The sequence below is a fragment of the Limosilactobacillus fastidiosus genome (genome assembly GCF_014145505.1).
GTDB classification, from domain to species: Bacteria; Bacillota; Bacilli; order Lactobacillales; family Lactobacillaceae; genus Limosilactobacillus; species Limosilactobacillus fastidiosus.
Genome location: NZ_JACIUZ010000019.1, coordinates 173015 through 216430, shown reverse-complemented (window position 1 = coordinate 216430; position 43416 = coordinate 173015). Strand labels below are relative to the sequence as shown.

At 39.3% G+C, this 43416-nt stretch carries 40 protein-coding genes, 2 pseudogenes and 1 other annotated feature (1 of these 43 running past the window's edge); of the genes and pseudogenes, 18 read left to right on the top strand and 24 right to left on the bottom strand.

The features are described 5' to 3' along the window. Positions 1-142: 142 nt before the first annotated feature. From tnpA to H5R64_RS02065, 7 genes are all read right to left on the bottom strand, one after another. A complete protein-coding gene (tnpA, locus tag H5R64_RS02095; RefSeq protein ID WP_182580307.1) occupies positions 143-607 on the bottom strand; it encodes an IS200/IS605 family transposase in 465 nt (154 codons plus the stop codon). 224 nt (positions 608-831) lie between these two features. Beyond that, a complete protein-coding gene (locus tag H5R64_RS02090; RefSeq protein WP_182580312.1) occupies positions 832-1341 on the bottom strand; it encodes an O-acetyl-ADP-ribose deacetylase in 510 nt (169 codons plus the stop codon). 550 nt (positions 1342-1891) lie between these two features. Beyond that, positions 1892-3805, bottom strand: a complete 1914-nt coding sequence (locus H5R64_RS02085; protein ID WP_220476663.1) for a M13 family metallopeptidase — start codon at positions 3803-3805, stop codon at positions 1892-1894. Positions 3806-3850: 45 nt separating this feature from the next. Further along, positions 3851-4144, bottom strand: coding sequence for a hypothetical protein (locus H5R64_RS02080; protein WP_182580316.1), 294 nt, complete (start codon positions 4142-4144; stop codon positions 3851-3853). After that, positions 4141-5445, bottom strand: a complete 1305-nt coding sequence (locus H5R64_RS02075) for a vWA domain-containing protein (RefSeq protein ID WP_182580318.1) — start codon at positions 5443-5445, stop codon at positions 4141-4143. Before H5R64_RS02075 ends, H5R64_RS02080 begins: the two co-directional genes overlap by 4 nt. Beyond that, positions 5442-6617 carry an ATP-binding protein gene (locus H5R64_RS02070; protein ID WP_182580320.1) on the bottom strand — a complete coding sequence of 392 codons (1176 nt, stop codon included), beginning with the start codon at positions 6615-6617 and terminating at the stop codon, positions 5442-5444. Before H5R64_RS02070 ends, H5R64_RS02075 begins: the two co-directional genes overlap by 4 nt. 2 nt (positions 6618-6619) lie before the next feature. Further along, positions 6620-7255 carry a DNA-3-methyladenine glycosylase gene (locus H5R64_RS02065; protein ID WP_182582637.1) on the bottom strand — a complete coding sequence of 212 codons (636 nt, stop codon included), beginning with the start codon at positions 7253-7255 and terminating at the stop codon, positions 6620-6622. 64 nt (positions 7256-7319) lie between these two features. On the opposite strand from H5R64_RS02065, the gene H5R64_RS02060 reads away from it, so the two are divergent. The 4 genes from H5R64_RS02060 to H5R64_RS02045 all read left to right on the top strand — a co-directional run bounded on the left by H5R64_RS02060 (position 7320) and on the right by H5R64_RS02045 (position 10007). Continuing rightward, entirely contained in the window at positions 7320-7706 is a 387-nt protein-coding gene (locus H5R64_RS02060) for a DUF488 domain-containing protein (RefSeq protein ID WP_182580324.1), read from the top strand. A gap of 120 nt (positions 7707-7826) precedes the next feature. After that, complete coding sequence (locus H5R64_RS02055) at positions 7827-8543, top strand: aspartate/glutamate racemase family protein (protein ID WP_182580326.1); 717 nt, start codon at positions 7827-7829, stop codon at positions 8541-8543. Positions 8544-8732: 189 nt separating this feature from the next. Next, complete coding sequence (locus H5R64_RS02050; protein ID WP_182582635.1) at positions 8733-9434, top strand: B3/B4 domain-containing protein; 702 nt, start codon at positions 8733-8735, stop codon at positions 9432-9434. 45 nt (positions 9435-9479) lie between these two features. Then, the gene (locus H5R64_RS02045) at positions 9480-10007 is read left to right on the top strand and encodes a GNAT family N-acetyltransferase (protein ID WP_182580330.1); all 528 of its coding nucleotides are present in this window, start codon (positions 9480-9482) and stop codon (positions 10005-10007) included. Between the two features lie 422 nt (positions 10008-10429). On the opposite strand, the gene H5R64_RS08585 is transcribed toward H5R64_RS02045, so the two are convergent. Beyond that, positions 10430-10693, bottom strand: coding sequence for a helix-turn-helix domain-containing protein (locus H5R64_RS08585; protein ID WP_231797895.1), 264 nt, complete (start codon positions 10691-10693; stop codon positions 10430-10432). A 282-nt stretch (positions 10694-10975) separates the two neighbouring features. Then, positions 10976-11293: a DUF7671 family protein gene (locus H5R64_RS02035; protein WP_182580332.1), complete on the bottom strand. Its 318-nt coding sequence runs from the start codon at positions 11291-11293 to the stop codon at positions 10976-10978. Between the two features lie 139 nt (positions 11294-11432). On the opposite strand from H5R64_RS02035, the gene H5R64_RS02030 reads away from it, so the two are divergent. From H5R64_RS02030 to H5R64_RS02015, 4 genes are all read left to right on the top strand, one after another. Next, positions 11433-12074, top strand: a complete 642-nt coding sequence (locus tag H5R64_RS02030; RefSeq protein ID WP_182580334.1) for an NAD(P)H-hydrate epimerase — start codon at positions 11433-11435, stop codon at positions 12072-12074. 105 nt (positions 12075-12179) lie between these two features. Beyond that, a complete protein-coding gene (locus H5R64_RS02025) occupies positions 12180-12677 on the top strand; it encodes a helix-turn-helix domain-containing protein (RefSeq protein WP_182580336.1) in 498 nt (165 codons plus the stop codon). A gap of 115 nt (positions 12678-12792) precedes the next feature. Then, positions 12793-14124, top strand: a complete 1332-nt coding sequence (locus H5R64_RS02020) for a dihydrolipoyl dehydrogenase family protein (protein ID WP_182580338.1) — start codon at positions 12793-12795, stop codon at positions 14122-14124. Between the two features lie 175 nt (positions 14125-14299). Then, entirely contained in the window at positions 14300-15301 is a 1002-nt protein-coding gene (locus H5R64_RS02015) for a D-2-hydroxyacid dehydrogenase (protein WP_182582633.1), read from the top strand. A 58-nt stretch (positions 15302-15359) separates the two neighbouring features. On the opposite strand, the gene hisS is transcribed toward H5R64_RS02015, so the two are convergent. From hisS to H5R64_RS02000, 3 genes are all read right to left on the bottom strand, one after another. Beyond that, complete coding sequence (hisS, locus tag H5R64_RS02010; RefSeq protein ID WP_182580342.1) at positions 15360-16637, bottom strand: histidine--tRNA ligase; 1278 nt, start codon at positions 16635-16637, stop codon at positions 15360-15362. Positions 16638-16794: 157 nt separating this feature from the next. After that, positions 16795-17964: an MDR family MFS transporter gene (locus H5R64_RS02005; protein WP_182580343.1), complete on the bottom strand. Its 1170-nt coding sequence runs from the start codon at positions 17962-17964 to the stop codon at positions 16795-16797. 98 nt (positions 17965-18062) lie between these two features. Beyond that, positions 18063-18680 carry an LVIS_2131 family protein gene (locus H5R64_RS02000; protein ID WP_182582630.1) on the bottom strand — a complete coding sequence of 206 codons (618 nt, stop codon included), beginning with the start codon at positions 18678-18680 and terminating at the stop codon, positions 18063-18065. Between the two features lie 218 nt (positions 18681-18898). Here H5R64_RS02000 and H5R64_RS01995 point away from each other — a divergent pair, with 218 nt between their 5' ends. After that, positions 18899-19099 (top strand): LBP_cg2779 family protein, encoded by a 201-nt coding sequence (locus H5R64_RS01995; protein ID WP_182580347.1) that lies wholly within the window; start codon positions 18899-18901, stop codon positions 19097-19099. Positions 19100-19216: 117 nt separating this feature from the next. Here H5R64_RS01995 and H5R64_RS01990 read toward each other — a convergent pair whose 3' ends face one another. After that, entirely contained in the window at positions 19217-20152 is a 936-nt protein-coding gene (locus H5R64_RS01990; protein WP_182580349.1) for a LacI family DNA-binding transcriptional regulator, read from the bottom strand. Positions 20153-20491: 339 nt separating this feature from the next. On the opposite strand from H5R64_RS01990, the gene H5R64_RS01985 reads away from it, so the two are divergent. Both H5R64_RS01985 and H5R64_RS01980 read left to right on the top strand, forming a co-directional pair. Beyond that, complete coding sequence (locus H5R64_RS01985; protein WP_182582628.1) at positions 20492-22432, top strand: LysM peptidoglycan-binding domain-containing protein; 1941 nt, start codon at positions 20492-20494, stop codon at positions 22430-22432. A 132-nt stretch (positions 22433-22564) separates the two neighbouring features. After that, positions 22565-22876, top strand: a complete 312-nt coding sequence (locus tag H5R64_RS01980; protein ID WP_182580352.1) for an ArsR/SmtB family transcription factor — start codon at positions 22565-22567, stop codon at positions 22874-22876. A gap of 121 nt (positions 22877-22997) precedes the next feature. Here the strand turns inward: H5R64_RS01980 and H5R64_RS01975 are convergent, their stop codons facing one another. The 5 genes from H5R64_RS01975 to H5R64_RS01955 all read right to left on the bottom strand — a co-directional run bounded on the left by H5R64_RS01975 (position 22998) and on the right by H5R64_RS01955 (position 28516). After that, positions 22998-24977 carry an ABC transporter ATP-binding protein/permease gene (locus H5R64_RS01975; RefSeq protein WP_182580354.1) on the bottom strand — a complete coding sequence of 660 codons (1980 nt, stop codon included), beginning with the start codon at positions 24975-24977 and terminating at the stop codon, positions 22998-23000. Between the two features lie 119 nt (positions 24978-25096). Beyond that, positions 25097-25780 carry an ABC transporter ATP-binding protein gene (locus H5R64_RS01970; RefSeq protein ID WP_182580356.1) on the bottom strand — a complete coding sequence of 228 codons (684 nt, stop codon included), beginning with the start codon at positions 25778-25780 and terminating at the stop codon, positions 25097-25099. A 9-nt stretch (positions 25781-25789) separates the two neighbouring features. Continuing rightward, the gene (locus H5R64_RS01965; RefSeq protein ID WP_182580358.1) at positions 25790-26851 is read right to left on the bottom strand and encodes an ABC transporter permease; all 1062 of its coding nucleotides are present in this window, start codon (positions 26849-26851) and stop codon (positions 25790-25792) included. Then, complete coding sequence (locus H5R64_RS01960; RefSeq protein ID WP_182580360.1) at positions 26852-27370, bottom strand: TetR/AcrR family transcriptional regulator; 519 nt, start codon at positions 27368-27370, stop codon at positions 26852-26854. A 132-nt stretch (positions 27371-27502) separates the two neighbouring features. Further along, the gene (locus tag H5R64_RS01955; RefSeq protein WP_182580362.1) at positions 27503-28516 is read right to left on the bottom strand and encodes a zinc-dependent alcohol dehydrogenase family protein; all 1014 of its coding nucleotides are present in this window, start codon (positions 28514-28516) and stop codon (positions 27503-27505) included. A gap of 359 nt (positions 28517-28875) precedes the next feature. Here H5R64_RS01955 and H5R64_RS01950 point away from each other — a divergent pair, with 359 nt between their 5' ends. The 3 genes from H5R64_RS01950 to thrS all read left to right on the top strand — a co-directional run bounded on the left by H5R64_RS01950 (position 28876) and on the right by thrS (position 33484). Continuing rightward, entirely contained in the window at positions 28876-30495 is a 1620-nt protein-coding gene (locus tag H5R64_RS01950; RefSeq protein ID WP_182580364.1) for an Nramp family divalent metal transporter, read from the top strand. A 241-nt stretch (positions 30496-30736) separates the two neighbouring features. After that, the gene (locus tag H5R64_RS01945) at positions 30737-31339 is read left to right on the top strand and encodes a hypothetical protein (RefSeq protein ID WP_182580366.1); all 603 of its coding nucleotides are present in this window, start codon (positions 30737-30739) and stop codon (positions 31337-31339) included. Positions 31340-31678: 339 nt separating this feature from the next. Next, complete coding sequence (gene thrS, locus H5R64_RS01940) at positions 31679-33484, top strand: threonine--tRNA ligase (RefSeq protein ID WP_182580368.1); 1806 nt, start codon at positions 31679-31681, stop codon at positions 33482-33484. 139 nt (positions 33485-33623) lie between these two features. On the opposite strand, the gene H5R64_RS01935 is transcribed toward thrS, so the two are convergent. Next, positions 33624-34877 (bottom strand): MFS transporter, encoded by a 1254-nt coding sequence (locus H5R64_RS01935; RefSeq protein ID WP_182580369.1) that lies wholly within the window; start codon positions 34875-34877, stop codon positions 33624-33626. 4 nt (positions 34878-34881) lie between these two features. Beyond that, the gene (locus tag H5R64_RS01930; RefSeq protein ID WP_182580371.1) at positions 34882-36180 is read right to left on the bottom strand and encodes an alkaline phosphatase family protein; all 1299 of its coding nucleotides are present in this window, start codon (positions 36178-36180) and stop codon (positions 34882-34884) included. A 208-nt stretch (positions 36181-36388) separates the two neighbouring features. Here H5R64_RS01930 and H5R64_RS01925 point away from each other — a divergent pair, with 208 nt between their 5' ends. Beyond that, on the top strand, positions 36389-37750 hold the full coding sequence (locus tag H5R64_RS01925; protein ID WP_182580373.1) for an APC family permease: 1362 nt from the start codon (positions 36389-36391) through the stop codon (positions 37748-37750). Positions 37751-38484: 734 nt separating this feature from the next. On the opposite strand, the pseudogene H5R64_RS01920 reads toward H5R64_RS01925, so the two are convergent. Beyond that, positions 38485-39432 (bottom strand): annotated as a pseudogene (locus H5R64_RS01920) (ketopantoate reductase family protein). An 89-nt stretch (positions 39433-39521) separates the two neighbouring features. Continuing rightward, positions 39522-39760, bottom strand: a binding site (T-box leader). Positions 39761-40303: 543 nt separating this feature from the next. On the opposite strand from H5R64_RS01920, the gene H5R64_RS01915 reads away from it, so the two are divergent. After that, a complete protein-coding gene (locus tag H5R64_RS01915; RefSeq protein ID WP_182580376.1) occupies positions 40304-41440 on the top strand; it encodes a 5-methyltetrahydropteroyltriglutamate--homocysteine S-methyltransferase in 1137 nt (378 codons plus the stop codon). A gap of 67 nt (positions 41441-41507) precedes the next feature. Here H5R64_RS01915 and H5R64_RS01910 read toward each other — a convergent pair whose 3' ends face one another. After that, entirely contained in the window at positions 41508-41744 is a 237-nt protein-coding gene (locus H5R64_RS01910; protein ID WP_182580378.1) for a cytochrome b5 domain-containing protein, read from the bottom strand. Between the two features lie 158 nt (positions 41745-41902). Here H5R64_RS01910 and H5R64_RS01905 point away from each other — a divergent pair, with 158 nt between their 5' ends. After that, on the top strand, positions 41903-42418 hold the full coding sequence (locus tag H5R64_RS01905; protein ID WP_182580380.1) for a hypothetical protein: 516 nt from the start codon (positions 41903-41905) through the stop codon (positions 42416-42418). A gap of 65 nt (positions 42419-42483) precedes the next feature. On the opposite strand, the pseudogene H5R64_RS01900 reads toward H5R64_RS01905, so the two are convergent. Both H5R64_RS01900 and H5R64_RS01895 read right to left on the bottom strand, forming a co-directional pair. Beyond that, positions 42484-42765: pseudogene (locus tag H5R64_RS01900) on the bottom strand (NAD(P)H-binding protein); the annotation flags it as partial. Between the two features lie 173 nt (positions 42766-42938). After that, positions 42939-43244, bottom strand: coding sequence for a winged helix-turn-helix transcriptional regulator (locus H5R64_RS01895; protein ID WP_182580382.1), 306 nt, complete (start codon positions 43242-43244; stop codon positions 42939-42941). Positions 43245-43365: 121 nt separating this feature from the next. Between H5R64_RS01895 and H5R64_RS01890 the strand changes: the two genes are divergently transcribed. Further along, a protein-coding gene (locus H5R64_RS01890; protein WP_182580384.1) for a nitroreductase family protein crosses the window boundary here: on the top strand, positions 43366-43416 show its beginning. It continues 552 nt past the right edge of the window; only the first 51 of its 603 coding nucleotides appear in the window; its start codon is at positions 43366-43368; the stop codon falls past the right edge of the window.

The following is a 43416-nucleotide window of genomic DNA, read 5'->3' as shown; positions in this document are numbered from 1 at the left end:
AATCATAACCACCCGTGAAACGGGTGGTTTGTTCTTCGGCTAAAAGCCGATAAGAGAAGCCAGCGTCTCAAGGCGCTGGCTTTTCCTTCGTCCAAGCCAAAATGCTCTGACTACTTCGCTACTGCTTTAAGCAGTGTTAGTATTACTTCACCTTACCCTTAAAAGGGTCCGAGTATTCTATCGTTGTTAATTTATCGACTACCATATCATGTTTCTCTTGATCACGAATATATTTCTTGATGGTGGACTCATTTAATCCTACTGTGCTGACATAATAACCTTCTGCCCAAAAATGTCGATTGCCAAATTTATACTTTAAATTGGCATGATGATCAAACATCATCAATGCACTTTTTCCTTTCAAATATCCCATAAATTGCGAAACGCTTAACTTCGGTGGAATACTTACTAATAAGTGAACATGATCAGGCATCAAATGTCCTTCAATAATCTTTACTCCTTTATACTGACATAGTAATCTAATATAATCTCGTAAATCTTTCCGATATTGATTGTAAATTATTTTCCGTCTATACTTTGGAATGAATACGATGTGATACTTACATAACCACTTCGTATGGGCTAAACTATTTAGTTTATTAGCCATATTAATTAAACCTCTTTTCCCTTATTTGATTTTGGCTTGAACACCTACATCTTAAGGCAAAAGAGGTCTTTATTTATATAATCTTATCCCCCACCCGCAAAGCAGGTGGTTTTTTGTTTCGCATACTCACTCCGTTCGCATGCTCAACTAGGCCTAAAGGCATTAATAATAAGGTCCAAAGCTCAATCTTTGAACTTTGGACCTTTAATTTACTTATTATTTAACTAGAGCTTTTCAATTTCCCTTTGATAACTTGCAAGTGTCACCGGATCAAAGCATACTATTTTAACTTCATCAATAACTTGACTATCCCTCAAAAAATTATGGATTGTCGTAACCGCAATGTGCGCAGCTCGCTCCAATGGAAATGCGTATACTCCAGTACTAATTGAAGGAAAAGCGATGGTATGACAATTATTTTCTTCAGCTAATTTAAGGCTATTCCGGTAAGAATTAGCTAACAGCTCATCTTCACCATGATTGCCATCTCGCCAAATTGGCCCAGGAGTGTGAATAACGTACTCTGCAGGCAAGCGAAAGCCATGGGTAATTCGCGCTTCACCAGTTGGGCAACCATGAAATTTCAAACAAGCAGCGTACAATCCTGAGCCCGCTGCTCGATGGATTGCACCATCAACGCCGCCACCACCAAGTAACGTTGTGTTAGCAGCATTAACGATTGCATCAACGTGGACTTTAGTAATATCACCTTGAATTGCTTTAAGCCGGTTCATCTATTTCCCTCCTTATAATTACTATCTTTTGTAATTATAAGGCAAATTGAAAGTAAACGTCACTCTTCTAACTCCCGCAAAATAACCTCAGTGCTTATAAATAAATCCTAAAGCGTTAAAAATATTCCTTTTCTGCTCCTGAAATTATGAATAAAATGTAAACGAGCAAGTTAATGATAGTGAAAATGATCATTACACTAATTTTCCTCATTATTAGGGAATCAGGGATGGTTCTTGGCGGTAATTATCAATCATTTTGTTAAGTTCCGTTATTCCTTCACTAATATTAAATTAATTTCCCGGGAAATAATTCTTGATACTAAAATCTAGATACTCCCAGTAATTGTTACGCTAAGGGATCATTGCGATCAAAAACACCACTTATCTTAGATGATGAGACAAGCGGTGTTTGTGTCTGTTTTAAATTAGGTATGGGTAAGGCGACACAGTCAAAACGTGCTCGCCAAGGACTTGCTTGAGCTAGTGATTCCTAGACAACACAGTCGAAATCGTTAGCTCGAGGGAGTTTTTTTACGGCTTCGCACTCTCCTTACCATATATTCACCCTATCCTCAGGCTTCTTAAACATGGGATCACCGGATTGGATGTTAAAGGCGGTATAGAAATCATCAAGGTTTTCGGCTTGGATGTTGGCACGAAGCTTTTGTGGAGCGTGAACATCAATGGAAAGCAATAGTTGTTCATACTGCTTTGTAGCTTTCATCCGCCAAATAGTTGCCCAGTTGATAAAGAATTCCTTAGCATTAAAGTCATCTTCTTGCTTAGCGGCTTCAAGAGCACAACTCAGGCCACCAGCATCAGCAATATTTTCGGAAACAGTTAGCTTGCCGTTGACCTTTTGACCAGCGAACTCGATTCCGTCAAATTCTTTAATCATCTTTTGAGCCAATTGCTTGAAGTGAGCAGAATCTTCATCAGTCCACCAGTTATTTAAATTCCCCAGTTCATCGAACAAGGCACCGTTGTTATCAAAGGCATGAGAGATTTCGTGAGCAATTACGGCTCCAATCCCTCCATAGTTTTCACTACTACTTTGTTTCAATGAGTAAAATGGCGCCTGCAAAATTGCGGCTGGGAAAACGATAATATTCTTAAATGGATGGTAATAAGCATTCACGGTTGCCGCACTCATTTCCCAACGCATCCGGTCAACAGGCTTATTCCACCGGCCAAACATTTCACGATTAGCCACAATGTTAGCTTGATTCAAGTTAGCAATTAGTGATTCACCTTCATCAATCTTGATCTTATCGTAAAGTGCCGGAATCTTATCAGGATAACCAACTTGAATACCAAGCTTATCTAACTTTAGGATTGCCTTATCGCGGGTCGCTTTACTCAACCAGTCATTGTTAGCTAAACGGTCCTTGTAAACTTTAATCATCTGTTCAACCATGTGGTGAACATCATCCTTAGCTTGTGGGCCAAAGTACTTCTTTCCGTAGTAGTCACCCATTACTTGACTAAAGACGTCCCGGGCAAGGTAATAAGCAAACTTTCGTTGGTTAACCGGCTTCTTACTACCAGAAAGGGCACGACTGTAACGACCGTTAATTTCACGCATCTCATCATCAAGGTAGCTTGCATTAGCCCGAATAACATTAATTAGTGCCCAGCTCTTAAATAATTCAAAGTGATCTTTCAAAATCCCGTCTAAAGCCTTAAAATATTCCGGCTCAGTAACAATTACCTTTTCAGGGGTTGTTCCCACTAACCGCTTAATCACATCAGCCAAATCAAGTTGATCCGTTGAACTAGCTAGTTCATCCACAGTTTGTGGGTTGTACATTTTACTGTAGTCAGCTGCTTCTTCCGCACTTTTGACGTTCGGTGCAAGAAGGGCATCAAACTTTTTGGCGTTTTCAATATGCTTTGCGGCTTCATCTTTATCGTAGCCAAGCTTATCCATTAATGCAGCAACCATTGAGGACCACAATTCTAGAAGCTGATCGTGTTGTTCCTTCTTCTCTTCCTCATAGTAACTCTTATCTGGAAGAATTAGGGATGGTGCCGCAGCAAAGAGCGCATAAACAGTTGCATTCTTCATATCAGCATCAATGTCAAAAGCGACTGGCGATGGCATCCCCGCCATAATCCAGTTCCGCCATTGCCCCTGGTACTCATCGTATGACTTTAATTTTTCAACACCGGTCAGCAGCCGCTTTAGTGGTCGTGGGCCAACCTTTTTCCGGAAGTCAAACTTCTTCGCAATTCGGTACAACTTTACCATTTCATTGAACCGTGGATCGTCACTCTTCTCCTTGCCTTCCGCGTAAGCATCGAGATCATCCATCAGCTGCTTATCGATTTCATCTACCAAATCGTTAAAGCCACCAGTAGCCGGTTTATCATCAGGAATTTTAGCAGTCTTTAGCCATTCCCCATTAACCGCATCGTACAGGTCTTTTTTTATTTCTTGTTCGTTCACTGTCACGCTCTTCATCCTCCTTATTAATCATAATTTCATTATACTATTTTTAATTAGGTACTAACCATTAAACGGCTTCAAGAGTTCGTGTCGTGCAGCAGCACTGAACCATTGAGAATGCTGGCTCAGTAACTGTCCAACTGCCTGATAATCATCAAGATTAACATTGCCAACTATCAGGTGGTGTTGTTGTAGTTGACGAGCTAACGTTACATCTGCCCCAGTAACCCGGTCCCGAAAAAGCATCTGGTTACCTAAATTCCAATCAACATTGAGGAGTTTTAATGCACGTTGATACTCTTTTGAATGAGTTAAAATTTGTTTCATTACTGTTGGTTTTAATAATTCGGTCATTCTGTTCCCTTCTTTAAACTAAAAATACGACCGACTGGATGGTGAATAGATAAATCTGTTGTCGCTCCTGTTAACAGCCAATCAACATGTCGAAAATTATACGTATTAACACTCTCCTCACCCCAGCCATCAGTCATAATTAAAACTAATGAATTAGTAGGGTTTACATTTTGCGCGTGAAGAAAGTCAAAAATACACTGGAAACTTGTTCCGCCTCCGCCAATTCGTTGAAACTTAACCCGTCTTCCATTCGCAATTTTCTGTCGCTGTTCAGAATGAATTCGGGCATCAAACGGGTAAACTTCTAAGGGAAGGCGAGCATTACTTGCTAAATAGCTAACTTGGTTCAATGCCACGGTTAGTTCTTCATCGGTTATCGATCCCGAATTATCAATAAAGGCCAATATTCGCGGTACTAATCGGCTAACAGTCCCGGGAAGCTCCATTCGCCAAGGCTGGCGCCGATTGAAACGATATGCTGCCTCCTCTTTTCCCGCTGCCATTACTCCTAATTGTCTACTCACTAACCTTCGCCAGTTAAGGGCCGCTTGAGCCGAGTTGGTGGCGGTTAATCGGGCAATTAGATCACCAGGAAGTAAGCCCCGATCCTTCTTGGGAGTATTAAGCCAGGCTTGGTGCAGGATCTTCTTTAATTGAGCTATTCGAGTTTGCTGGCTACCTGCCATAATCTGATTGTTACTCAGTTGCCATCCCCGGTGCGTTTCTTGAACCAGTTTCGTTGGCTTACTTTTTTGTGTCTGTTGATTATCTCCCGCTCTCCTGCCTAATAATTTTCTCTTATCCTTTTCCGCTAGACTTCGTAAGAGTTGCAGATAAACGCTTGAGTCTTGGTACGGGGGAACTTGTTGCTGAAGGCAACGCTGCAGTTTACCCAAAGTCATTGTTTCCCGTGGAACTTCTGGCAAATACTGGTTAACTGCAATATCAGTCGCCAATCGAACCAATTCGGGTGTTGGTGAATCTGCATAACGCAACGGGTGCTCCCATAAGAGATGAAGTGCTTCGTGCTCCAGCAAGACGACTAACTCATCGCTCCTTAAACTAGCAATCTTCTCTGGAACAACCCTTAACTCAATTCGATCATTATGCCAAAACAAGCCAAGGATTGCGTCCTGATCCCGATACTGAACAATCTGCCGGGGAAGCTGAAGAAGCACTTCTCCTAAAATTCGCTGACTTTGTAAAACCTGGATGACTGCCTGGTTCAAAACACGCTGAGCTAGTTCGCTATCTTGCGGATTTTTCTCTAATTGTTCCAGCATTTTTACTAACTGGTTCATTCGTCCTTATCTCCATACGTTGCTATTTGGGCACTCGTTTCATATAGTTCAGCAACCGCTCCCGTAGGATTCTCTTTAGCAGCACTGTACATCTTATTCAGCAATTCATCATTCTCGCCAACTTGCCGTACAAGGGCATACTGGCCATCTGGACTAATATCCGCTAAGTAGGCGCTAAAATTCGTGGCTCCATCATTCTTGGCTAATGTCTCTGGATATTTTTCAAGCCATTCACGTAAAAGTGATAGTTTATCTGCTTCCTCAAGTTGTTGAAATTCCTCTTCCAGATCTATCCGTCCGATCATGTCATTTACTTGCAGACGAATCCCATGTGCCTGGACGAATTCAGCGAACGAAACGCCAATTTCCGTCCCTAAATCTCCACTAAATAGATCAGGAGCTAACTGTTCCTGGACCTCCCTAGGAAATTCCTGTAATTGGTCAAGGTCCTTTGAAACCCGTTCCCAAGCTCGCGGTGTTGGATTCAGATCAAGATTAAATTGGTGCGACTGAATTAACCGACTTGGGTAGCGGGTTAGGTAGTCAATTACTAATGGGTTAATGTTTGAGCGACCTCCCTGCCTTAGTGGCTTTTTGGCCCAGGCCAACCATTCACTAGTTGAACTAGTCATTACTAGCCGAACTGTCCGGTCCTTGATTGCAGCATCACCCGTTGAAACTGCGTATTCACTATTTTCGAAGCCCTCCATGGTATTGTCCGGATTTTCGGCAATCACGATCTTAACTGTCTCCGGAAGACGCAAACTGTTAATTTGCCGTTGGAGGACCAGGTTCATTAATTCGCTTTGAACGGCCTGGGGACCACGGTTAAACTCGTCAAGGAACCAAATGATTTTCTTTTGGGGATTCTCTTCAGAATAGCGAATGATTGAAATTAGTGTTTCAGAATACCCGAACTGAACATTTGCCAAGCGTCCATGATTTTTGGTTTCAACAAATGAATCGCTAGTTAATGGTGGAACTGGAATTGCAAGATCTCCCTTTTCACTTAGGCTCACCACCGTCGTAAACAACTTTGCATTCATTTTCTTCGCAACTTCTTCAACTAGGGCGGTCTTCCCTAATCCAGCTTCCCCAACAATGCTAGGAACATTGCCGGCACGCAAAACTAAAGGGACCGTAATCAGGAGCTGTTGATATGTCAGGGCCAAAGTTATCCCTCCCATCCATAGTCTTCTAGGTTCATTTCTCGTTTGCGTAGCCCGGAAACATAGGGGTTTCCTTTGACATAGAAGCGGTATGGTTTTCGTCCATCTTTACCCTTTAAGTTCACTCCAATCCGGCTTCCCGTAACGATTTCTCGCGGTTTCTTACCAGATGTAATATCAATTGTCAGTGGGCTTGTTTCTAGTGGCTTTCCGTCAAGTTCTCGAGAATGAATTCCTAATGCTTGAACTAGTTTAGCCGGACCATTGCTAACATTAAAACTATTCATTCCCCGGTTAGTTGCCATCTGTTCCTGGTTAACAGTTGGCTCCAATCCCCGAATAAGCACTCCCTGTGGCTCTTCCGCATCTTGGACAACCACATCAAAGCAATAGTGCCCACGGATTTGGTAAATATAAATATTTCCCGGGTTACCATATAGTGATTCGGAATAATTTGTCCGGCGTCCGTTAAATGCATGTGAAGCGGAATCATTTTCACCAAGATAGGCCTCGGTTTCAACAATCAGCCCACCAGTCTTCGTCCCGTCAGAATTGGTATAAACGATCTGCTTTCCTAGTAACGATTGGGCGATTTCCTCAGTTGGTCGACCAGTAAAAAACTGCTGATATTTTGTTAACATCCTTGATTCCTCCTCAACTTGTACTATTCTAAAAGTATCACTAATTTAAGGGGGATTCACTAAAATGGAACTAAAGTTAGAAAGAATTTATACAAAGCCTGCAGACCTAGATGGTTATCGAATTCTTATCGATCGGATCTGGCCCCGTGGAATTTCAAAAGAAAAGGCTCATCTGGACCGCTGGATGAAGGAAGTTGCCCCAAGCAACGATCTTCGAAAATGGTATGGTCACGATGTTGCTCGTTTCCCAGAATTTAAGGAACGCTATCTCAGTGAAATTGCGGCTACCCCTTCTTACTACAACACTCTCCGGGCAATTGTTCAGGAAGAGTTACAGTCACAAAACGTGATCCTCCTTTACGGGGCCAAAGACGAAGAACATAACCAAGCAGTAATCCTTGCAGATAAACTGGCTACTGACTTAGGCGTTAAGGTTCACGCAATTAAGTAACTTAAAAACTTCTTCAGTTTTGCTTCTATATTGACACCACGCCACTTGTCTAAGTAATATTTAAACTGTTCATAAAAACTTTTAATGTTAATTCAATTAATATAGAAAGGGTTATACCGTATGAAAAAGTTCTTTACAGTTCTTGGTGGAATGGGGACATTAGCCACCGAAAGTTATGTCCGAATTCTTAATCAACGAACACCAACACACCGCGATCAAGATTACTTAGACTATATCGTTGTCAATCATGCTACGATACCAGATCGAACAAGTCGAATTCTTGATCCCAATAAACCTAATCCAGCAACGGACTTAATTGAAGACGTCAAGCAACAAAGTCTTCTTAATCCCGAATTCTTTGTTTTAACTTGTAATGCAGCTCACTATTTTTATTCTGAAGTACAAGCAGCTACCAACATTCCAATTCTTAATATGCTTCAAGAAACGGTTAACGAAATCAAACGATTAACCCCTGATGCAAAGCGGGTCGGTATTTTAGGCTCAGATGGAACTATCAAGGCTGGGGTTTATGATTCCTACATTAAAGATGCTGGTTATGAAGAGATTAAACCTACCCCAGAAATTCAGGAACTAACTAGGGATCTAATCTATCATGATATCAAAGAGAGTGGCCATTCCAATGGAGAAAAGTTCCATGAGATCATAAGAAAAATGATTGAGGAAGAACACTGTGATATCGTTATTCTTGGTTGTACTGAGCTTTCATATGCTAATGAAATGGATCCAGAAACTAAATACCCAGTTGCAGATTCCCAATCAATTATTGTCGATCGAACTCTTGAACGTGCATTAAAATACCAGAAAGATAGAAAATAATTTTTTGCACTATCGATTCACTAATTGAATATATTAAAATCAGTATTGTATTAACTGTTTTCATATGATATTTTAAAAATACTTATTATGAATAATCGCTCAGTGGACAGCGAGCGACAAATAAAAGCTGGATTGAGACAATTTATTTTGTCTGATCCAGCTTTTTCTTTACTGAAAGGAAGGATACCAATGAAATTTGAAATTACCAGTGATATCTTTGAAAAACTCCCCAATATGTACATTGGCGTTGTGATTGCTGACAACATCGATAATCACCAAGAATACCCTGAAGTCGCGAAACTTTTGGACGAAAACATGACGCAAGCAAAGGCGCGGTTCCAAGACGTGAATGTAAAACAGGATCCCCAGATAATCCCTTACCGTGAAGCGTTTCGAAAGATCGGCATTAACCCCAACCGTTACCCATGTTCAGTTGAAGCGCTTTTCAAACGTCTTTCTAAAGGAAAGGATCTCCCACACATTAATCCTCTCGTCGATCTTAATAACGCCATTTCAATGAAATACACGGTTCCAATGGGGACCCATACCTTAGATGAAGCACAAGCCGATATTCAGATGCGCTTAGCTGAGCCTGGTGATTCCTTTGAAGCCCTGGGAAGCGACAAGATTGAAGCTCCTGAAGAGGGTGAAGTTGTCTATGCCGTTGGCCATGAAGTCCGAACTAGACGCTGGACCTGGCGGCAAAGTAAGTTTGGGATGATTACCCCAGATACAAAAACTGTTTTCTTCCCGATCGATGGTTTCAGTGACTTTAATCAGGAACAAGTCGATCAGGCAGCCCAAGAGCTTGAAGAAAAGCTGCAAAATATTTTCCATTGCCAAACAAAGCGTGGGACCGTTGATCAAGATCATCCTGTTTTTGAATGGTAAAAAGGATTAAAATGGTAAAAATGTTAATAGGGGGGGAAGTATGTAATGGCACAAATCTCAATTCGCCGTTCAGTAAATAGCGATCTAGACCGAATCATGGAAATCGTGGATAGCGCTAAAGAATTGTTAAAAAAAGATGGTAGTCCACAATGGCAAGACGGTCATCCTAATCGAGAAATGTTTGCAAACGATATTAAAAATCAGACTAATTGGGTATTAACCGTTGGAAATGAAATTGCTGGGACTGCCACCCTTCAATTCGCTCCAGAGCCAGCCTATTCTGAAATAACAGATGGAACCTGGAACGTAACTGACCAACCGTATGCGACAATTCACCGAGTAGCAATTTCTAATAATTTTCGTGGACAGCATTTAAGTAGGTATTTATTTTCTAACCTAATCTCAATGGGACAAATTCAGGGAATTAAGAACTTCCGGATTGATACCTATCCAAAAAATGTCCGGATGCAACGTCTTGCCGAAAGTTTCGGCTTCGCTAAACGCGGCCAAATTTTAGTTAACGATAAGATCGATCCACACCGAATTGCCTTCGAATTAAATATCAATAACTAGAAAAACAGGTTCTGATGATTATTTAACTAGAATTATCAGAACCCATTCTAGTTTAGAAATTATTAGTCGAAAACTTTGCCATAAAATTCCAAATAAATAACTCTATACTTGTTTCCACATATACTTTTGAAAAATATACATCAGCCCGGCAATCGTCAATCCCATCATCAATAAGTAATCGACAATACTCCTCATCACTACCATGAGAAACACAATAGCAAATAACAACACATTGCACGATTTACCAAGTAACGATCGTTCTTGTCTGACTTTCGACCGTTTTAGCCAATATATTTTCTGGTTTATTCCGAGGAAAAACGGTTTCGTGTATTCTCCATAAATAAAAGAAATTAAGAAGATAATAATAATTCCCCACAGACAAAATTGGGTTACTGAGGAATCATAGTTTAGTTCTCCTGTTATCAAGAAGAATAACCCATACAGTATGGTAAATAATCCTTCCCTTGCTCTAAATACCCTTTCAGTTGACCATCACTCTTTAGTAACGAATCAACCGAAATCTTATACTCATCACTAATCTTTACTAACATATTAAAGTCAGGGTAGATTTTACCCTGCTCCCAGTTCGAGATTGTCTGTCGTGTTACGAATAACCTATTAGCAATGTCAGTTTGGGTTAAGCCGAGTTTTTCTCGTCGTTCCCGTAACTGTGTACCAAAATTCATAATTCATTTTCTCCTTCTTCAAATAAGCTGAAGTAAGTATATTAGGCCAAGGTAATTACTGACAAGCAAAGATTGTTTGCATTAGCGTCATGACAACGATTTAACTCCTATAATGCAACTCATTAATAAATTTTAAACTAAAAAAGAGGTACCCCGACTAGGTTATAGGATGGGTACCTCTTTTGTGCCCAAATTAAGGACACCTACATGAATGAACTTATTATAGCATGTGATCTAATTAACTAGCAATAGTTTTTTAGATTTTTTACTACCTAATTTTTCTTATTTCATCAAAGCTAACCCTTGCTTCAAAACAGCATCATCCACAAAGGTTGTCAAAAAACGCTGGAGTGGCGTTTCACTGTGGCGATCCTTAAATGCCATTGGTTCAGCCGCAATGATAACCGCCATCAGGTTATTTTCCGTTAACATTAATTGACCTGGTCGTTGGTACTTCCCTTTAGTGTGTTTCCCGGTTCGCCAAATATGAATCTTTGCGTTACCTTGCTGATCGAGTTTTAATTTGTATTTCCCGTTATCATCAGTTTCAACTGGAATACACGTAAACCGCTGTACTTCGTATTTTCCCTTTTTACTCACCGTTATCTTCCTCCGAACTTTTTGAACTACCCATATTTTACCTATCTTTATCTATAGATTCTACTCTGGTTATTTCACACCGGTCTTCAGTAAAAAGTGCTAAGCTAAAGGTAGCCTATCTATTCAGGAGGTTACTATTATGGCAGAAGATGCGATTACCGCTGAACAAATGCGGCACTATGATTCATACACAATTAACACAATCGGGATCCCGTCATTAGTATTGATGGAACGGGCAGCCTTAGCAGTTCGGGATGAGATTTTAAACGCATTCCCACTCAACCTGCAAAATGTTGTCGTTGTCGCTGGAAGTGGAAATAATGGTGGCGATGGACTCGACATTGCCCGTCTCCTTTATATTGCCGGTGTAAAAGTCACTATTCTTAATGTCGGCAATCTCGAACACGCTTCAGAAGAGCACAAAGTTCAGGACCACATCTGCCAATACTACAAAATTCCCCAAACTACAGATCTTAATGTTCTCAACGATGCATCGCTAATTGTCGATGCCATCTTCGGAATTGGAATTGACCGGCCGGTTGAAGGAAGTTATGCTGATGTAATCCGCGCTATCAATGATCGAAATGCCGTAGTTGTCGCTGTTGATATGCCATCAGGAATTAATACCGATACCGGTGAAATAATGGGTGTCGCTGTTAAAGCAACTGCAACTGTTACCTTTGCCTTGAATAAGATCGGTTTAACTAAAGGTAATGGTGAGGACTATGCTGGTCGGGTTGTAGTCGCTAGCGATATGGGAACTTACCCAGTAAAGGACTAATCATTTATTTTCCTTCTCCAAGTCGTTATAGTAACATTTTTCTTTCATTAATATTATTATATTAATGAAAGGTATGACGCTATAGTCCGAATTGGAGGTAATGAAATGTCAGAATTAACAACTAAATTATTTCTCGATATTAAGGAATTTGAAAAGTACCAAGAAATGTTAAAGTGCCAAGTTCACATCGATGAAGAACGCCATGGTGAATACTGCTTACCTGGATACCCAGATCGGCATAATTTCCACCATCTTCTTCGGATCCTTCGTGATCATAAGGATGGCCTTACTAGTGATCAATTAATCTTTGACTATGATTTCCGTCCAAGTGAATTGGATGATGCCACAAGTGCTCTAGTTAATAATAATCTCGCAACAACTACAACCGATAACGATAAGTATCGAATTCACTTAACCGATGAAGGAATTGAGGTTGCCCATAAGCTCCTCACCCGTCGTGAAAAGATTGCTGAAGCAGTTTACCGTTCTTTGAGTGAGAATGAACAACGTGATCTTGACCGGATCATTAATATTCTTCTCGAAGACTACAAGAATCGTGATGTTAACTACACTGGCTTAAATGCCATTTGTAATTGTAAATAAACTAAATTTCCCCAGAGCTTTACATTGGCTCTGGGGATTTTTTGTCTAGAATTTTATTTTACCCTATCCACGATTTAGACTACACTTAATCTAACAACACAATAATTTTGGAGGGATGGACATGAAGAAGTATGATGAGATTTTAATTGGTTCTGGTCCAGCGGCATACAAGATGTCAAATCTACTAGCAAAGACGAAACATAAGGTTCTTGTTATTGAAGGTTTCGAATACGGAGGAACCTGTCCTAATTATGGTTGTGAACCAAAGATCTTCCTTGAAGGCGCCGTCCGTCCCGTTCTTCAATCACAACAGCTCCTTGGTCATGGAATTAGTCAACCAGCAAAGCTCGAATGGAAATCATTAATGAAGACTAAACTTAACCGCTTTGATCCATGGCCAGCTGAAACCCGGGATATCATTAAGAAAAGTCATGATATAGAAGACGGCTATGCCAGTTTCATTGATAATAAAACGGTTAGCGTCAATGGTCACCAATATCAAGCAGACCATATCATTATCGCAACTGGCCAAACGCCTAACATTTTAGACATCCCCGGTAAAGAATACTTGCACACTAATTATGATCTCCTTTCACTAAAAGAACTTCCTAAACGAATTACGGTAATCGGTGCTGGATTCGTTGGTTTAGAGTTAGCAACACTAGTGGCAGCAGCTGGAGCTGAAGTTACAATAATCGTTCACTCCGATCGTGTCCTTCGTGAATTTACAAAGGCAGAAGATCAGGCTCTTGTTGAAGCAATGAAAGAACGCGGGATCAAGTTTAGTTTTAATACCGAGACACAAAAAATTAGCCAGCACGAAAAAGGACTCCTGATTACAACTAATCATAACGAAATAGAAACCGACTATGTCCTCGACGCAACCGGTCGGCATCCAAACATAGAAAAACTAGCATTAGAAAATACTAGTATTAAATATGATCGGCATGGGATTAAGGTTGATGATCACCTGATGACGTCAGTTAAAGGGATTTACGCAATTGGGGATGTTATTAGCCGAAAGCAACCAAAGTTAACTCCGGTTGCTGAATTTGAAGGGCAATATCTTTTTAACTACCTAACTGGTAAAACAAATCAAGAGATTGCTTATCCAACTATTGCTCAAGCAGCATTTACTTTTCCTGAAGTCGCACGTGCTGGAGTTAACCCTAATAAAATTAAAAGTAATCCACAATATAAAGTGAAGACAATCCCACTGAAATATAGTAGCCTTTACGCTGGCCAAAACGACAAAATTAGTACACTAACACTAGTTTTTAAAGGTCAACAATTAGTTGGTGCAAGTGAAATTGGAGATTATGCTGCTGACGATATTAATAACTTCTTACCAATTATTAGTTTAGCTATTACTGGCGCTGAGTATCGGCAAAAAGTGATGGCAATTTACCCCACTCTCGCTGATAAGGTTGGCGAACTACTACCATAGACCTCCTCTTTATTAAGAGAACCTTGTTGCACCTAATTATTATTTTTAAGTTAAATCTGTAAACTATCATGTAATACACTTGATTTTACTTAGGGTATCTCAGATAATTATTGCATGGTTTTAAATATAAACTGACTATTTACTATACTTATACTGTTAACATGGAGGAACCATTATGAGTAAGATTTTTGCTTTTAGTATCCGTAAAGATGAAGAACCATACTTAAAAGAATGGGCAACTGCCCACCCAGAAGTTGATGTAGATTATACCGATCAATTATTAACCCCCGAAACAGCAAAGTTAGCAAGGGGAGCTGACGGTGTAGTTGTCTACCAACAGCTAGATTACACTCCTGAAACACTTCAAGCTTTGGCCGACTTGGGGATTACCAAGATGTCATTACGTAACGTTGGGGTTGATAACATTGATATGGATAAGGCTAAGGAGTTAGGCTTTGAAATTACCAATGTTCCTGTCTACTCACCAAACGCTATTGCAGAACATGCTGCAATTCAGACAGCCCGAATTTTACGACAAACAAAACGGCTTGATGCTAAAATTGCTCATGGCGACCTTCGCTGGGCACCAACAATTGGGCGCGAAGTTCGCGATCAGACTGTTGGAGTTATTGGAACAGGTCATATTGGTCGCGTTTACATGCAAATCATGGAAGGCTTTGGTGCTAAAGTAATTGCCTACGATGTTTATAAGAATCCTGAATTAGACAAGAAGGGATACTATGTTGACTCATTAGACGAATTGTATAAGCAGGCCGACGTAATTTCTCTCCACGTTCCTGCAATGGACAGTAATTACCACATGATTAATGATGAAACCATTGCTGAAATGAAGGACAACGCGGTTCTCGTTAATGTTTCTCGAGGACCATTAGTGGATACCGCTGCAGTTGTCCGCGCACTTGATAGTGGCAAGCTATTTGGCTTTGTAATGGATACCTACGAAAACGAAGTCGGAATCTTTAACGAAGATTGGACTGGGAAGGACTTTCCTGATAAGGTCTTAAAAGACTTAATTGACCGGCCTAATGTTTTGGTAACTCCACACACTGCCTTTTACACTACTCATGCAGTCCGTAACATGGTAGTAAAGGCATTTGATAATAACCTCGCATTAGTAGAGGGCCAAACTCCAGAAACACCAGTTGAAGTAAAATAATTTTCTAAAACTAATAATTAAAGGGTGGGAAAACAGCTTGTTTTCCCACCCTTATTTTTTAACGCAAATACTTTGTTGGTTCAGCAACAAAGTCAGCAATTTTAATATTAACGGTATCTTTAGTGGCAGCGTTTTTTAATTGGAATTGTCCCTCCTCAACTTCACGCTCACCAAAGACAGCAAAGTATTTAGCATTACGCCGGAAAGCCTCCTTAATTTGCTTTCCAACCTTAACCCCACTGTAATCCTTATCAGCAACAACGCCCTTATCACGAATTTGGTTCAAAATCTTAAAAGCCAAGTCATCCCCATCCGCATTTGCGCTCGCAAAGAACACGTCTAGTTCATCTTGAGGGGCAAATTCTGGGTTCTCTTGTTGAAGGAGAAGCATTAACCGCTCAACACCCATTCCGAATCCAATTCCCCCCTCTTCGGGGCCACCAAGCTGGCTAATTAAGCCATTGTAACGACCACCTGCACAAACAGTTGTATAACCACCACCGAACACTGGAGAATCTGACATAATTTCAAAGATCGTATGGTTGTAGTAATCCAATCCTCGAACCATATTAGTGTCAATTTCGTATTCAATTCCTAATTCTTTTAAAAGGGTCTGCACTTGGTTAAAGTATTGTTGTGATTCATCGTCCAAGTAATCAAGAATAGATGGAGCTTGAGCAACAATCTTTTGGTCACCAGCATCCTTACTGTCTAATACGCGAAGTGGGTTCCGGTACATCCTTTCTTGGGAGTCAGAACTTAATTCATCGTAGTGTGGTTTCAGGAAGTTAATCAACGCATTCCGGTAATCTTCGCGAACCTGCTTATCACCCAAAGTATTAATCGTTAACTTAACATTGGGAACACCAAAACGTTTAAAAAGCTGCATTGCCATTGCAATAACTTCAACATCAATTTGTGGTGACTCATTATTTAATGCTTCAACCCCAATTTGGTGAAATTCACGCTGTCGCCCAGATTGTGGTCGTTCATAACGAAACATGGGTCCCATGTAGTAAACCTTGTATGGTTTTGGATATTCAGGACCGTAAAGCTTATTTTCAACGTATGCCCGAACAACTCCAGCAGTTCCTTCCGGACGCAGAGCAATATGGCGATCACCCTTATCATGGAAGTCATACATTTCCTTTTCAACGATATCTGAAGTATCACCAACATTTCGCGAAAAAACATTGTAGTCTTCAAACATTGGTGTCCGGATACCGCGATAGCCAAATTGATCGAAAACTTCACGGGCAACTCCTTCAACCTTTTCCCAGAGATTAGTGGTTCCTGGTAGTAAGTCTGCAGTTCCTTTTGGTTTTTGGTATTCCATACTGGTACTCCCTTCAAAATAAAGCGCCCTCCTAAGACATAGTGCCTTAGAGGGCGACTAGTAAATTAAATCGTCTCTCTATAATTAACAATTAAACTGAATTATTACTGATTATCCATGTGTGATTTTACCATAGCTAGCGGACTTTTGGTACCTTTCAACGTGCTTGCTGGTGATGAATATGAAATAATTTAATTCCGACAAACAATAGGGTGATCATCATCAGTCCATAAACAGAAAGAAATAGTTCCTGGTAATTACCATGTTCAATTACGTATCCTCCATATAATGGTCCAATTGCTCGCCCAACGGAGATAACAATATTGTAAAGTCCTTGATAGTGGCCGGCATTCTCAGCTCCAGTTAATTGAGTAATCCAGGCAGGTAGTCCGGCAAAGCTTAACGTTTCACCAATCGTTAGGATCACAAAATCAATTACAAATTCTGGTAAGTTTTTGGCAAAAATCAGAAAAAAAAACGAGCTAGCAAAGATCAATATTCCCACCACAATCTGCGTTGAAAGACGCATATGTGGACTTAATTTATTAACTAATGGCTGACCAATTATAATAATAATCCCGTTTAAAGTCCATAAAAGGCTATAGGCAAAAAACGGGATCCCCATATTCGTCATATGAACTGCCATGACACTCTCCCATAATGAATAACTAATGTGAATCGTCATCACATTAATCAGGATCAAAACCACTAAGGTAATGAACTTCGTGTGTCTCTTAATCTTTAGGTAAACCTCGGCTTGCCGTTGTTCTATGCTTTGCACTTCAATATTAAATGTAAACAGAACCATCAAAGTTAACCCGACATAAAAGAAAGCTGCAACACTAAAAACAAGGACAACACTAATTGGTAACAGAGCCCCAACCAAGAGCGTTCCTAAAACTACACCAACATTAAATGCCATGTAGACATAATTAAAAACAAAACGTGTCGGATGATCGGTAACAGCTGTCCCATAGGAATTAACGATCGTCATATTAATTCCGTCACCAAAGCTATTGATTATCATCAGCATTGCATACCAGGGCCACCTATGAATAAAAATTAAAAGAATAATTGGAAGTGTCGAAAAAATCGCTCCCAACAAAGCTGTTCGATATGAATTCCAATGATCAAACAACCAGCCTCCCATATAATTTCCAACCATCATTGCAACAGAAATTAACAACATTACTATTCCTGCTGTTGTTAGTGTTTGTCCCAAGTATTTATTAACATACATCGTCGTTAATGGCCAAATAAAGGCAGCCCCAGTATTATTTAACAAACTCGCTAAGGCAACCCATTTTAGCTTAACATTTTTTCTCATTCGTTCTTTTTTGACTCCTCAACGTTTTTAAACTACTTAATAAAAAGAAAGAGACCAGGTTAGTTTACTCCCAGCCTCATATTGTGTGTTTCTAGTAGTTAATGCTCAGCAACCATGTTTTCTTGTGGTACCCGAAGAAGGGTGTAACTAGATGCAACATGATTAGCACGAAGACTAAGACCATTTAGTGGCGTGTTCCGATAGTTTCCTATCATCTCAGCTGCAAATGCGTGTCCAGATTCATTATCAATCTTCTGAAGTTTCTGCTTATTCCACGGTAAATTCATCGCTTCAACAGGGATGAGTCGCTTTCCATCACTAATTGAACTAAAACGAGAACTAACTATATATTTAGAATCATTAGCCCAATAAGTATAGGAAACAATCATCTTCTTTCCTGCAACACTTCGTTTGGCAAGAACATAGTAATAATCGTTTCCTTGGTCGTGCAATTGTAACGGCTGATACTTTGTTGAGAGCCGTATTTGCTGGTGATCATTATAATTTACTGGTTGAAAGTGAAGATAGAGTAACCCCCCTAACCAAAAAATTGCTACTAAACTCATCACCACATACTGGATAAATAACTTACCATCAAACCGCTTTTTAGTTTTAGCAATTAGCATCAATTGCTTTACTCGAATATAGTGAATTACAAAGCCTAAAAATACAATTCCAAGGATCCACATCAACCAGCCTAGCCAGTTCCAACTCATAATTCTAATTCTCCATTTCTTCTCAATAGCTTTATATTGATTATCACACAAAATGCCGTCCTTGTCCGCTCATAATATCAAACTTAAATATTTATTCGATTTCAATTTTTCAAACTGTGATAAACTTAAGTTTGGCATCGAAGTAAAGATTGTTCTACAATATAAATAGTTAATCTTGTATTAGCCATGCTAATTGCAGTAAGGGGGAAATTTATTTCATGGATAATTTGAACGAAATTGCCCAAGAATTGATCAAATTTGAACGTGAACAAGACATGAACGATAACCAAGTTGCCTTTGGTAGCCATTTATCAGTTGAACGAATCCACGATATCAAATCTGGTAATAGTGACGCAACAGATGAAGAAGCAGAACTAATTGAACGGTTCATGCAAAGTAATAATAGCAGTACCGATTAATTTCAAAATTAATCGGTAGATATAGAAGGAACTGTAATATGAGTTCCAGACAAAAAATGGATTTAGGTAAATCATAAAGATTTCACCTAAATCCATTTTTCTTTATACAAGACAAACCTACTCTTTAAATTTTACCGGTAATGTTACTGAATCAACCTTACTCGTAGGATTAGCAATTCGTTTAAGTAATGTTGAGATAAGATTTTCGGCAAGGTCGTAAATTGGCTGAACGACAGTTGGTAACTGCGGGGCAACTTGGCGAATAAGCTGAGAACCATCATATCCTGTAACGAAAAAGTCATCATTAAGCTGGTAGCCCCTTTGTTGGTACTGGGAAATGATTTTCAACGCTTGAACATCATTTGATGCAATCACACCAGTAAACTGATCAGGAAGGGGTGTTTTATCTATTTCTTCTTTAGCTAAAGTTGTAAAATCTTGCCCCTGTTCATTTAGGTAGTCAACCACTCCCTGGAGGCGGTTTAACGTTGGGGAGACTGAAGTATCTTCATCTACAATTACCACCAACCGTTTTACATTGTGACGCACCATAAACTGAGCAGCTAACTGACCACCCCGGTAACTATCAGCAGCAACGATCGGGATATTATCTGAAAGATAACGGTCAAATGAAACGATTGGTGCAGTTAATTGCTGATACTCCTCAATCCCCAGGTTATGGGAACCAGAAATAATTCCATCTACTTGATTAGCAAAAAGCATATTTAAGTACTCATGCTCAATTTCTCGATTTTCAGCAGATGACGCAATGATCGTCTTATAACCTTGTAAGAATAGTTGGTGCTCCAATTCATTTACTAATTCAGCAAAAAATGGGTTAGTAAGATTGGGAAAGATTAAGCCAATAAATTTTGAAGGCTTTCCTTGCATTGCCCGTGCAAGAGCATTGGGTTGATAATTCAATTGGCGCATTGCTTGACGAACCTTTTTGATTGTTTTATCACTCAAAGAACTATAGTTATTAATCACTCGTGATACCGTTGTTACGGAAACCCCTGCTAATTTGGCCACATCTTTTAATTTAGCTACCATATTTCTTCCCCAATCTTTATCAAACTACTCTTTATTATATCCCAATCTTAAAAGTAATAGTTAAAATAAGATTACTTAAATCAAGTAAATAACACTATATATTGATTGTCTGTTATTGTATTAGAACTTTATCTTTCAATTGATAAGAATGGTCAAATATTAATTTACTTATAATGATGAATGTTAAAATCACTTGCTCTTTTAAACTAATAATGCTATTTTGGATTTAGTTTGAAATCTTAATAACTTCTTAACAATTTTACTTTTTTGTTATCTTTTAATTATTGTTCGATTAGTTAATAAATTTTTCAAGAAATTCATCTAAGAGGAGTCAAGATAATGAATCGTTCAGAACTATCAAATTCGACAACGCACTACAAAATGTATAAGAGCGGTCGAAAGTGGATGTTCGCCGGTTTAACTGCCGTTACCTTGTTAACCGCAACAGGTGCTGTAGCTCATGCCGATGAAACTCAACCAAATAGTAATGCCACTGAAGTAACCACTAATTCCAACAGTAATAGTACCAGCAATTTTCCAGCTGATTCCACCTCTAGTCAGAGTGCTTCCAGCAATAGTAGTGCTGTTAATGCCTCAGCAATTATTGCTGTATCAAATAGCAAGGTAGCTAGTGCTGCTACTTCGGCTGTTAGCGCATCATCTGCCAGTTCAGTACCAGCTAGTGTTGCTAGTTCTTCAGTTGCCCCACAGACGACTACTGCTTCAGCAACTACTACTGCCGCTTATGCAGCTCAAGCACCGGCCTCTTCAGTTGATTTAAATTCCCTTCACTTTAGTAATAATGCCCATTCACAACAATTTATTGAAAGTGTCGCTCAAGGAGCAATCGATGGCTGGAACCAATACCGCGTTCTTCCATCCATTACAGTTGCCCAAGCAATTCTGGAAAGTAGTTGGGGACGGTCAACTCTTTCTACTAACGCTCATAACTTATTCGGAATTAAGGGATCCTATAACGGTAATTCCGTAGTTATGCCAACTCGTGAAGTTTATGGTGGTCGTTCTGTAATGGTTAATGCTAACTTCCGGGCATATCCTAACAACTCTGAATCTGTTAAGGACCACGGTCGATTCTTAACCGTTAATAGTCGTTACCGAAACCTTCTTGGTGATACTAATTATGTTTCAGTTGCCAATAAACTTCACCAAGATGGTTACGCTACTGACCCACGATATGCAAATTCACTAATTAGCCTGGTTCGGACCTACAACTTAACCCAACTCGATTCAGTTGCCCTTTCCGGAAAAGTTGTCACGAACAAGAATAATAATGGGGATAATAGTAGCTATAACAGTGGCAATTCAAACGTAAGTACTACTGGTTACTACACTGTTCAGTTTGGGGATACCCTTTCTGGAATTGCTAACCGGTTTAGTACTACTGTTAACCACTTAGCTTCATTAAATGACATTAATAATCCTAACCGAATCTATGTTGGTCAACACCTTCTCGTCCGGCAAGAGGTAAGTTCACAAAGTAGTAACAACACTTCAAGTAGCAATAGTAACCCTGGCTCAACCACTTCTAACGCTAAGGGAACTTACACAGTTCAATCCGGTGACACTCTTTCCGGCATCGCAAATAAGTTCGGTACAAGTTACGAATCATTAGTAAGTTTAAATAATATTTCTAACCCTAACCGCATTTATGTTGGTCAGGTATTGAAATTAAGTGCTAACTCTACTCCTTCAACTTCAAGTCGCCAAGTAACCAGTAGTACTCCAGCTGGAAACTACACCGTTAAGGCTGGTGACTCGCTTTCTGCAATTGCTACCCGCTACGGGACTAGTTACGAAGCATTGGCACGGCTAAACAATATTTCTAACCCTAACCATATTTATGTTGGTCAAGTACTAAAGTTAAGCGCTGGAACAACTTCATCAAATGTTGTTAAACAACAGCGTGTTACCACCACTTCTTCCGCCAACGGCTCTTATATCGTTAAGGCCGGCGACTCACTTTCAACAATTGCTGCCCATTACGGGATGAGTTATGAAACATTGGCACAGTTGAACAATATTTCCAACCCTAACCGTATTTATGTTGGCCAAACCCTTAACCTAGGTGCTAATAGTAATACCAACACACGTCGTTATGTAACCCCTTCATCAAATAATAACGGTTCTTACACTGTTAAGGCCGGCGACTCACTTTCTGCGATCGCTGCTCGTTACGGGATGAGTTACCAAACATTGGCACGGTTAAATAATATTTCTAATCCTAACCAAATTATTGTTGGGCAACGCATTATCCTCTAATTAATAACTAAATCATTAAACCAAAATGCTTAAGTATGATAAAGCAATCATATTTAAGCATTTTTTGTTATATAATAGTATTATATACTTGATATGTTTTGGTCTTGTTTAGATAGTAAGAAGGGTGATTACATGATTAGTCAAACGGGGAGAACCTTTTCTGATATTGAGGAGATTAGTCAGCTGTTTAAGTTACTCGGTAATCCCAAACGGCTTCAATTACTATATCTCTTAATTCAAGATTCAATGAGTGTTACAGAGATTAGTGAACGAATGAACTGGGAACAATCAGGCGTATCCCATCAATTACAGTTGCTTCGCAAGTTTAATCTTGTTGGGCAAAAGCGTGATGGCAAGGCCATTTTTTATCGTCTTGAAGATCCACAAGTAATGACATTAATTGCAGACGTTCTTTCACACGCAAAACAGATAATTCATCGATAATACCATTAAAAAATATTTTTCAATTAACTACTGTAAGGTAGTCATTTTATTAAATATAAAAAGCGACCACTACTTAGGATGAAAAAGCCTAAAGTATCGGTCGCTAATTTTTATTCTGTATTTAATCAGCAGCAAGTGCATCAATCGGGTTTAAGTTAGCTGCCCGCCGAGCTGGCAATAGCGCAGCTAGGAACGAGATGATTAACGCTACTACAAATGCAAAGACTATATTACCAAAAGTAATTTGAATAATGTTGTACTTGATTAAGTGGTAAAAGCCATGATTTATCGCTAATGTCACAAAGAAGACAATTATTAAGGCAAGAATCGCTGAGAAGAATCCAATAAACATTGATTCAGACGTAAATAATCGTCGAATATCTTTCTTACGTTCTCCGAGCGCTCGTAATATTCCAATTTCCTTAGTTCGTTCTGAAACTGACATATACATTGTCACAATAATCATCAAAGCAGAAACTAATAAGGAAATTCCGGCAATTGCGGCCAGAAGAGTTGACGCTAATTTAACATAAGTATTAACAGTTTTCAAAATTGAGCCAACTGTCATCGCTCCAAGGATCCGTTTATGCTGACTATTACGCAAGTTACTAATCTTGTCAGCAACAGTTTGTACCTGACTAAGGTCCTTAACATTTACTGAGAGGAAGTTTGGCTGAACACTACCATTTGCTTCCCGGAGCATTCTAACCAATGTTGCGGAATTAAGTGACGTTCGAACACTAGTACCATTCGAGATCCCAGATACTTTGACTTTACCTTGAGCTTGAATCGGTTTACCCGCATTATCAACCCAGTTAAAATTAATTTGAACGATTTTACCAATTAATTGTTTATAGTTCTTAGCACTGCTTAATTGGATAGCCTGTTGCTTAGTAAGAACAATTTCGTTATTTTCTGGTTTATGACCCTTGGTAATTCCCCGAGTAGTTGTTGAATCGGTCCAACTCTCTAATGAGGTCCCACTCTGTTGAAGGTTATTATATGATAGCCGGTAACTCGGTAACATATATCCCTTTTCAACTGAAGAAACTCCCGCAATCTTCTTTACACGGTCAATTTCACTCTGCTTAATAAACATTGATTGGGGATCAGCCATCATATTTTGAGCAGACATTTGTAGTTGATCCTGCGTCATCTTTTTCCCACTTGTATTCTTTAAGATAGTCATACTACGTGGGTTTGCCAATGAGTTGATCTGGTCCTGCATATAACCATTTACCCCATTTCCTAATCCACTAAACAGAAGGACTGCAAAGATCCCGATTGCAGTACCAAGCATGATTAGCGAATTCCGCCAGAAATTATATATTAAGTGTTTAAATGCAGTCCGGTAACTGGCTAGTGCTGGAAGGACGCGTGATTGAAGTCGTTGTGGATCAACCGGAATTGGATAAGCTGGGCGGATCCGCTTATCACCATCAATCTTACCGTCAGCAAGGTGAATAATCCGGGTACCGTGATCCGCTACTTCTTGCGAATGGGTAACAGCAATCACTAATTTTCCGTCCCTGGCAATATCATCTAAGAGATTCAATATTTCCTTAGTATTTTCGGAATCCAGTGCCCCGGTTGGTTCATCAGCAATAATTAATTGTGGATCACTAGCAAGTGCTCGGGCAATTGCTACCCTTTGCTTTTGTCCCCCAGACAAGTGGTTAGGATGCTTATTAACTTGATCGGCTAAGCCAACTCGTTCAAGTAACTCTAGGGCACGCTTTCGTCGAGCATTCTTGTCCAAAGTTGTCATATCAAGAGCAATTAGAACATTATCGAGAACCGTTAAATGTGAAATCAGGTTATACGATTGATAAATATAACCAACGGTCGACCGTCGGTAATTATCCAATTGTTTTTCTTTACTGTGGTCGATTATCTTCCCGTTAACGATTACCTTCCCACTAAATTTACGGTCAAGTCCGCCGATAATGTTCATTAAGGTTGACTTTCCGCCACCTGACTCCCCCAGGATTGAAACAAATTCACCTCGTTCAAAGGAAAGACTAATTCCCTTCAGAACTGGAAATACTTGTTTGTCTAGGTAGTATGACTTGTAAATGTCCTTTAATTCTAGAAAGGCCATGATTTCCTCCTAATTTCTATCTAAACGCTTATTATAAATAATTATATCAAGATTTAAGTCTTTTTATAATTTCCAAAAGTGATCTAGACTAAATCTTATTAACATTCCCCGGGAAATTATTATTTAGGTTCCTCTTGCTTTAATTTTCCATCCTCTAATTGATAAATTTTATCAGCAAATTGTCGTAAGCGAAGATCATGAGTTACTACAATCACAGCTTTATTCCGCTTAACCGCTAATTTTTTCAATAATCTCCCAACCAATTCGACCCTGTCACTATCTAAAGCTGATGTTGGCTCATCGGCTAAGACAATTTGTGGTTCAGTATACAATGCTCGAGCAATCGCCACCCGTTGATTTTGTCCCCCAGATAATTCAGCCGGGTATTGTTTTAATAATTTCTCAATTCCAAGTTCTTCTAGTAGTTCATGAAATTCCTTTGGCTCTAAGTTCCCCTCCTTCTTCACCTGTTGGACTAACTTAAATTGGTCAGCAATATTTAGGTATGGGAGTAAGTTATATGATTGAAGAACAAAGCCGATTTTATTTAACCGAAACTGATCTCGCTCCTTATTCGATAGACTCATGAAATCTTGACCATCAACAATTACTTTTCCGCTATCGGGAGTTTGTAAGCCACCCGCGATTGTTAGAAAAGTACTTTTTCCCGATCCCGATGGACCTAAGACTAAGCATAATTCTCCAAGATCTGCCACAAAGTTAACGTCCTTTAATACGTGAACCTTACCAACCCCCTTACCAAAGGACTTATTTACATTTTCTAGTTTAATTGCTATCGTCATTTCTACCTCCTAACCGAGTGCTTTAGCCGGATCAATTTTCAGAATTAATCTTACTGGTAATAGCGCTCCAACTAACCCTAAGATCACCATCACTACTGCAAGTAAGCTGATTAATGGCCAATTCATTAAGATTGGCACGGCAGTCGGTAATAATAGTGAAGTTAGTTCCGTTAAAATTACACCTCCGATATAACCAACTACTACCAGAATTAACGCCTGAGCCATCGTTGCCTTAACTAAGTGCTTGGCTGGAACTCCTTGAGCTCGTAGAACAGCAAAATGACTCATCTTTTGCATTGTTAAAATATACAGAAAGACCGCAATGATAATCAATGAAATTACCATCAAAAAGCTAATCATAAAGATGAAAGTCGTATTCTGAGCAGTGTATCCTGGTAATTTGTCAATAAATTTTTGGACTGAATAACGTTGCAGTTGGGGGAAAGCACTTGTAGAAAGCTTTTGATTACTAATAACTCCACTAGCCACAATATTGTCGTTAATTCCCTTTAGACTTCGCCAGTCGTCTAAACTTCCATAAACTACAGGAGAAATATTTAATTTAGCTCTGCGACCAAAACCAACAATACGATAATTCTTTGAAGAATTAAGTGTGATCTTTTGCCCTAAACGGTAACCTTGATCTTGTAAACTTTCATCCACAACTACTTCCCTGTTATTTTGTGGACGATGGCCACTCACCAGGTTCAATTTCTTTTGATAAATATACTGTTCCCTATTCAAACCAACAAATTGGACAGTTTGTTTATGCTCTTCTCGATCATCTGTCTTCATTACTACGGGGGTCACACCGATTAAAGCTGTATCTTTAGCCTTAAACTTTTTTATTTGTTCGCGGTTAATTAATGATTGGCTAAGATTATCGTTACTATTTTTGTTTAAAAACACGGTTTTAGTATCCCAATTCTTTATTGCCGCGGTATTTTCATTAGCTAGTCCCAGCATTAGTCCCATTAAAATCATTATCAAGTAACTGATTAAGACAAACATCGCTAAAATCAAACCATAGCGTAGTTTTTCATGAATGATTTCCTTAATCGCTAAGAACATTTATTTTTCCTCCTTGGTTAGTGGAATAACTGCTTGATAGTAACGCTTCAAAAGTTTTACAGATTGACTGGGCTTTTCTAAGCATTCGCGAATTGTTTCATGACTCAAAATCATAATCGCCCACTCACTAGCACTCTTGGGCCTCAAGTTACGGTTATCAGCAATCTTGACAAGTTGTTCATTGATTTCAAAGTGAAGTTTCATCATTTCATGATACTTGCTCCCATTCACAACGTTTACAAATAAAGAAACCTGCTGATAATAGTCTTTTGCTGATAGTTTTTGCCTACCAACAATTCCAGTATGAATCTCAAGAACTGCCTGTTGATAAAGGTAAATATATGCCGCCTGAATATTTTCAAAGTACTTATAAAATGCTCCCCGTGCGATGCCAACGTCCTTTACAATCCTTGCTACTTGAGCGTCTGCAAGACTATAGCTGCTAAATTCCTTTAAAAGGGCTGCCTCAATTTTTAATTGTTTTTCTTTTGGTAAATGCTGATATGTTGTACTAGGCACTGTTCAACGCCTCCTTGGTAACATCATGTCATCATGATTAGTCCTATCTTATAGCTTGAAGTGACACCGTGTCAACGAAAACTATAAAAAAGAGACTGGATTAGAATTTCCAGTCCCTAAATAAAGTTCTAATTAAGCTTCTTCACCAGCTACCTTAACTACAGCCTTAGAAACACCCTTAATTCGACCGTTAACGAAGTCATCAACGTCCTTAAAATCAAATTCATGTGAAAGCAATGGCAATACGTCCACCTTACCTGAACCCATCAACGCAATGGCGTCTTCGAAGCAGTAAGGGTTAATGAAAGCCCCTTGAATAGTTAGTTGCTTTTGGAAGACTTCGTAACTGTTAATGGAGAACTTATCATCTGGGTTACCCACACCAAACATCAATACTTGACCACCACGAGCAGCTGCTTCAACAGCTTGTTCTTGTGTTTGTGGACGACCAACGGCTTCGATAACGATGTCGTAAGTATCACGAGGGATTTCTTCGCCCTTAGCAGTGTTGATGGTCTTAGCACCAAACTTATCGTGGTTTAACTTCAACTTATCTTCAGAAAGACCGCTCAGAGTAACTTCTTTAACACCTTGTGCTAAGAGAGTTTGTACAAACAGTTGACCCATGAAACCATCACCGATAACCAAAGCTTTCTGGTATGGGTGAAGAGTAAGTAGATCAACACCGTGGACAGCACATGAAAGTGGTTCAGTAACGGCTGCGGCCTTCAATGAAAGACTATCAGGAATTGGGTAAACAACCTTAGCAGGAGCAGTGAAGTAATCTTCAAAGCCGCCATCACGGGTAACACCAACTGCATCAAGGTGTTCACACAATTCTGGACGTGAAGTCCGGCAGTACTTACATTCACCACAGTAAATGTTAGGGTCAACAGAAACACGATCTCCAACTTTTACATTAGTAACTTCTGAGCCAACTTTGGCAACAACACCTGAGTTTTCGTGTCCTAAAACAATTGGTGGAACAGCATCTGCAGAACCTGGCAATCCAGCGTAAAGTGCGTGGTCAGTACCACAAATTCCTGCATAAGCAGTGTGAACTAACACTTCGTCAGGCTTAATTTCAGGCATGTCAACATCTTTAACTTCTAAGTTTTTAACAGCAGTTAATACAAGAGCTTTCATTTTAATAAATACCTCGCTTGTGAAATACTTCTTTTATCTTACGCGTTTGATTATAAGGGAATAAGCGTTTCGCTGTCAACCGGTTAACATAAATTTACTATATCTTTTATGAGTCTCTCACAATCTACCGTTATCTTAGAAGGAATTAATTATTTTTATTAATTTAAATTTTATTTTCTTTTTTGAAAGCGGTTTGATCCTTACTAAGCCAACCAAAATTTATCTTTGTGGTCTCTCCCCCCTTAATAAAGCCCGTCAAATCAGCAATCTTCCATTGTCATACATTATTTTTTATGTTAACCTAAAAAAGTAATCAATTTAAGTTAACCGATCTGTTCAATTTGTGTTAACAAAAAAAGATGAAAGGTGGATTTGGCGTGGACAACACAAAAAATCAACACCGTAAGCATCATTTAATTGAATATGCTAACGGTAAGTCTCTTGAAGAGATTAACGGGACTGTTAAGGTTCCACATGGCAAAGGTTTTTGGCGAACATTATTCGCTTATTCTGGTCCTGGTGCATTAGTTGCTGTGGGTTACATGGATCCCGGTAACTGGGCTACTTCAATCACTGGTGGTCAGAGTTTCCAATACACCTTAATGACTACTATCTTGATTTCAAGTTTGATTGCGATGTTACTTCAATACATGGCGGCTAAACTCGGAATCGTGAGTCAAATGGACTTGGCCCAGGCAACACGGGCCCGTACCGGTAAAGCATTAGGTGTTATTCTCTGGATTATGACTGAATTTGCAATCATGGCAACTGATATTGCCGAAGTTATTGGTGCCGCAATCGCCCTTAACTTACTATTCCATATTCCGTTGATTCCATCAGTATTTATTACTGTTCTTGATGTCCTTGTATTGCTCTTATTAACAAAGATTGGTTTCCGGAAGATTGAAGCAATTGTTGCTTGCTTGATTTTAGTTATTCTATTTGTTTTTGCTTATCAAGTTGCATTATCTCATCCTAACTGGGGTGCTGCTTTAACGGCTTTACTACCTTCTACTAAGGCAATTGCAAAGTCACCGGAAATTGGTGGAATTACTCCATTAAGTGGGTCTTTAGGTATCATTGGTGCAACCGTTATGCCACACAACTTGTACCTTCACTCCGCAATTTCACAAACTCGTCAAATCGATCACAACGACTTGGATAGTATTCGTCAAACGGTTCGGTTTACAACTTGGGACTCTAACATTCAATTGTCCTTGGCCTTCATCGTTAACGCCTTACTATTAATTATGGGGGTTGCCGTCTTTAAAACTGGTGCAGTTCAAGATAGTTCATTCTTTGGCCTTTATGCTGCTTTGAACAACACTTCAATGCTTAGTAACCCAATTCTCATTGCAGTAGCTAAATCTGGTGTACTTTCAACACTGTTTGCTGTTGCCTTACTTGCTTCTGGTCAAAATTCAACCATTACCGGTACCTTAACTGGCCAAGTAATTATGGAAGGGTTCGTTCACATGAAAATGCCTCTTTGGGCACGTCGTCTTGTTACCCGAATCATTTCAGTTATCCCTGTTCTGATCTGTGTTGGTATGACTTCTGGTGAATCAACTATTCAACAACACACTGCTTTGAACCTTTTGATGGAAAATTCACAGGTCTTCTTGGCATTTGCTCTTCCGTTCTCAATGTTGCCGCTACTAATGATGACTAACAGTGAAGTTGAAATGGGTGAATTCCGTAACCGTTTATGGGTTAAGGTTTGTGGTTGGATTTCAGTTATTGCATTAACATTCTTAAATCTTTACAACCTGCCTTCAACTTATGAAGATTTCAATATTTGGTCAAAAGATACTTCAGACGTATTAGCTTACATCACTATCATCATTATCCTTGCTCTCTTGGCTTGGACATGTGTTGAATTATATCGTGGTGACAAGCGCTTTGCCGCTGAAGGTCGTGGATTCGGCCAAAAAGAAGAAAAGATGACAGGTAATCATAAAGATCTCGCTGAAGATTAAAGATTCTTTTATCTTTAACTCATAATTTCTTCAAATTTTATCTATATATTAGGAAGTATAAGATAACTCTTATATCTTTTCCTCCCTAAATAAAAGTAAAGATATAATTAGGAGCTGGAGTTTTTATCCCCAGCTCCTAATTTTTTGATTTCAAATGATGCTAATTCAGCTGATTACTCGGTTAAATGTTATAATGTATCTTTGAAATATAAATCTCATCCTTAATTCTGAGGTGAAATCATTGAATAACCAAAATAATAATGAACGCCCAACCCGTGTTCAACTTTATGACTCAAATAATAATCGCCGTTCTCACCTTAACAAGGGAATAAAGAAGCTAAAGATGCCTCACTTTAACGGTAAGAATCGTCTTTTTAAAATTCTTCTCGCAATTTTATTAGTAATTCTCGTTATTATGATCATCGTATTTTTAATTAAGCAACGTGACCCTGTTAATACTGATACTAATGACACCACTGTTTCTACTAGTAGTAAATCATCATCCCATAAAAAGAAGCACCATAAAAGTCATCACTCTTCTAGTTCAACCGATGACGATAACCAGGATACCTACTCCTTCTCGTACTCAACCGGAAACAATGGTGGCAGTTCACGAACACAGCACAGTAGCCAGGGACAGTCCCAAACTAACGATGGTAATGGCAGTACAAATGATAACCAAATAAGCGCTCAACAACCAAGCCAAAATAATAACAATAGTAGCGATAATCATCAGCAACCAAGTAATTCTGGCAATAGCCAAAATAATAACAGTAATAGTGGAGCTACCAACAGCGGCCATTCTGCTCCTACACCTGCAACTTCGGCAAGTCCTAACCACTAAAAACTTTTTTAAAAGGGGGTTGCGCTCCGCTCTCCCAGTGATATAATCATAGGCAATTAAAGGATATGCACTTTAGTTACCCTCTACCAGGGAGTCGATGCCAAGGCTGGAAGCATCGTTGAGGATCTAACTTTTGTTGTACCACCTTTACTCATCACTCACCGAAATAAGGGGAGTCGGGTCGTGTCCGTTAATACACCTTAGAGAGGACGCTATTAGTACGTCCTGAAGATGGGTGGAACCACGCTAATTATGAAATAATTGACGTCCCTAACGCTATTTAACTTTTATAGCGTTAGGGACGTTTTTTGTTTATTTACAAAGAAGGAGAGATTTTTTATGGCTCAAGTCGCTGTTATGTCACCAGATGGATCAGTTAAGAAGATCGATCGTGATTCAAAAGAAAGTTTACAAGCATTACGAAAGCTTTCCGCATTAATGTTGAAAGCTGCTTTAAAGCAAGAATTTAAGGGAATTCGTCTTGGTGAAGCTGTTGCCGATGAAGACGGCTTCCACGTTGATTCTGACAAGGATAACCAACAAGTTTCTGCTGATGAATTACCAGCTCTTGAAGATATTATCAAGGGTCTTGCAAAAAACGATGCAAAGGTTGAATTTGTTGAAGTTACTCTTGAAGATGCCCTTGCTGAAGTTGAAGCTGATCCTTATTCAAGTGAATTGATTAAGGAAAGTGCTAAGGATGGTAAAGTTGCAATGTACCAACTTGGCGATGTTAAAGCTATTGCTGATGCCGATATCCTCGTTTACGGTGACGTGGTTAAGAACCTTCGTCTTCTTTCCGTTGCTGGGGCTTACTGGAAGGGAATGTCTTCTAACCCAATGCTTCAACGGATTTACGGAACTGTTTTCTTCAAGAAGGATGCCCTAGAAGATGATTTAAAGAAGCGTCAAGAAGCTAAGGAACGTGACCACCGGGTTATCGGTAACCAACTTGACCTTTTCTTTGTTGATCCTAAGGTTGGTGCCGGTTTACCATACTGGATGCCAAAGGGTGCTACTATTCGTCGGACAATTGAACGTTACATCATTGACCGTGAAGTTGCTGATGGCTACAAGCACGTTTACACTCCAGTTTTGATGAACCTGGACGCCTACAAGACTTCTGGTCACTGGGAACACTACCGCGATGACATGTTCCCACCAATGGACATGGGTGATGGTGAAATGCTTGAATTACGGCCAATGAACTGCCCAAGTCACATCCAAGTATTTAAGCACCACATTCGTTCCTACCGTGACCTTCCATTGCGGATTGCTGAACTTGGAATGATGCACCGTTATGAAAAGTCTGGTGCCCTTTCCGGCCTTCAACGGGTTCGTGAAATGACATTGAACGACGGTCACACATTCGTTGCTCTTGACCAAATTCGTTCAGAATTCGCTAAGATTTTGAAGTTAATCATGAGCGTTTATAAGGACTTTGATATTACTGATTACAGTTTCCGTCTTTCTCTTCGTGATCCAAAGAACACCAAGAAGTACTACGCTAACGATGAAATGTGGGAAAAGTCTCAATCAATGTTGAAGGCTGCCATGGACGACTTAAACCTTGACTACTACGAAGCAGAAGGTGAAGCTGCATTCTACGGTCCAAAGCTTGATATTCAAACTAAGACTGCTTTAGGAAACGACGAAACAATGTCAACCATCCAATTAGACTTCATGCTCCCAGAACGGTTTGGCCTAACCTACGTTGGTAACGATGGCCAAGAACACATGCCAGTTATGATTCACCGTGGTGTTGTTGGTACCATGGAACGGTTCATTGCTTACCTTACTGAAATTTACAAGGGTGCCTTCCCTACCTGGTTAGCTCCTGAACAAGTTCACATCATCCCCGTTAACGAAGATGCTCACGGTGAATACGCTGATGAACTTGCTAAGAAGTTCAAGGCTGCTAACATCCGTGTCGTTGTAGACCACCGGAATGAAAAGATGGGTTACAAGATTCGTGAAGCTCAAACTCAAAAGGTTCCATATACTCTTGTTGTCGGCGACGAAGAAAAGAACAACAATGGTGTTTCTGTACGGAAGTACGGTGAAAAGGAACAAAACGAAATGAGCCAAGATTCATTTATGAACGAAATTCTTGCTGATATTGCATCATACTCACGCGAAAAGTAAGTTTCTATATTAAGCATAAAAAGAAGGTCAGTGAAAAATTCACTGACCTTTTTTATGCTTTAAATTTCCTGCCACTAGCACCGCTTAATATCAATATGATTTTCGTCTTTAAACGGTATCCCCCTCAATATCTACCATTCTAATTACCACTTTCTCTGGTTAACCGTGGAAGGAGCAGAAAAATAACCAAACCAATCAAAAAGAGAATACTCAATGAGGCTGCTCCCACAGTTGACTTTCCTGTTAATTGGGTTACAAAACCTACGATTACCGGTCCAAGAATCGCGGAAAATTTACCCAGAATATTATAAAAGCCAAAAAATTCGCTGCTTGAGTTTTTAGGAATTAGTTGACCAAAATAAGAGCGACTTAATGCTTGAAGTCCTCCTTGACTTGTCCCTACTAACACTGCAAGAACCCAAAAATCAGCTAATGATTTTAAATGTAATGCATCTAAACAAATAAACAAGTAAACAATGATTCCTAATAAAATCGCTAACCGGTTAGATGTCTTTTGCGCTAGGAACCCGTATAAGATCGAAAAGGGAAACGCAATTAATTGAACCATAAGCAATACCAGCATTAACATGGTCGTTTCGATTCCTAAATCTTTTCCGATCGCGGTTGCCATTGTAAAAATAGTATCAACGCCATCAATATAAAAGAAATAGGCCACAAGAAACCAGGAAATCTTTCGATACCGTTTTATGTGGTGAAGCGTTCTTCCTAAACGATGAAAACTATCCATTACTGGATCAGTAACTGCCTGAACATTGTGGTTTTGGTGGCCGTACCTTAACAATGGCCATGCAAAAATGACCCACCAAATTGCCGCCAGGATAAAACTAAATTTAGCAATCCCGTAACTGCTGAGAAGGCAATTAAAGCCACCAGACACTTGTGCAACGAGGAAAATAATAAATACAATCACACCACCAAGATAGCCCATTCCGTAACCAGTAGTCGAAACTGCATCCATCTGCTGATCATCAGCAACATCCGTAAGAAAGCCGTCATAAAACAGGTTTCCACCAGAGTAACCAATAATTGAAAAAACGTAAATAAGCAGCAATAATCCCCACTGCTTTGGTGGAATTACTGCTAGGGCAAACGTCATTATAATTCCGATCCAGGTAAAAAAATTTAACCAGCGTCGTTTTGAGTTTGGGTAATCCGCTAATGCCCCGAGTAATGGCGCCATCAAAGAAATAACCAGCGTCCCAAAACTATTTGCATACCCCCAAAGTGCCGTCGAATTGGCTGCATTAATACCACTTTCACCTGCAACTGCCTTGAAATAAACTGGAAGAACAGCGGTTACCACTAAAATTCCATAACCCGAATTAGCCCAGTCATAAAAGATCCATTGCCATTGTTGCTTAGTAAATTTCAAACAATTAACCCCACTTCTTAATCACTCCTGGAATTACCCGCCCTGCTGTCGGGGCTGGATAATGGAGTCCTAATATTTTTGCAAATGTCGGCCCCTCATCAACCAAATGGGCTGTCTCCACCGTTTTCCCTTGATTAATACTTGGTCCCGCAAAGATAGCTGTCGTGAAGTAATTTGGTTGGTTAGGACCATAACCATGAACAGCACGATAGCGATCATGAGTTCCCAGTGAATTAGGATCAACTTTTTCAACAACTGCCGGTCGATTAACTTCATCTGTGAAGTAGTAACCAGGTTTAGCTTCAACAAGAAACGCACATCGAGGATCAGCACCTAGTTTTACTGCTTCCGCTCCATCATAAATTCGTTCTACTCCCTCAACACCAGCGATTAACTGCTTTAACTTGCTGAGGTTAACATAGTCCTTAGCATAGACATACGTTTCACCATCACAGGTCTTAGCAGTGACTTGCCAATTATCCTTGTAAGTTGTTTTTCCTTTAATTGGGGTTAGTAACCCATGTTCTGCAAATACCACGTTAAGGTGGATCATTTTCTCAACATTAATCTGGTAGTGATCCCCAAGAATTACAAAATCCGTATCACTGTACGTTCCCGCATCTCGGCTTGCCTGAATAATTTTTGCTACACGACTATCCAGGCGTTGAAGAGCGGCTTTAGCTTGTGGCGAACGGACCCCATTGCGGTGACGCATACTATCCATATCAACTAAGTGAATTAGTGTTAAATCGGGACGCTTATTTTTGATTGTATCTACCGCACATGCAGTTACAAAGTCATCAAGCCACGGTTGCTTAATTCCCCGCCGCAATTTTCCATAGCGATGATTCATCTTATAAAGAAATAGTGGCGAACTAGCCTTAAGTGAAACTAACACTTGGTTTGTCCAAATCCGGTTAGGAAAGATTTCTGCTAAGTTATAGTCAATTTTACTTCCAGCAGTAACGGGCCATAAGAAGGCCGCCGTCGTCAATCCAGATTGGTGAGCAACATCATAAAGTGGCATTACTTTAATATCTTTCCGGTACCAATACCAATCAGGCGACTTTCGCCGTGGTTGGAGTTTAGTGTTATTTACAATGCCATGAATTGCCGGATATTGACCAGTGATAATTGAGGTATGTGAGGGGTAAGTCAATGTTGGAAAGATCCCCTTAACTCGTTTAACCCAGGTTCCTCTTTTTATTAATTGATCAAGGTGGGGAACAAACTCACGGAGCTCATTAAGATCACGAAAGCCCATCGAATCAAGAGAAATTACTACTAATTTATGCAATGCCATTAATCCCATCCACTTTCTTTTTAAGTCTTCCTCCCTATTTTATGATAAAAAGGATAAATACGTAACTCTAACTATAAAATGATAAAAGTAATTCTTTATAAATCGCATCCAAAGCAAGCGGTTACAAAGGACATCAATTTGCTTCACAGCATTTTTTAATGTAAAATTAAGGTTCAGTTTTCTGTATTTTTTGAAAGGAATCATCATTATGCAAAATCAGTTACCAAAGGGTAAAGAACATGAGAAAACTCTCGGTCTCTTTGACCTTTCCATTTTAGGTATCGGCGCAATTATTGGTACGGGAATTCTAGTGTTAACTGGAATTGTTGCCGCGGAAGATTCTGGCCCCGCAATTGTTTTCTCCTTTTTAATTGCCGCATTAGCTAGTGGATTAATTGGCCTCTGTTATTCGGAACTAACAACCAGTTTACCTAATTCTGGAAGTGCGTTTTTCTATGCATGGGTATCCATTGGTAAGTTTGTTGCATTTTTGGCTGGCTGGACACTTATTGGAGTTTACGTTACCACTACGGCGACAGTTGCTAATGGTTGGACTGGTTACGTTCAATCATTTCTGGAAGTTCTTGGTTTCAACCTTCCTCATCGCTTCTTAGTTACCCCAGCTGCCGGTGGCTATGTTAACCTTCCTGCCGTTCTGATGATCTTTTTAATGACAATTATCTTAACCCGGGGGACGAGTGAGAGCAAGTTGATTAACAACTTCCTTGTTGGGGTCAAAATTTTTATTATCCTCTTATTCATTATTGTTAGCGTTCCTCACGTTAATGCAAGTAATTGGCACCCCTTCCTCCCATACGGTTATAAGGGAATCTTCACTGGTGCCTCCGCCGTCTTCTTCTCCTTCCTCGGCTTTGATGCATTAGCAACCTCGGCTGAAGATGCAAAAGACGTCGATAAAAATATTCCCCGGGCAATAATTTTATGTTTAGTAATTTCCACAACCCTCTACATTCTTGTTAGTCTTGTGATGACTGGGGTGGTTTCCTACACCAAATTAAATGTTTCAGAAGCTATGTCCTATGTCTTAATCGTTAAGGGGCACAGCTTTGTAGCTGAAGTTGTTTCACTGGGGGCAGTCTTAGGGATTATGGCCGTCGTTTTTGCCTTTATTTATGCTGGTTCTAATATTCTTAAATCAATGAGTCGGAGTGCCTTTCTTCCTAAGAAACTCGCTAAAGTAAATGCTAAAACACAAAGTCCTAATCGAGCAATCTGGTTAGTTGGGATTTTCTCTGCTATTTTAGCGGGAGAATTTAACCTCCACTACTTAGCACTAATCGCTAATATCGGTTCACTAATGGTTTTTGCCTTAATTTCTCTAATTGTTATTATTCTCCGGTTGCGTTACCCAGAACTCAACCGTCCTTTCAAGGTACCATTTGGTAAAACGATCCCAGTGCTTTCAATTATCATTTGCATCGTCCTCCTTGTCAGCATTTCAATTACTGCCTGGTTGACATACCTCGTCTGGATTGCCCTTGGCCTTATTATTTACTTCTGCTACTCACTTCGTCATGCGGATGAATTTAACTTTACAAAAGAAGAATAAGAAAAAGAGCTCTATCGTCGGGTAAATCTGCATGATAGAGCTTTTTTGTACGTTCAAAACCTAGCTTTATATTGCCACGTAGTTAGCCTTTAAGAAGTACTCGATAAAGCCTTCAGTTCGGCTTTATCGAGTACTGAAGGCCATTTCGTACTGTGCTATTCGTTTTTATGAGTAATAGTAATCATGTTACTATTTATTTTATTCCTCTGCTAATGTGGTGTATGGATCCGGTAAGATAAGTTAGTTGCTGACAACCTATAAACCTGGACATATTTTGAATGATCTTCTGGAAAAACAAAGTTAGTTGTCCCCGTACAATCATTCATCATTAATTTTAATGAAACTTTTTCTCATGTTTCGAGCAGGGATACCTCTCCTTCCTCGAGAACACTTTGATAACTCGCCGACTAATTAGAGGCAATCTTAACTCCTCGATGTAGTTGTTGACAACTATTTAATTCAAAGGTCGCACATGTGTCTTTTGAATTAATTTATAACGACACTCGTGTGGTTCACCATGAAAATAAAAAGTGTACTGATCGTTACTTTACTTAATAGGAAAAATGGACAGGGACAATGTAGATCCGTTTACCGTCACGTAACCTAGATGAATGGTATCCTGGTGATTGATCGTTTGAATATCAGTAACATTATCTTTTTTACTCACTAATTTTGTCTTCTCATTACTGCATTTTCAATAAATATAAAATGTTTACCATTTTTTATAATTCCTATTAGCGTTGACTCCGCGTGTGTTCGGCAAGGTGAACCAAGTTAGTTACGAAATTATGCGTCTTAGCCTCATAGTGATATTTTCGACCAAGCTTAACGAAATAGCCATTGATATAATCTACTTCTACTGGTCGATTATGACTCATATCCTGATACATTGATGGGTAATGGTGGGGATTACCAACCTTTGAAACATAATTGATGCTTTCTAATTCTTTTTCCCGACTATTAACTAATTGCACACCAGCACGTTCACAAATGTCATATGCCTCATCAATTAATTGACGGGATAATTCATTTGCCTTATCAAAAGAAGCATACTCCCCCATTGTAATTTCAAACATCGTACATAGCGTATTCACAACAGAATTAAAAACCACCTTTGCCATTAAAGTTCCCATAAAATTTTCTTTTAATGATGGATTAAAGTTAGCTTTCTCTAATTGTTCCATTAATTGGTTAGTCTTTTCATCTGGCTTCTCAGTATAATTTGCCCAATTAGTCGTCCCCACTCCTGGTTTACCTACAAATTCAACTTCTCCCGGACCCGTTAAAATTGTTGCAACCAGTGCTGTCCCTGCAACTAATTTTTCCTTAGAGAAATATTTCAGCAATTTTTCAATATGTCCCATCCCGTTCATTGCAGTTAAAACATATTGGTCCTTAAAGAAGTGTTGACACCGTTTCAACATCTCAGCCAGCTACATTTGTTTTAATTCAAAGAACACAAAATCCGCATCAGTAGCTGTATATTCTTCGGGTGTATAAACATTAACTGGAACAAGGTGTTTATTTTGGCGTTCACGAGTAACGTAAACGCCACCTTGCTTTTTCAGTTGTTCATAATGTGGTTGCCAACCTTCCACAAAATCTACTTCGTTACCTGCTTCTTGTAGTAATACACCAAAACGAAGCCCCATTGCTCCGGCACCAACAACTGTAAACTTCATAATTATGCAACTCCTTTTCTCGAATACGCAAGTTTTGTTGATAAGATTCCACCTATTAATTAAAAAGCGTCCTTAGATTATTTAACTAATCTAAGGACGCTGTCGCGCGTTACCACCCTTTAATTCGTTAGCAGCTCACACCACTAACCTCAAATGTTCAACATTAACTGTTAAACACGGTAGCGATAATGGGCTACTCCCACCACAGATCACTAACTTCATCCTGGCACTCAAAGTGATTTTCATTAAGGTTTTGTTATCCCTTCTCACCAACCAGGAACTCTCTGCAAACATAAGCTTTAATTACTCTTCTTATCAACGTGTTCTATAATTTATTTTTAATTGTATTTTAATATAATTCGACTGCTAAAAATTGTCAACCATTTTTTTACAATTCATTATTTAATACATCAAGCAATTAACCAATTATTAATGACATTGTTAAACTTATTTTTCAAATAAAATAAATATTCTATTGACATTAAAATGAGAATATTCTAATATATTGACAATCAAATTTACAAATTGCTTTGAAAAGATGAGTAGTCTTAGAAAATCAGCACAGAGAGTTGCATTAGATGAGAAGCAACCTGACAGACTTAGGCGAAGATGGTCTTAGAGCTTTAAAGAACGATGAGCTAATTCTTAGTTAGTCGTTCACGATTGACGACCGATAAAACGTCTAGGTTTACTTTCGAGTGTACCTATTAAGGATCAGGTTGTGAGGCCTGGTTAAATTAGGGTGGTAACACGTTAATTCTGAATAATGAATTTAACGTCCCTAGGAGAAGTTCAACTGCTTTTTCCTAGGGACGTTTTTATTTGCTCTCATCTCCTGAACTTATCTAAACCAAGAAAGGATGAATTTAACATAACTCAATTTACAACTCGTACAACTTCACCATTCCGCTATGATATTGTCGGTAGTTTTCTCCGCCCACAAGAACTAAAAGATGCCCGGGCAAAGTTTTCTCAAGGAAAGATTAGTAAAGCTGACCTTACTGAAGTAGAAGACCACTGTATTGTCGATTTAATCCATAAGGAAGAAAAAGCCGGATTAAAAGCCGTTACTGATGGTGAATTCCGTCGAAGTTATTGGCATCTTGATTTCTTTTGGGGTCTTCAAGGTGTTCGGCACGTTAATCTTAAACATGGTTACTTCTTCCACGATGAAGAAACGCGGAATGATTCTGCTCAAGTCATTGGAAAAATTAGTGGTGAAAATCACCCATTTGTAAACTACTTCAAATTTGTCCGTGATCATATTTCACACGGAACACAAGTTAAACAAACCATTCCAGCACCTGCACAATTTCTTGAAGAGTTAATTCGTCCGGAAAACCAAGAAAGTGTTAAAGAAATTTATCCTAACCTAGCTGATCTTGACCACGACGTAGCAAAGGCCTACCACCAAGTAATCGAAGACCTTTACGCTGCTGGCTGCCGAACTTTACAACTAGACGACTGTACGTGGGGAATTTCTGTTAATAACTTCACTAACTTAAAAAAGAAGGATCCAAACGCAGATACTTCACAGCTTAAAGAATTGCAAAAGCGCTTCCTCCATGTCAACAATGAGGCAATTGAAGAGCTACCTGATGATTTAACCATCAACACCCATATTTGTCGTGGTAACTACCATTCTACTTGGGCTGCCGCTGGTGGGTACGGTCCCGTTGCTGACACCTTGTTCGCTCAAGAAAACGTTAATGCCTTTTACCTTGAATACGATTCCGAACGTGCGGGTGGTTTTGAACCATTAGCAAAGGTTCCCGATAATAAATATGTTGTTCTTGGTCTCGTTACCTCCAAGACGGGTAAACTTGAAGATCCAGAAATAATTATTAACCGCATTAATGAAGCCGCTAAATTCCATCCAATCGATCACCTTTGCTTAAGTCCCCAATGTGGCTTTGCATCAACTGAAGAGGGAAATATCCTAACCGAGGAACAACAGTGGGCAAAGATTAATCTCGTTAAGGAGATCGCCAGACAAGTCTGGGGGTAACTTTAATGCCAAATGAATACCTCCCCTAAAAAAGTCCTAGAGGATAATTAACCTTCTAGGACTTTTGCTATACTAACTTACCAACAACCGGTAATCCTTTCAATACCTTATCACCGTGTGGAGACTTGTTATAAAGCACATCGGTTAAATCTTTTCCAGCAACATTACCATGGTGCTTGCCATTCTTCCAGGCATCCTTACCAGAAATATCATAAATTGTACCCGAAATAGCAACATATGTTGGTTGAGCATTCTCACCATTAAACTTAGCTAATTCTTTATGAGTAAATGTTTTTTCTGCCATTTTAGTTAGCCTCCTTAACTTAGGTTATTTTTATACCAAATCTTACATTATCCCTTCATCAGGAACCAGTTTTTTACTTTAAAATTGGGCAATTCTATAACACCTTTAAATAAATTTAAGCTGTTATAATGAAGATAACTATTCAAAGGAGGTTCACTATGAAGAAGCATTTATTGTCAATCATTATCGCTGCCATGACGCTTTTTATTACTTTAACGATCACGGACAAAACTGCTCAAGCAATGACTCAAAAGTCATTAAATAATCATGTCTACCTCGTTACCTTTATCAATTCAAATGGTTACACAACCGCCCACCAGTATGTCTTCTTCACAACTAATGGCAAGTCAGCATACGTTAACGTTACCGATACCGATCAATCGGGTAAGCCAGTAGTTAATAAGGATTCCACCAAGGAAGAGAAGGCTGCTCCAAGAACTATTAATCGTTACCTTATTGATCGCAAATACCTTAATAAAGTTACCAGCAAGAAATACTACAAGATTAAAGGGAATAAAGTTATAATCAACAATGGTCTAATTACCAAAAAATCTACCGGAAAGATTGAAAAGGGCGGTAAAATTGAGAAATTTACCGCTAACTTCTCAAATGGTACCCAAAAATATGATCGGGTCCTTTTTCAGATGGCCCAGCGAGATTACCAATACCGATAATGAATCCCAACCAAAGTAAAAGCACCAATGGGGCTGTGATATTAGTCCCATTGGTGCTTATTTCATTAATACCAGCTTGGCTTGTCACCATCAGCATTTGGCTTACCACCGAAGTCTTTGCGGGCATATGGGGCAGGATCATCAATGATCTTAGCAACAAAATTACCAATCGACTTCCGTGAAACTTCTGTCCCCTTGAATGCTTCACCACGTTCCGTTGTTTCATAATCAACTTCATCCTTATTCGTTAACCAAGCGGGACGAATAATAGTATAGTCAAGATCAGAAATGACATCAGCCGCTCTCCGGTAAGTTCCAAGCTAGCTATCCTTTTGACCACCACCAAGTTCAGCTTGTTTTGTCATTTTATCTTCCTCCCAATCGCTAATTCACCTTTAATTATAATTAGTAATCGGCTTATTAAAAGTAAGCGTTTTCTCGTAAGATAGTTCCCCTAAAGTAACATTCACTTTATTATCAAGCAGAAGATAACCTAACAATTTTTAGCAAATTGGCCAAATTAGTGTTTTCCCCACTCCTGCATCCCCTCAACTACCGTCCGTAAATCTTTTCCGCGTTCAGTTAGTGAGTATTCTGTTTTCGGCGGGGTAACCGGATAAACCTTTTTTGTAATCAGACCATCTTGTTCCAATTCTTTCAATTGTAAAGCCAGCATCCGCCGCGAACAGTCAGGGATAAACCTTTGTAATTCACTGAATCGACAAACGGGATGTTTTAAGAGCATATAAATAATAACGCTCTTCCACTTTCCCGATATTTGCTTCAACGTCTTTTCAATTGAGCATTGGCTAGTTTGGTTTGTCATTAACACCATTCCCTTCGCTCTAGTAGGTGAAAAAATTTTCCCTTCTTGTATCCTAATCAGTATTTGATTACTATTAGTAAGTAAAATCTTAAAGAATAAATTATCATAAGGAGGAATTATTATGCAATCAAAATTCAACGAAACCAGTGCTAAGCGTCGTTCAATCTATGCC

Bases quoted from the DNA above. Each gene is read 5' to 3' on its own strand.
- H5R64_RS01995 (WP_182580347.1), top strand. From the start codon at position 18,899: ATGGATAATTTGAACGAAATTGCCCAAGAATTGATCAAATTTGAACGT.
- H5R64_RS01910 (WP_182580378.1), bottom strand. From the start codon at position 41,744: ATGGCAGAAAAAACATTTACTCATAAAGAATTAGCTAAGTTTAATGGT.
- H5R64_RS01990 (WP_182580349.1), bottom strand. From the start codon at position 20,152: ATGGTAGCTAAATTAAAAGATGTGGCCAAATTAGCAGGGGTTTCCGTA.
- thrS (WP_182580368.1), top strand. From the start codon at position 31,679: ATGGCTCAAGTCGCTGTTATGTCACCAGATGGATCAGTTAAGAAGATC.
- H5R64_RS08585 (WP_231797895.1), bottom strand. From the start codon at position 10,693: ATGAATTTTGGTACACAGTTACGGGAACGACGAGAAAAACTCGGCTTA.
- H5R64_RS01950 (WP_182580364.1), top strand. From the start codon at position 28,876: ATGAAAGGTGGATTTGGCGTGGACAACACAAAAAATCAACACCGTAAG.
- H5R64_RS02000 (WP_182582630.1), bottom strand. From the start codon at position 18,680: ATGAGTTGGAACTGGCTAGGCTGGTTGATGTGGATCCTTGGAATTGTA.
- H5R64_RS01985 (WP_182582628.1), top strand. From the start codon at position 20,492: ATGAATCGTTCAGAACTATCAAATTCGACAACGCACTACAAAATGTAT.
- H5R64_RS01970 (WP_182580356.1), bottom strand. From the start codon at position 25,780: ATGACGATAGCAATTAAACTAGAAAATGTAAATAAGTCCTTTGGTAAG.
- H5R64_RS01925 (WP_182580373.1), top strand. From the start codon at position 36,389: ATGCAAAATCAGTTACCAAAGGGTAAAGAACATGAGAAAACTCTCGGT.
- H5R64_RS02055 (WP_182580326.1), top strand. From the start codon at position 7,827: ATGAAAAAGTTCTTTACAGTTCTTGGTGGAATGGGGACATTAGCCACC.
- H5R64_RS02020 (WP_182580338.1), top strand. From the start codon at position 12,793: ATGGACATGAAGAAGTATGATGAGATTTTAATTGGTTCTGGTCCAGCG.
- H5R64_RS01975 (WP_182580354.1), bottom strand. From the start codon at position 24,977: ATGGCCTTTCTAGAATTAAAGGACATTTACAAGTCATACTACCTAGAC.
- H5R64_RS02025 (WP_182580336.1), top strand. From the start codon at position 12,180: ATGTCAGAATTAACAACTAAATTATTTCTCGATATTAAGGAATTTGAA.
- H5R64_RS02065 (WP_182582637.1), bottom strand. From the start codon at position 7,255: ATGTTAACAAAATATCAGCAGTTTTTTACTGGTCGACCAACTGAGGAA.
- H5R64_RS02045 (WP_182580330.1), top strand. From the start codon at position 9,480: ATGGCACAAATCTCAATTCGCCGTTCAGTAAATAGCGATCTAGACCGA.
- H5R64_RS02005 (WP_182580343.1), bottom strand. From the start codon at position 17,964: ATGAGAAAAAATGTTAAGCTAAAATGGGTTGCCTTAGCGAGTTTGTTA.
- H5R64_RS02085 (WP_220476663.1), bottom strand. From the start codon at position 3,805: ATGAAGAGCGTGACAGTGAACGAACAAGAAATAAAAAAAGACCTGTAC.
- H5R64_RS01930 (WP_182580371.1), bottom strand. From the start codon at position 36,180: ATGGCATTGCATAAATTAGTAGTAATTTCTCTTGATTCGATGGGCTTT.
- H5R64_RS01895 (WP_182580382.1), bottom strand. From the start codon at position 43,244: ATGACAAACCAAACTAGCCAATGCTCAATTGAAAAGACGTTGAAGCAA.
- H5R64_RS02060 (WP_182580324.1), top strand. From the start codon at position 7,320: ATGGAACTAAAGTTAGAAAGAATTTATACAAAGCCTGCAGACCTAGAT.
- H5R64_RS02075 (WP_182580318.1), bottom strand. From the start codon at position 5,445: ATGAACCAGTTAGTAAAAATGCTGGAACAATTAGAGAAAAATCCGCAA.
- H5R64_RS02015 (WP_182582633.1), top strand. From the start codon at position 14,300: ATGAGTAAGATTTTTGCTTTTAGTATCCGTAAAGATGAAGAACCATAC.
- H5R64_RS01955 (WP_182580362.1), bottom strand. From the start codon at position 28,516: ATGAAAGCTCTTGTATTAACTGCTGTTAAAAACTTAGAAGTTAAAGAT.
- H5R64_RS01905 (WP_182580380.1), top strand. From the start codon at position 41,903: ATGAAGAAGCATTTATTGTCAATCATTATCGCTGCCATGACGCTTTTT.
- H5R64_RS02050 (WP_182582635.1), top strand. From the start codon at position 8,733: ATGAAATTTGAAATTACCAGTGATATCTTTGAAAAACTCCCCAATATG.
- H5R64_RS02080 (WP_182580316.1), bottom strand. From the start codon at position 4,144: ATGACCGAATTATTAAAACCAACAGTAATGAAACAAATTTTAACTCAT.
- H5R64_RS02090 (WP_182580312.1), bottom strand. From the start codon at position 1,341: ATGAACCGGCTTAAAGCAATTCAAGGTGATATTACTAAAGTCCACGTT.
- H5R64_RS01980 (WP_182580352.1), top strand. From the start codon at position 22,565: ATGATTAGTCAAACGGGGAGAACCTTTTCTGATATTGAGGAGATTAGT.
- tnpA (WP_182580307.1), bottom strand. From the start codon at position 607: ATGGCTAATAAACTAAATAGTTTAGCCCATACGAAGTGGTTATGTAAG.
- H5R64_RS02030 (WP_182580334.1), top strand. From the start codon at position 11,433: ATGGCAGAAGATGCGATTACCGCTGAACAAATGCGGCACTATGATTCA.
- hisS (WP_182580342.1), bottom strand. From the start codon at position 16,637: ATGGAATACCAAAAACCAAAAGGAACTGCAGACTTACTACCAGGAACC.
- H5R64_RS01965 (WP_182580358.1), bottom strand. From the start codon at position 26,851: ATGTTCTTAGCGATTAAGGAAATCATTCATGAAAAACTACGCTATGGT.